Origin of the sequence: Xenophilus azovorans DSM 13620 (assembly GCF_000745855.1) — a bacterium.
In the GTDB taxonomy this organism is placed as follows: Bacteria; Pseudomonadota; Gammaproteobacteria; order Burkholderiales; family Burkholderiaceae_C; genus Xenophilus; species Xenophilus azovorans.
In genome coordinates, this window is sequence record NZ_JQKD01000016.1 from 54,927 (window position 1) to 109,281 (window position 54,355).

The window sequence follows — 54,355 nt, forward strand, 5'->3', positions numbered from 1 at the left end:
CCTGCGCCATCCGCTTCCTGGCGATGCCGGTGGGCGGCATCGAGGCCGGCCTGGCGCGCATCCCGCCCGCGCTGGAACAGGCGGCCCGCTCGCTGGGCGAGACGCCGCTGGGCGCGCTGCGCCGCGTGCACCTGCCGCTGCTGCGCCCGGCGCTGGCCGCCAGCGCGCTGCTGGTCTTCGTCGATGCGATGAAGGAGCTGCCCGCCACGCTGCTGCTGCGCCCCGCCAACTTCGACACCCTGGCCACCTGGCTGTATGCCGAGGCCGCGCGCGGCACCTACGAGGAAGGCGCGATCGCCGCGCTGGCCATCGTGGTCGCCGGCCTGCTGCCGGTGGCCTGGCTGGCGCGCACGCAGCTCGCCCTGCCGCACGTGGACGCGCTGCCCGCGCCCGAGTGACCTCCTTGCCCGCCCGCCCCCATCGATGAGCACCCCCCTCCCGCCAGACGCCCGTACCGCGCCCGCCGACCTGCGCATCGCGCGCCTGCGCCTGGCCTACGACACGCCGCGCGGCCCGCACACGGTAGTCGACGGCTTCGACCTCGCCCTGCCCGCCGGCCGCATCGGCTGCCTGCTCGGCCCCTCCGGCTGCGGCAAGAGCACCGTGCTGCGCGCCATCGCCGGCTTCGAGCCGGTCCGCGAGGGCGAGATCCACGTGGGCGAGCGGCTCGTCTCGTCGCCCACCGTGCACGTGCCGCCGGAGGCGCGGCAGGTCGGCCTGATGTTCCAGGAATACGCCCTCTTCCCGCACCTCGACGCGGCCGCCAACGTCGGCTTCGGCCTGCGGCGCCTGCCGCGCGCCGCGCGCCAGCAGCGGGTGCGCGAGATGCTGGCGCTGGTGGGCCTGGGCGACATGGCGGGGCGCTACCCGCACGAGCTGTCGGGCGGGCAGCAGCAGCGCATCGCGCTGGCACGTGCACTGGCGCCGGCGCCGGCGCTGATCCTGCTGGACGAGCCTTTTTCCAACCTGGACGGCGCCACCCGTGAGCGCCTGACGGCCGAGGTGCGCGACATCCTGCGCGCCGCCGGCCAGACCGCCGTGCTGGTGACCCACAACGCCGCCGAGGCGCGGGCGATGGCCGACTTCGTCGGCGTGATGCACGGCGGGCGATTGAAGGACTGGACGGCAACACAGGACTGAGATGCCGACAATGACGGCTTTGCTTCCCCGACAAGAGAAAGAAAGCCCCATGCGACTCCTGCACACCATGCTGCGCGTCGGCGACCTGCAGCGCTCCATCGACTTCTACACCAAGGTGCTCGGCATGACGCTGCTGCGCACCAGCGAGAACCCCGAGTACAAGTACAGCCTGGCCTTCGTCGGCTACGGCAACGGCAACCCCGAGCAGGCCGAGATCGAACTGACCTACAACTGGGGCACCGACAGATACGACCTGGGCAACGCCTACGGCCACATCGCCCTGGGCGTGCCCGACGCCTACGCCGCCTGCGAGAAGATCAAGGCCGCCGGCGGCAACGTCACCCGCGAGCCGGGGCCGGTCAAGGGCGGCACCACCGTCATCGCCTTCGTGACGGACCCGGACGGGTACAAGATCGAACTCATCCAGCGCGACTTCGAGGCCGCGGGCGGCGGGCTGCGCTGAACGCTGCCTTCAGGGCAGGACCACCGTGCCCTGGTGGAACACCGCCTGCCAGCCCTGGCCCGCGCGGCGCCAGAGCGTGCTGCGCAGCGTGACGCGGCCCGGCTGCTCCAGCGTGTACGTCAGCAGGCAGTGGTCCGAGCCCAATTCGCGCACGTGCCAGTCGCGCGTGACCCAAGCCTCCTCCGGCGGCTTGGCGGCGCGCTGCGAGAGCACCTCCAGGCAGAAGTCGCGGCTGTAGCGCCGACCCGAGGCGCCGATCTCCCAGAAATCCGGCGCGACGATGCGGCCGAAGTCCTGCGGCGTCGCCGCATGCGAGGCCGCGTGGAAGCGGTCCTCCATGCCGCGCAGTTCGGCCAGCAGGGGCTGCAGGCGCTCCGGCGTGTCGAGTTCCGGCGCCATGCGGCAGGGCCGGCTCAGGCCGGCGCGCCCAGGATCAGCTGCGTCTGCGTCACCACCGCGCACAGCCGCCCCTCGGCATTGGTGATCGTGGTCTGCCAGACGTGGGTGGTGCGTCCGCGGTGCAGCGCGATGCTCTCGCCGCGCACGCGCGTGCCGACCTTCGCGCCGGCGATGAACTTGGTGCTCGAATCGGTGGTGGTGGTGCGCTGGCCGGCCGCCAGGTTCACCACCGTGCCCACCGCGCCCAGCGTGTCGGCGAAGGCCATGTAGGCGCCGCCGTGCAAGATGCCGCCGGAGGTGCACAGGTCGGGCCGCACCTCCATCTCGGCCACGATGCGCTCGGGCGCCGCCTCCAGCAGCGTCACGCCCATCAGGCCGGGGAACAGGGGCTGCAGCAGCGTCTGCAGGCCGGCGAGGTCGGTCATCGGTGCGTTCTCCTTGTGGGTGTCGTCAACAGCCCAGCGCATCGGCGAGCGCGCCGATGTCCTGCACGTGCAGGTCGTTGCCTGGCTGCGGCGAGACGTCCTTCGGCTTCGCGGCGCCGAACTCCAGCGGCCGCTGGATGTACGCGGTGGCCAGGCCGCACACGCGCGCGGCGGCCAGGTCGTCGTGGTGCGCGGCCGCCAGCATCACCTGGCTGGGCGCCACGTCGAAGACCGCGGCCACGCCGAGGTAGGTGCGCGGATCGGGCTTGTAGGCCTTGAACACCTCGGCCGAGAGGATGCAGTCCCAGGGCAGGCCGCCGCGCTTGGCCATCTCGGTCAGCAGGCCGATGTTGCCGTTCGAGAGCGTGCAGACCGTGTACCGGCGCCTGAGCCGCGCCAGGCCCTCGGCCGCATCGGGCCAGGGCGGCAGCCGGTGCCAGGCGAGGTTGAGTTCGCGCCGCGCCTCGGCGTCGAGCCGGTCGGCCACGCCGAAGTCGCGCAGCACGGTCTCGAGGATGCCGCGGTGCAACTCGTCGATGAGGGTGAAGCCGCCCTCGCCCGCCGCCATGCGCTCCATCACCCCGCGCATGGCGGGCTGGTAGCCGGCACGCCAGGCGAACGCGAAGGCCTCGGCGTCCACGCCGGGCAGCATGCGGCGCACCTCGGCGGCGATGCCGCCGTGCCAGTCCACCACGGTGCCGAAGACGTCGAAGGCGACGACCTTCAGCGCGCCGGGCTCGAAGGCCGCGGGCGCCACGGCAGCGATCATCGCGCCAGCGCCGACGCCTCGCGCGCCAGCGCCTCGATGCGGCCCCAGTCCTTGGCCGCGATGGCGTCGGTCGGCACGATCCACGAGCCGCCCACGCAGGCCACGTTGGGCAGCGCCAGGAACTCGTGCGCGTTGCCGGCGTGCACGCCGCCGGTGGGGCAGAACTTCACGTCGCCGAAGGGGCCCTGCCAGGCCTTGAGCATCGGCACGCCGCCGGCCTGGACGGCGGGGAAGAACTTCAGCTCGGTGTAGCCGTCCTCTTGCGCCAGCATGATCTCGCTGCCGGTGGCCACGCCGGGCAGGAGCGGCAGGCCCAGGTCGTGGCAGGCCTTGCCGACGGCGCGCGTGTAGCCGGGGCTGACGCCGAAGCGCGCGCCGGCCAGGGCCGAGGCCTGCGCGTCGGCCGCGCTGCGGATGGTGCCGGCGCCGGGCACCGCCTCGGGCACTTCCTTGGCGATCGCCTCGATGCATTCCAGCGCCTCGCGCGTGCGCAGCGTCACCTCCAGCATGCGGATGCCACCGGCCACCAGCGCGCGCGCCAGCGGCACGGCGTCGCCCACGTCGTGCAGCACGATCACGGGGACGACGGGCGCGTCGCGCATCACGTCCAGCGCGGTGAGTTCGGTCGAGGGAGCGTCGGGGTTCACAGCCATGTGCAGGCTCCTTGTTCAGCAGTCGTTGCGTTGCGCCGCATGCCGGCGAAGAGTTCGCGGCCGAGGCCGTGGCCGTCCTCCTCGCGCTGCGCGTCGGTCATTGTCGCCAGCGGGCGGGCGTCCCACTCGTCCTTCGGCACCAGGGCCTCGAGCGTACCGGCCACGGCGTCGAGGCGGATCAGGTCGCCGTCGCGCACCTTCGCCAGCGGGCCGCCGTCGGCCGCCTCGGGCGAGAGGTGGATGGCGGCCGGCACCTTGCCGGAGGCCCCGCTCATGCGCCCGTCGGTCACCAGCGCCACCTTGAAGCCCTTGCCCTGCAGCACCGACAGCGGCGGCGTGAGCTTGTGCAGCTCGGGCATGCCGTTGGCCTGCGGGCCCTGCCAGCGCACCACGCAGACCACGTCGCGCTCCAGCTCGCCGGCGGCGAAGGCCTTCTGCAAGGCGCCCTGCGAATCGAACACACGCGCCGGCGCCTCGACGACGTGCCGGTCGTCGGGCACGGAGGAGACCTTGATGACGCTGCGCCCGAGGTTGCCGGTGAGCAGCTTCAGGCCGCCGGTGGCGCTGAAGGGCTCGGCCGCGGGCCGCGCGACGTGGAGGTTGCGCGAGGGCAGCGCGCTCTCCCAGTGCAGCACGCCCTCGGCCGAGGGCTCGCCACGCATCGCCGGGATGTGCGCCCACTCGCCGATGCCGCCGGGGCGCACGGTGAGCACGTCGCCGTGCATCAGCCCCGCGCCCAACAGCTCGCCGATGACGAAGCCCGGGCCGCCGGCGGCCTGGAACTCGTTCACGTCGGCGGTGCCGTTCGGGTACACGCGGGTGAGCAGCGGCACCACCTCCGACAGGCGCGAGAAGTCGTCCCAGTCGATCACGATGCCGGCCGCGCGCGCCACCGCGACCCAGTGGATCAGGTGGTTGGTCGAGCCGCCGGTGGCCAGCAGCGCCGCCATGGCGTTGACGATGCAGCGCTCGTCGACCAGTTGGCCGATGGGCGGCACCGGATAGCGCTCCTGCGGCGTGACGCCGCTCATCGGCGTGCCCTCGCCGAGCACCGTGCGCACCGCCTCGCGCGTGAGCGCCTCGCGCATCGCGTCGCCCGGCTGGACGAAGGCGGTGCCCGGCACGTGCAGGCCCATCGCCTCCATCAGCATCTGGTTGCTGTTGGCGGTGCCGTAGAAGGTGCAGGTGCCGGGCGCGTGGTAGGCCTTCATCTCGGCGTCGAGCAGGCCCTCGCGGCCGACCAGGCCCTGCGCCGCCTGCTCGCGCACCTTGGCCTTGGCGCTGTTCGAGAGGCCCGAGGGCATCGGCCCGCCAGGCACGAAGACCATCGGCAGGTGGCCGAAATGCAGCGCGCCGATCAAGAGGCCCGGCACGATCTTGTCGCAGATGCCCAAGAGCAGCGCGGCGTCGAACATGTCGTGCGTGAGCGCGACCGCGGTGCCCATCGCGATCACGTCGCGGCTGAACAGGCTCAGCTCCATGCCCGGCGTGCCCTGCGTCACGCCGTCGCACATGGCCGGCACGCCGCCGGCCACCTGCGCGGTGGCGCCCAGGCGGCGCGCCTCGTGCTTGATGACGTCGGGGTAGTGCTGGAAGGGCGCGTGCGCCGAGAGCATGTCGTTGTAGGCGGTGACGATGCCGATGTTGGGCGCGCGCTCGGTGACCACCTTGAACTTGTCGCTGGCCGGAATGCCGGCCACGGCGTGCGCCACGTTGGCGCAGCCCATGCGGTCGGAGCCGCGCTGGCGCGTGCGCATCTCGGCGACGCGCTTCAGGTAGGGGTCGCGCGAGGGGCGGCTGCGCTCGCGGATGCGCTCGGTGACGGCGAGCAGCGTGGAGTGGGGCTTTGTCATGGGGCGCGGGGCGATGGCTGGCAATGCCGCCCGGGAGTGGTCGGCAGGCGTATTCATCCTACCAATGATGCGCGACGCGGCGCATACCGGCAGGCCCTCGCGGCGATACGCTGGCGCGGTCTTGCGGGCGGCGTCCCGGCCGGTCAGGCGCCCAGCCAGGCCAGCGCCTGCGCGCGCAGCTGCGGCAGCGGCGCCGTGGCCGGCACCGCCAGCACGTCGGGCTCGCCCACGGGCGATTCGAGCGCCTCGAACTGGCTGTCCACCAGGCTGGCGGGAAAGATGTGGGCCGGCGCCCTCGCCTGCACGCGGGCGCGGGCCTCCTCGCGGTCGATCTCCAGGAAGACGAAGCGCAACCGCGGCACGGCGGCGCGCAGGCGCTCGCGGTAGGCGCGCTTGAGGGCCGAGCAGCTCAGCACCGCGCCGCCGGGGTGCGCTGCCAGCTCGCGGGCCAGGCAGTCCAGCCAGCCGGCGCGGTCGGCGTCGTCCAGCGGCAGGCCGCCTCGCATCTTGCGGATGTTGTCCTGCGGATGGAAGGCGTCGCCCTCGATGAGCGGCAGGCCCAGCGCGCCGGCCAGTTGCTCGCCGAGGCTGGACTTGCCGCAGCCGGACACACCCATCACCACCACCCAGGCCGGCGCCGGCAAGCCTGCGCAGAAAGCGGAACGCCCGGCGTCGGCCGGGCGTTCGCAGGGCATGTCAGGTTCGCTCACACCTGCTCAGTCGATCAGCCGCACCTCAACCCGGCGCGCCTGCGCGTTGCTGCCGCTGCCGGTGGTGACGGCGGGCTTCTCCAGCGTGATCTTCTCGGCCGGCACGCCCAGGCCGGCGAGCACGTCGCGCACCGTCTCGGCGCGCTTCCTCGCGAGCTGCTCGTTGACCGCCGCGTCGCCGGTGGTGTCGTGGAAGCCGGAGACGATCGCCTTGCGTCCGGACTCCACGCCCTTGAGCACGATCGCCAGCGCCTCGGCGGCGCCGGGCGCGATGTCGGCGCTGCCGGTGGCGAAGTAGAAGTTCACCGTGTCGCCCTCGACGCGGATGCTCGCGCCCTCGGGCACGGTGGCCACCACCGTCTCGGTGATGACGGCCACGCTCGTGGCGGGCGCGCCCGCCTGCGCCGCAGCGCCCTCGGCGGCGTCCGCCTGCGGCAGCCCGTAGTGATAGACGGCCGCGCCCACCACGCTCAGGACGACGAGGGCAATGAGGGCGAAGATCAGCCCGAGCGCGAAGCGCTGCTGGCTGTCCTCGTCGGAACGCGTGGACATCGGATGGTCTCCCAGGGAAAGAGGACGGTAAATAATCGGTTCGTGAACCATGAGCGCGAAATTGTAGGCGCCGCGGCGCCGGGCCCTGCCGGACCGGATCGGCTGCCCGCGCCCCTGCGCGACCCCCAGCCCCTGCTCGACCGGACGATCCACGAATGGGGCGGCCACCAGGACCTCTGGCTGTTCGGCTACGGCTCGCTGATCTGGCGGCCCGAGTTCGACTTCGCCGAGCGGCGCCCGGCCAGGGTGCACGGCTGGCACCGGGCGCTGAAGATGTGGAGCCGCGTCAACCGCGGCAGCCCCGACAACCCCGGCCTGGTGTTCGCGCTGCTGGCCGGCGGCAGTTGCCAGGGGCTGGTGTTCCGCGTGCCGGCCGTGCAGGGCCTGGAGACGCTGGGCCGCCTGTGGCTGCGCGAGATGCCCACCGGCGTGTACGACCCGCGCTGGCTGCACTGCATCACGCCGGGCGGGCCGGTGCGGGCGCTGGCCTTCACACTCTCGCGCCGCAGCCCCAACTTCACCGGCACCCTGCCCGACGCGCGCTACCGCGAGATCTTCGCCAGCGCCACCGGGCGCTACGGTACCTCGCTCGACTACGCACGCCAGACCCTGGAGGAGCTGCGCCGCCACGGCATCCGCGACCAGGCCCTGGCGCGCCTGCTGCGGCTGGCCGGATCGCTCGAAGAGGCGGCATCGGCTGACGCGGCGGCGACGGGCGGCGGGGCTACGCTGCATCTTCCCAGCCAGCCGGCCCCCGCCCGCCAGCCGCCTTCTTCATCCAACGGAACCACCTGACATGATCCGCACGAACACCCTCGCGACGGCCGCCGCCGTCATCGCCGCCGCGGCAGCGCTGTCGGCCTGCAGCGGCATGGGCACCGGCCGCGCCGCGGCCCGCGCCGACCTGCGGCCCACCGCGGCCGTCCAGCCCAACACGACCACCGGCACCGTCCGCTTCACCGCGCTGGACCACGGCGTGCGCGTGGCCGGCGAGGTGCGCGGCCTGCCACCAGGCACCGAGCACGGCTTCCACATCCACGAGAAAGGCGACTGCGGCGACAACGGCAACGCCTCGGGCGGGCATTTCAACCCCGCCGGCGGCACGCATGGCAAGTTCGGCTCCGCCGGCACCCATGCGGGCGAACTGCCGAGCCTGGTGGCCGATGCGTCGGGCGTCGCGCGCTTCCGGGTCGACGTGCATGCGATCTCGCTGAGCGAGGGCGCGGCCAACAACGTGGTCGGCCGCGCGCTGGTGGTGCACCGCGACCGCGACGACTTCACCACCCAGCCCGCCGGCAACTCCGGCCCGCGCATCGCCTGCGCGGTGATCGTGCCGGGCTGAACGGCGGGGCGCCTATGAGGCGCCCCTGCCCTTCTTCCCGTTCTTCTTCCCCTCCTTGGGCGCCGGCTTCCTGTTGACGTAGCTGGCGTTGCCCAGGCCGGTGCCGACGGTGAGCACCGCCCAGCGCTTGACGTCGCGCATGAAGGGCAGCTCCGACAGGCCCTGCACCACCGCGTCGTTGTGCATCAGCACCTGCGTCGGCGCCTCGCCGACGAGCGGCAGCTGCTCGCGCAGCGCCGTCGGCAGGTGGAAGCTGTCGGCCGCCCAGTTGCCCGGCAGGTTCTGCGCGCCGCGCGCGATGGTGCCGTCCTCGCGGATCAGCCCCGGGCAGGCGATGCCGACGAAGGGCGCCAGGCGGATGCGGTGGCGGCGGCTCCAGGCGATCATCTCCTGCAGCATGTTGACCAGCCCGTCCACCAGCGCGGTGCGGCTGGGCTCGTCGTCGGCGTGGCGCCACTTGATGCGCCGCGCGACCCGGGCGCGCGACAGGTCCTGCGCCTTGCCGCGGCGGAACTCGACGATGCCGCAGCGCACGTTGGTGCCGCCGATGTCCAGCGCCAGCAGCGCGTCGGCGTGCTCGGCGAAGTGCGGCGGCGCCAGGTGCACCCAGCCGATCAGGCCGCCGTCGTCCGCCTCGTGGCGCAGCCGCGCCAGTTCCACCGGCACGCCGTCCGCATGGCACAGCGCGGCCGCCTGCAGGATGGTGCGCTCGCCGACCTCGCTTTCGGAGAAGCCGCCGCCGATGACGACGCGGCGCACGCCCTTCCAGCTCTTCTGCCGCATGAAGCGGCGCACCACCTGCGCCAGTTCGTCGGCGAACACCTCGACCGAGCCGCGCAACAACTCCGCGGCCTGCCGGCCGGCCTTGCCGCGCAGGGCGCGGTCCAGCGTCTTCTTGCCGAGCTTGGCCGAAGGCAGCCGGCCCAGGGGGTCGGCATGGCCCTCGTCGCGCAGGCGGCGGCGCCGCTCGTCCAGCAGGCGGCGGAAGGCGGTCTGGCTGGCGCGGTCGCCGATGAAGCCGTCGTCGTCCTCCACCTCCAGGTTGTAGCCGGCGATGTCCACCAGCGGCAGTTCGGTCGGGCCGTGGTGCGCGCCGACGACGCTGGGTGCGTGGGCCTTCTTCGTCATGTTCCGATGTTGCGCGGCGGCGGAGGCCGGCGCGTGTAGGAGCACGGCGGCAGTGCGTTGCGGGGCCGATCGCTAAACTGCCGCGATGCGTACCTGGCTGACGAAGGCCCTCGGCCTGCTGGCGATGCTGACGCTGGGCTTCGGCATGCACGGCGCCGCGGCGCAGGACGGCCGGCCGCTGACCATCGGTTCCAAGCGCTTCACCGAGTCGTACATCCTGGCCGAGCTGCTGGCGCAGGCCGCCGCGCCGCACCTGCCGGCGCGGCCCGTGGTGCGGCAGGGGCTGGGCAACACGGCCATCGTGTACGAGGCCCTGCGCTCGGGCGCGATCGACCTCTACGCCGAATACACCGGCACCATCTCGCAGGAGATCCTCAAGAGCCCCCGCCCGCTGTCGATGCAGGCGATGAACGAGGCGCTGCGCCCGCTGGGGCTGGGCACGGCGGTGCCGCTGGGCTTCAACGACGGCTACGCCTTCGCCATGCGCGCCGATGCGGCGCAGCGCCTGGGCATCCGCACGCTGAGCGACCTGGCGAAGCACCCCGAACTGAAGCTGGGCCTGACCAACGAGTTCATCGGCCGCGCCGACGGCTGGCGCGGCGTGCAGTCGCACTACGGGCTGCCGCAGACGCCCACCGGCCTGGACCACGGCATCGCCTACGACGCCATCTCGGCCGGGCAGGTGGACGTGATCGACATCTACACCACCGACGCCAAGATCGGGCACCTGGGCCTGGCGGTGCTGGAAGACGACCGGGCGTACTTCCCGCGCTACGACGCGGTGCTGCTCTACCGGCTCGACGTGCCGCAGCGCTTCGCGCCGGCATGGGCGGCGTTGCAGGCGCTGGCGGGCCGCATCGACGAGCCCGCGATGATCGGCATGAACGCGCGGGCGGAGCTGGAGGGCGCGGGCTTCGACGCGATCGCGCGCGACTTCCTGGCCGCGCGCGGCGGCGGCGCCGCGCCCGCCGCTTCCGCGGCCGGCGCGGGCGGCTTCATGGCCCGGCTGTTCGGCCCGGACCTGGGCCGCCTGGCGCGCGAGCACGTGCTGCTGGTGGCCGTGTCCACCGGCATCGCGGTTCTGCTGGGCGTGCCGCTGGCGGTGGCCGTGTTCCCGCATGCGCGGCTGCGGGCGCTGGTGCTGGCAGCCACCGGCCTGCTGCAGACGGTGCCCTCGCTGGCCCTGCTGGCGGCGCTGATCTCGCTGCTGGGCGCCATCGGCACCCTGCCCGCGCTGGTGGCGCTCACGCTGTACGCGCTGCTGCCCATCATGCGCAACACGGTGGCCGGCCTGGCCGAGGTGTCGGCGGGGCTGCGGCAGGCCGGCACCGCACTGGGCATGACGGGCGCGCAGAACCTGCGGCTGGTGCAACTGCCGCTCGCGCTGCCGACCCTGGTGGCCGGCGTGCGCATCGCCGCCACCATCGGCGTGGGCACCGCCACGCTGGCCGCCTTCATCGGCGCCGGCGGCTTCGGCGAGCGCATCGTGACGGGCCTCGCGCTCAACGACCGCGCCCTGCTGATGGCCGGCGCGCTGCCCGCCGCCGTGCTGGCGCTGGCGAGCGAGCTGCTGTTCGAGGCGCTGGAATGGTGGCTGCGGCGCGGGCGGGGCTGAAGCCCGCCGCAGCGTGCCGCATCAGGCGTTGGTGTAGGCCGTCTTCACCGTGGTGAAGAACTCCTGCGCGTAGCGGCCCTGCTCGCGCGGGCCATAGCTGCTGCCCTTGCGCCCGCCGAAGGGCACGTGGTAGTCCACCCCCGCGGTGGGCAGGTTCACCATCACCATGCCGGCCTGCGCGTGGCGCTTGAAGTGGGTCGCGTACTTCAGGCTCGTCGTCGCGATGCCCGCCGACAGCCCGAACGGGGTGTCATTGGCCACCGCCAGCGCCTCGTCATAGTCCTTCACCCGGATCACGCTGGCCACCGGCCCGAAGATCTCCTCGCGGTTGATGCGCATGCCGGGCGCCGACTCGCTGAACAGCGCCGGCGCCATGTAGTAGCCCTCGGTATCGCGCTTCAGGCGCTCGCCGCCCACGGCCAGCGTGGCGCCTTCGCTCCTGCCGATCTCCACGTAGCTCAGGTCCTGCTCGATCTGCGACTGGCTGGAGACCGGCCCGATGTCCGTGCCCTGCGCCAGCGCGTCGCCCACCTTGAGCTTCGCCATGCGCGCCTTCATCGCCTCGATGAACTTCGGGTAGATGCCCTCGGTGACGATCAGGCGGCTGGAGGCCGTGCAGCGCTGGCCGGTCGAGTAGAAGGCGCTCTGCACGCACAGCTCCACCGCCTGCGCGAGGTCGGCATCGTCCAGCACCACCTGCGGGTTCTTGCCGCCCATCTCCAGCTGCACCTTCTTGTGCGTCTCGGCGCAGGCCACGGCGATGCGCCCGCCCACGCCCACCGAGCCGGTGAAGCTGATGGCATGGATGCCGGCGTGGTTGACCAGCGCGTCGCCGATCACGCTGCCGCGGCCCATCACCAGGTTGAACACCCCCGCCGGAATGCCCGAGCGGTGGATGATCTCCGCCAGCGCCCAGGCGCTGCCGGGCACCAGGTCGGCCGGCTTGAGCACCACGCAGTTGCCGAAGGCCAGCGCCGGGGCGATCTTCCAGGCGGGAATGGCGATGGGGAAGTTCCACGGCGTGATCAGGCCCACCACGCCCACGGGCTCGCGGGTGATCTCGATGCCGATGCCGGGGCGTACCGAGGGGATCGCCTCGCCGGCGAGGCGCAGGCACTCGCCGGCGAAGAACTTGAAGATCTGGCCTGCGCGTGCCGCCTCGCCGATGCCCTCGGCCTTCGTCTTGCCCTCCTCGCGCGCCAGCAGCGTGCCCAGCTCCTCCTTGCGCGCCAGGATCTCGTTGCCGATCTTCTCCAGCGCCTCCGAGCGGGCCTGGACGCCGCCGGTGGACCAGGCCGGGAAGGCCGCCGTCGCCGCGGCCACGGCGGCATCGACCTGCGCGGCGTCGCCCTGCGTGTAGCGGCCGATCACGTCCGACAGGTCGCTGGGATTGACGTTGGGGCTGTAGCCCGTGCCGGCGACCCACTCGCCATGGATCAGGTTGTTGAACTCATTCACGGGCAATGTCCTCGTTGCTGCTGGGATAGGGCCGGCCTACACCGCCGCATGCGTCTCCACGTAGAGCGCGTAGAGCGAATGGCTGCTCGCCATGTAGAGCCGGTTGCGCTTGGGTCCGCCGAACGCCAGGTTGGCGCAGCGCTCGGGCAGGCGGATGAAGCCGATGGGCCGGCCGTCCTTGTCGAACACTTTAACGCCGTCCATCTCCTCGGGATGGCCCAGGGGCGGGTACGCCTTCATGCCGCCGCCGATGTCGGCCGGCTCGGAGGCCAGCGCGCCGCTGAAGCCCCAGCCGCACCAGAGGTTGCCGTCGCGGTCCACCTTGAAGCCGTCGAAGGCGCCGGGCCCGCCGGCGTCGATGAGCTTGGTCTTGTTCGACAGGCCGGTCCCGTCGGCCGAGACGTCGAAGCGCCACATGCTGCGGTTCGGCGTGCCCTTCCACTCGATCACGTACAGGTGCTTCTCGTCCGGCGAGAAGGCCAGGCCGTTGGGGTTGACGATGTCCGTCACGACGGCGGTGATCCGCCCGTCCCTGCCGATGCGGTAGACGTTGGTGGTCGCCTGCTCGGGCGTGGCGCGCGAGCCCTCCCATTCGCCGTTGATGCCGAACAGCGGATCGGTGAACCAGATGCTGTCGTCGGACTTGACGACGACGTCGTTCGGCGCGTTCAGGCGCTTGCCCTCGAAGCGGTCGGCCAGCACGGTCATGCGGCCGTCCTTCTCTGTTCGCACCACGCGGCGCGTGACCGAGTGCTCGCAGGTCACGAGGCGGCCCTGGCGGTCGCGCGCGTTGCCGTTGGCGTAGTTCACGCCCTGCTTGTGCACCGAGAAGCGGCCGGTCTTCTCCTCGTACTTCATGAGCCGGTTGTTCGGGATGTCCGACAGGATCAGCGTGCCCGTCTCGGGGAAGTACGCCGGCCCTTCGGCCCAGCGCATGCCGCTGCCGAGCTGCTCGAGCGTGCTGCTGTAGATGCGGTACTTGGCGAAGCTCGGGTCCAGGATGTGGACCGCCGGGTCGGGGTAGCGCTGGTGCGGCCTGAAATCGAAGGACTGGGCGGCGGCTGCGCTGCCCAGCGCGCCGAGGGCCGAGGCGCCGGCGGCCCCGAGCAGGCGGCGGCGGTTCATGGTCTGGCTCATGTCGTGTCTCCGGTGATCGATCCCGTCGCGAGGGCTGGGCGCCGCGCGCTCAGCGCACCATGCAGGGACGCTTGTTGTCGAAAGTCCAGCCCGGGATCAGGTACTGCATGGCGACGGCGTCGTCGCGCCCACCCAGGCCGTGCTCCAGGTACAGCGCATTGGCGCGCTGCAGCGCCTCGCGGTCCACCGTCACGCCCAGGCCGGGCGCCTGGGGCACCTCGATGAAGCCGTCGCGGATCTGCAGCGGGTTCTTCGTCAGGAACTGGCCGTCCTGCCAGATCCAGTGCGTGTCGATGGCGGTCACCCTGCCCGGCACCGCCGCCGCCACGTGGGTGAACATGGCCAGCGAGATGTCGAAGTGGTTGTTGGAGTGCGAGCCCCAGGTCAGCCCCCAGTCGCGGCAGGTCTGGCCCACGCGCACGCTGCCGGCCATGGTCCAGAAGTGCGGGTCGGCCAGCGGGATGTCCACCGACTGCAGCGCCAGCGCATGCGCCATCTGGCGCCAGTCGGTGGCGACCATGTTGGTGGCGGTGGGCAGGCCGGTGGCGCGGCGGAACTCGGCCATCACCTCGCGGCCCGAGAAGCCGCCTTCGGCGCCGCAGGGGTCTTCCGCATAGGCCAGCACGCCGCGCATGTCGCGCATCATGCGGACGGCGTCCTTCAGCAGCCAGCCGCCGTTGGGGTCCAGCGTGACGCGCGCCTGCGGGAAGCGCCGGGCCAGTGCGGTGACGGCCTCGACCTCCTGCTCGCCGGGCAGCACGCCGCCCTTGAGCTTGAAGTCGTTGAAGCCGTAGCGCGCGTGCGCGGCCTCGGCCTGGCGCACGATGGCCTCGGGCGTCATGGCCGCCATGTGGCGCACCTGGATCCAGTCGTCGGTGCCGGTGGCGTCCTCGCCGGGCTTCAGGTAGGGCAGGTCGGTCCTGTCGGAAGGGCCGACGAAGAACAGGTAGCCCAGCACCTCCACGCGCTCGCGCTGCCGGCCCTCGCCGAGCAGCGCCGCCACCGGCACGCCCAGGTGCTGGCCGAGCAGGTCCAGCAGCGCCGACTCGATGGCCGTGACGGCATGCACCGCGACGCGCAGGTCGAAGGTCTGCAGCCCGCGGCCGCCCGCGTCGCGGCCCGCCAGCGCCTGCTGCACCCGCTGCAGCAGCTGCAGGTGCGCGCCCAGCGGCTGGCCCGCCAGCAGCGGCCGGCTGTCTTCCAGCGCCTGGCGGATGGCCTCGCCGCCGGGCACCTCGCCCACGCCGGTGTGGCCGGCGCTGTCGTGCACCAGCAGCACGTTGCGCGTGAAGAAGGGACCGTGCGCACCGCTCAGGTTCATGAGCATGCCGTCGCGGCCGGCGACGGGGACGACCTCGATCCCGGTGATGGTGGGCGTGTGGGACATGGCGAAGGCTCCGCTCGGCCGCGCCCGCCTACTGCGGGCCCAGCTTCTCGATCAGCGCGGCCAGGTCGCCGGCCTCGGCGTCCGTCAGGTCCGACAGCGGCGGGCGCACCGGGCCGGCGCCGTGGCCGACGATCCGGGCGCCGGCCTTCACGATGCTCACGGCATAACCCGGCCGGCGGTTGCGGATGTCCAGGTAGGGCATGAAGAAGTCCTTGAGCAGGCGGTGCTGGGTCGGCTGGTCGTCGTCGCGCACGGCCTCGTAGAACTGCATCGCCGTCTTCGGGATGAAGTTGAAGACCGCCGACGAATACACCGGCGTGCCCAGCGCCTTGTAGGCCGCGGCATAGACCTCGGCCGTGGGCAGGCCACCCAGGTAGCTGAAGCGGTCGCCCATGCGCTGGTAGACCGCCACCATGGCCTCGATGTCGCCCACGCCGTCCTTGAAGCCCACCAGGTTGGGGCAGCGCTCGGCCAGGACGGCCAGCGTGTCGGGCTTGTACCGGGCCTGCGCGCGGTTGTAGACGATCACGCCGAAGTCCACGCTCCGGCACACCGCCTCCACGTGGGCGATCAGCCCCTCCTGGCTGGCCTCGGTCAGGTAGTGCGGCATCAGCAGGATGCCGTGCGCGCCGGCCTGCTCGGCGGCCTGCGCGTAGGCGACGGCCTGCCGCGTCGGCCCGCCGGCGCCGGCAATGATCGGCACCGTGCCGCGGCACACGTCCACGGCGGTCTGGATGATCTGCGGGTACTCCTCGGGCGTGAGCGAGAAGAACTCGCCCGTGCCGCCGGCCGCGAACAGCGCGCTGGCGCCGTAGGGCCCCAGCCATTCGAGGCGCCTGACGTAGCCGGCGCGGTCGAAGTCGCCGTTCGCGTCGAAGTCGGTGACGGGAAAGGACAGCAGGCCCGAACTCATGATCTGCTTGAGTTCCTGGGGGGTGTAGCTCATGGTGTGTGTTCCTGGGATGAAGAGATGGGGACGGGGAAGGACGGGCGGGATCGGCGCGGCATCACTCGATGCGCAGGCCGGCCTCCTTCACGAGCTGCGCCCAGCGCGCGCGCTCCTTGTTGAAGAACTGCTCCTCCTCGGCCGGCGCCATCGTCACGACCTCGGCGCCCTGCCCGGCCAGGCGCGAGCGGATGTCGGCCGAGCGGATGACCGCGATCAGTTCGCGGTTCAGGCGCTGCACCACCGCATCGGACGTGCCGCGCGGCGCGCGCACGCCCTGCCAGGTGCCGGACTCGAAGCCGGGCACGCCCTGCTCGGCGATGGTGGGCACCGAGCCCACCAGCGGCATGCGCGTGGCCTTCGACACGCCCAGCAGCTTGAGCTTGCCGCTCTGCACGTGCGGCAGCGTGGCCAGCATGCCGTTCATGAGCACCTGCGTCTGGCCGGCCACCGTGTCCTGGATGGACTGCACGCCGCCCTTGTACGGCACGTAGACCCACCTGGCCCCGGTGGCGCGCTCGACCGCCACGCCCGCCAGGTGCGGCGCGCTGCCGGTGGCGGTGACGGCGAAGTTCAGGTCGGTGGCCTTGGACAGCGCCACCAGTTCCTTCAGGTTGCCGGCCTTCACCGAGGGGTGCACCACCAGCAGGTGCGGCGAATAGGCCAGCATGGTCACGCCGCGCAGGTCGCGGGAGGGGTCGAAGGCCAGCTTCGTGTAGACGGAGGGGCTGATCGCCAGCGCGCCCACGTCGCACAGCAGCAGCGTGTAGCCGTCGGGCGCGGACTTGGCCACCAGGTCGGCGCCCAGGTTGCCGTTGGCGCCCGGCTTGTTGTCGACCACGACGGGCTGCCCCAGCGCATCCGACAGCGGCTGGCTGATGGCGCGCGCGATGATGTCCGACGAGCCGCCCGGCGGATACGGCACCACGATGCGGATGGGCCTGGACGGCCAGGCGTCCGCGGCGCGCACGGACAGGGGAGCGGCCACGGCCGCGGCGCTCAGGGCCGTGCCCAGCCATTGGCGTCGGTTCAGGTGCATGCGCTGTCTCCAGGGTTGGACGAATCAATCATCAGTCATCGTACAACTTGGAATGACTGTTTGCCAAGACCCCGGACACAAAAAAGCCGTGCCGGCTGGCGGCTCAGCGCGCGGCGCTGCCGCCCTCTCGCTGCGCCGCCTCTTGCGCCAGGCGCAGGCGCTCCCGACTGTTGGTCAGGTGGATGCGCATGGCCGCACGGGCCGAGTCCGGGTCGCGCCGCGCGATCGCCGCCAGGATCTCCTCGTGCTCGCGGTTCACCCGGCTGAGGTATTCGCCGCCGCGGTCCTGGTTGCGGATGGCATGGACCCGGGTGCGCGGGATGATGGTCGTGCCCAGGTGGGTCATGATGTCCGCGAAGTACGGGTTGCCGGTGGCCTGCGCGATCTGCAGGTGGAAGCGGAAGTCGGGCGAGACCGTGTCCCCCGCCGCCTGCACGTTGCGCTCGAACTCGTCCAGCGCCTCGCGCATGCCCTGCAGGTGCTCCTCGGTGCGGCGCAGCGCGGCCAGGCCGGCGGACTCGGTCTCCAGGCTGATGCGCAGTTCCAGCACCGCCAGCACGTCCACCGTGGTCGCGATGTCGGCCGCCTCCAGCCGGAACATGCCGGCCATGCCGCCGCCGCGCGGCCGCAGCACGAAGGTGCCGATGCCGTGGTGCGTCTCCACCAGGCCCGCGGCCTGCAGCTTCGACAGCGCCTCGCGCACCACGGTGCGGCTGACGCCGTAGGCCTGCATGATGGCCGACTCGGTCGGCAGCTTGTCGCCGGGCCGGATCTTCTGCGCGCGGATCTTGTCGCCCAGGTCTTCCACCAGGCCGTGGGCGAGGCTGCGGCCGCGCCGGCGGGGCGGCGGCGCGGGCCGCGAATCCCCCGGTTCGGAGGGCTGGGGCATCCCCGTTGACAGGCGCGACATGCGCTCATCATAATTCGCCGCCATGTTGTACGACAACAGATGACGTACAGCCTGACGCCCGACGGTCCGCCACTGGAGACACGCTTGCCTGCCGCCATCGCCCCAGAGTCCGATCCCGCTCGCGTGCACCCCCATCCCCTGCCCCGCCTGCTGCTCACGGGCGCCGCCGGGGGCCTGGGCCGGGTGCTGCGCGAGCGGCTGACGCCCTTCGCCCGCGTGCTGCGCGTGTCCGACGTCGCGCCGCTGGGCGCGCCGCGCGGCCCGCATGAGGAGGTGGTGCCCTGCGACCTGGCCGACAGGCGCGCCGTCGATGCCCTGGTGGCCGGCTGCGACGCCATCGTGCACCTGGGCGGCGTCTCGGTGGAGCGGCCCTTCGAGGAGGTGCTGGAGGCCAACATCCGGGGCGTCTTCCACGTCTACGAGGCGGCCCGCCGGCACGGCACGAAGCGCGTGGTGTTCGCCAGTTCCAACCACGTGACCGGCTTCTACCGGCAGGACGAGCGCATCGACGCCCATGCCGCGCGCCGGCCCGACGGCTACTACGGCCTGTCGAAGTCCTTCGGCGAGGATCTGGCGCAGTTCTATTTCGACCGCTACGGCGTCGAGACGGTGAGCATCCGCATCGGCTCCTCGTTCCCCGAGCCGGCCAACCGCCGGATGATGAGCACCTGGCTCAGCTACGACGACCTGGTGCAGCTCGTCGACAAGGCGCTGTTCACGCCCGGCGTCGGACACAGCGTCGTGTACGGCATGTCGGCCAACCGGACCGTCTGGTGGGACAACCACGCCGCCGCGCACCTGGGCTTCGCGCCGAAGGACAGCTCCGAGGTCTTCCGCGCCCGGGTCGAGTCGCAGCCGCCCGTGCCGGCCGACGACCCGAACGCCATCTACCAGGGCGGCGGCTTCACCGCCCAGGGCCCCTTCGGCGACTGAGAGGCCGGCCGTGACGGCGGAACTCGTGCTCGACGCGCGCAACGGCACCGGCGAGAGCCCGGTGTGGCACGCCGCCGAACAGGCGCTGTACTGGGTGGACATCCCCGCGCGGGCGATCCACCGCTGGTCGCCGGCGGACGGCCACCGCCAATGGACCACCGGCGAGATGCCCGCCTGCATCGCGGCGCGCGCCGGCCGGCCGGGCCAGTGGGTGGCGGGCATGGAAAGCGGCATCTTCGCGCTGCAGCTCGGCGACGACGGCCGCGCCGCGGCGACGCCGCTGGCCACCGTCGCGCACGCGGCGCCGGCCATGCGCTTCAACGACGGGCGCTGCGACCGCCAGGGCCGGCTGTGGGCCGGCACCATGTGCCTGGACATGGCCGCCGCGGTGCGCGCCGGCGCGTGGTACCGCTTCGGCGCCGGCGACGACGCCCTGCCCCCTCGGCTCACCGGCTTCATCGTCCCCAACGGCCTGGCCTTCAGCCCCGACGGCCGCACCATGTACCTGTCGGACTCGCACCCCGAGGTGCAGGCGGTGTGGGCCTTCGACTACGACACCGACAGCGGCACGCCCGCGAACCGGCGCCTGTTCGTGGACATGGCGCCCCTGCCCGGCCGCCCGGACGGCGCCGCCGTGGACGTGGACGGCTGCTACTGGATCTGCGGCAACGACGCCGGCCTGGTGCACCGCTTCACGCCCCAGGGGCGGCTGGACCGCTCGCTGGCCCTGCCCGTGAAGAAGCCCGCCATGTGCGCCTTCGGCGGGCCGCGGCTGGACACGCTGTACGTGACCTCGATCCGCCCCGGCGGCGACCTGTCCGGCCAGCCGCTGGCCGGCGGCGTGTTCGCGCTCGACCCGGGCACCCAGGGCATCGCCGAACCGGCCTTCGCCGGCTGAATCCGCACAACGACTCACAACACCACCACCAAGAAGGAAAGAGGAAGGCAAACATGATCAAGAACACCCTGATCGCATTGGCGGCCGCCGCCGGCTGCCTGGCCGTGCAGGCGCGCGAATTCCGCTCCGCCGACGTGCACAACAGCGACGACTACCCCACCGTGGCGGCGGTCAAGCACATGAGCCAGCTGCTGGAGCAGCGCAGCGGCGGCAAGTACAGGATCAAGGTCTTCAACAAGAGCGCGCTGGGCTCGGAGAAGGAGACGCTGGATCAGGTCAAGATCGGCGCGCTGGAGATGAACCGCGTGAACATCAGCGCGCTCAACTCCATGTGCCCGAAGACGCTGGTGCCCACCATGCCCTTCCTCTTCGACTCCATCGCCCACATGCGCAAGACGCTGGACGGCCCCGTAGGCGACGAGATCCTCAAGGGCTGCGAGCACGAGGGCCTGGTGGGCCTGGCCTTCTACGACAGCGGCGCGCGCTCCATCTACGCCAAGAAGCCCGTCAGGACCGTGGCCGACACCAAGGGCATGAAGATCCGCGTGCAGCAGTCCGACCTGTGGGTGGCGCTGGTCGGCGCCATGGGCGCCAACGCCACGCCGATGCCGGCCGGCGAGGTCTACACCGCGCTCAAGACCGGGCTGATCGACGCGGCCGAGAACAACATCCCCTCCTACGAGGGCTTCAAGCACTACGAGGCGGTGAAGTTCTACTCGCACACCGAGCACTCCATGGCGCCGGAGGTGCTGGTCATCTCCAAGGTGATCTTCGACAAGATGTCGAAGGCCGACCAGGACCTGTTCCGCCAAACGGCCAAGGAGTCGGTGGCGTTCCAGCGCCAGAAGTGGGACGAGCAGGAGGCCAAGGCGCTGGACATCGTGGTCAAGGCCGGCTCCACCATCGTCAAGGACGTGGACAAGGCCTCCTTCAAGGCCGTGATGCAGCCGGTGTACGACAAGTTCATCACCACGCCGGACCTCAAGCGCCTGGTCAAGGCCGTGCAGGACGGCAAGTGAGCCACCCGCTGGAAGAACTGGCGGCAGGCCTGCCCGCGCCGCAGGCGCAGCGGCCCGCGGCGCGCGGCGCCTACACGCGCCTGTGCGCCGCGTTGTCCAAGGCCAGCCTGCTGCTGGCCGTGGCGATGCTCATCGCCATCATCGTCTGCGTGCAGTACCAGGTGGTGGGCCGCTACGTGTTCAACGACACGCCCACCTGGGCCGAGGGCCTGGCGCTGCAGCTGGTGCTCTACGTCACGGCGCTGGCCGTGGCGGTGGGCGTGCGCGATGCGGGCCACATCGGGCTGGAGTCGCTCGTCTCGCTGCTGCCCGAGGGGCCGCGCCTGAAGCTGGAAGTGCTGATCCACGCGCTGGTGGCGCTGTTCGGCGCCATCATGGCCTTCAGCGGCTGGCAGTGGACCGTGCTCAAGTGGAGCGACATGAAGCCCATGATGCACGTGCCCGTGGGCATGGACTACCTGGCGCTGGTGGTGGCGGGCGCGCTGATCGTGATGTTCTCCATCGAGCACATCATCGCCCTGCTGCGCGGGGAGGACGTGGAGCCGGCCTGGCACTGAGGCCGCCGCCACGCACGCGCACAAGACAACAACAACTGGAAAAGAACGGAGACGTCCGGTGGAACTGGCGGTACTTTCCTTGAGCTTCCTGGCGCTGCTGGTGCTGGGCGTGCCGGTGGCCTTCTCGATCGGGCTGGCCTCGGTGGCCACGGTGCTGTATGCGGGCCTGCCCGTGGCGGTGGTGTTCCAGAAGATGGTCGGCGGCATGCAGATCTTCAGCTTCCTGGCCATCCCCTTCTTCGTCTTCGCCGGCGAGCTGATGCTCTACGGCGGCATCGCGCAGCGCATCGTGCGCTTCGCCAACAGCCTGGTGGGCCACGTGCGCGGCGGCCTGGGCATGAGCAACGTGGTGGGCTGCACGCTCTTCGGCGGCGTGGCGGGCTCGCCGGTGGCCGACGTCTCGGCCATGGGCTCCGTGATGATCCCGCTGATGAAGAAGGAGGGCTACGACGCCGACTACGCCGTGAACGTGACCACGCACGCGGCCCTGGTCGGTGCGCTGATGCCCACCTCGCACAACCTGATCATCTTCACGCTGGCCACCACCGGCATCGCCTCGGTCAGCGTGCTGAGCCTGATCCTCGCGGGCCTGGTGCCGGCGCTGCTGCTGACGGTCTGCAACCTGGGCGCCGCCTACTGGGTCGCCATCCGGCGCGGCTACGCGATCCGCGGCGCCTTCCCGGGCTGGGGCGAGGTGCTCGCCTCCTTCGTCGCGGCGCTGCCGGGGCTGCTGATCGTGGCGATCATCCTGGTGGGCATCCTCTCGGGCGTGTTCACGGCCACCGAGTCGGCCGCCACCGCCGTGCTGTGGGCGCTGCTGGTCACGGTGCTGGTGTACCGCTCGCTCTCCTGGAAGGACTTCCTCAAGGCCTGCGCCAAGGCCTGCAAGACCACCGGCATCGTGCTGCTGCTGATCGGCATCAGCTCGGCCTTCGGCTACTTCATGGCGCTGTACGAGGTGCCGCAGAAGACCGGCGAGCTGATGACCAGCGTCTCCAGCAGCCCCTGGGTGATCTTCCTGATGATCAACGTGCTGCTGTTCCTGCTGGGCACCTTCCTGGACATGGCGGCCACGATCCTGATCTGCACGCCCATCTTCCTGCCCATCGCCATGCAGTTCGGCATGAGCCCGGTGCAGTTCGGCATCGTCATGCTGATCAACTGCGCGCTGGGCCTGAACACGCCGCCCGTGGGCACCACGCAGTTCATCGGCTGCGCCATCGGCGGCGTCTCGGTGGGGCAGGTGATGCGCTCCATCCTGCCCTTCTACGGCGCGCTGACCCTGTGTCTGCTGCTCGTGACCTACGTGCCGCTGTTCTCCACCTGGCTGCCCACCCTTTTGAACGCGCCGCTGAAGTAGCGCTGCTTTCCGTCTGCCATGCCCACGTCCCACGCCATCCGCCACGTCCGCATCACGCCCATCGCCTTCCGCGATCCGCCGCTGCTCAACGCGGCGGGCATCCACGAGCCCTGGGCGCTGCGCTCCATCGTCGAGATCGAGACGGCCTCGGGCCGCGTCGGCATCAACGAGAGCTACGGCGACCAGCCCATGCTGGATGCGCTGGCCAAGGCCGCGCCAGCCCTGCCCGGGCTGTCGCCGTGGGCGCTCAACGAGATGGAGCGGCGCGTCGCGGCGCTGGTCGCGCCGCCGGCGCAGACGGCCTCGGAGTTCCTGGGCCAGCAGGTCTCGCTGGCGCCGGGCACCCACGTCTCCAAGACGGTCGCGAAGGTCGTCAGCGCCTTCGAGGTGGCGATGCTCGACCTGCAGGGCCAGCTCGCGCAGGCGCCCGTGGTCGACCTGCTGGGCGGCGCGGCCCGCGACAGCGTGCCCTTCTCCGCCTACCTCTTCTACAAGTACGCCGAGCACATCGACAGGCCCTACGCGCCCGACGCCTGGGGCGAGGCGCTCACGCCGCAACAGCTCGTCGCCCAGGCGCGGCGCATGATCGGACAGTACGGTTTCCAGAGCATCAAGCTCAAGGCCGGCGCGCTGCCGCCCGAACAGGAGGCTGCCGGCATCCTGGCCCTGGCCGACGCCTTCCCCGGCACGCCGCTGCGCATCGACCCCAACGGCAACTGGACGGTGGACACCAGCCTGAAGATCGTGCGGCAGCTGCGCGGCGTGCTCGAGTACTACGAGGACCCGGCTCCGGGCCTGGAGGGCATGGCCGCCGTGGCGCGCGAGTGCGACGTGCCGCTGGCCACCAATATGGTGGTCACCGACTTCGCCGAGTTCCGCCGCAACGCCGACATGGGCTGCCCGGTGAAGATCGTGCTGAGCGACCACCACTACTGGGGCGGCCTGCGCGCGACGCAGCGGCTGTCCACCCTGTGCCGGACCTTCGACCTCGGCCTGTCCATGCACAGCAACTCCCACCTCGGCGTCAGCCTGGTGGCGATGACGCACCTGTGCGCCAGCGTGCCGCTGCTGACCTATGCCTGCGACACGCACTACCCGTGGCAGGACGAGGAGGTCATCGAGGGCGGCCGGCTGCGCTTCGACCAGGGCAGCCTGCGCGTGCCCACCGCGCCGGGCCTGGGCGTCGCGCTGGACCGCAAGGCGCTCGCCCGCCTGCACGACAACTACCTGCGCTGCGGCATCCGCCACCGCGACGACCTGGCGCAGATGCGCAAGTACGACCCGGCCTTCACCGGCAGGCAGCCCCGTTTCTGAATGCGCCACCCACGCCGACGACAACAGGTGGCCACCGCGCGCACGCGCTGCGCACTTCCTTCCCTTCCCATCCCACACAGGAGACTTTCCATGCAACGCCGCACGCTGATCCATCGCTCCCTCGCCGCCGGCACCCTGCTGCTGGGCGGCGCGTTCGCCGCCCTGCCCGCCGCGGCGCAGGGCGCCTGGCCCACGGGCAAGGCCATCACCTACATGGTGCCCTTCCCGCCCGGCGGCAACACCGACACCCTGGCGCGCGTGATCGCCCAGCCGCTGGGCACGGCGCTGGGCACGCCGGTGGTCATCGAGAACAAGGGCGGCGCCGGCGGCAGCGTGGGCTCGGCCATCGTCGCGCGCGCGCCGGCCGACGGCTACACCATCCTGGGCGGCACCATCAGCTCGCACTCCATCAACGTGAGCCTGTATTCCAAGCTGGACTACGACCCCGTCAAGTCCTTCACGCCGGTGGCCATGCTGGGCTCGGGCCCGCTGGTGCTGGTGGTGCCCTCCGCCAGCCCCTACAAGACGCTCGACGACGTGCTGGCCGCCAGCAAGGCCAAGCCGGGCGGCCTGTCCTCGGCCTCGCCGGGCACCGGCACCTCGCCGCACATGGCGCTGGAGCTGCTGGCCTACCAGTCGGGCGTGAAGTTCACGCACGTGCCCTACAAGGGCAGCGGCCCGGCCGTGCAGGACGTGGTCGGCGGCCAGGTGGACATGATGTTCGACACCACGCTGATCGTCGGCCCGCACATCCAGTCCGGCAAGCTGCGCCCCATCGCCGTGAGCAGCTCGAAGCGCGTGGACTCGCTGCCGGACGTGCCGACCATCGCCGAAGCGGGCCAGAAGGGCTTCGACATGGGCTCCTGGCAGGCTGTGTTCGCGCCGGCGGGCACGCCCAAGCCCATCGTGGACCGGCTGCACGCCGAGATCATGAAGATCATCGCAACGCCCGAGGTGCAGGCGCGGCTGAAGGGCTTCGGCATGGTGCCCTCCACCATGACGCCCGCCGAGCTCGGCGAGTACCAGAAGGCCGAGGTCGCCAAGTGGGCGCAGGTGATCAAGGCGGCCGGCATCAAGGCCGAATGAGTACCGGCCAGGCGGCGGGCATCCGGGCGCCCCTGTACATCCGGATGCACGAGGCCGACAACGTCGCCATCGTGGCCAACGACGGCGGCCTGCCGGCCGGCACCGTGTTCCCCTGCGGCCTGACGCTGGTGGACAAGGTGCCGCAGGCGCACAAGGTGGCGCTGGCGGACATCCCCGAGGGTGCGCCGGTGCGCCGCTACGGCGTGGCCATCGGCTACGCGCTGAAGGACCTGCCGCGCGGCAGCTGGGTGCACGAGCGCCTGCTGCGCATGCCCGAGGCGCGCGCGCTGGAGGGCCTGCCCATCGCCACCGTGCGGCCGCCCGTGCAGCCGCCGCTGGAGGGCTTCACCTTCGAGGGCTACCGCAACGCGGACGGCTCGGTCGGCACGCGCAACATCCTGGCCATCACGCAGACCGTGCAGTGCGTGGCCGGCGTGACGGCATACGCCGTGCAGCGCATCAAGGCCGAACTGCTGCCCCGCTACCCGAACGTCGACGACGTGGTGGCGCTGGAGCACGGCTACGGCTGCGGCGTGGCCATCGACGCGCCCGACGCCGCGGTGCCGATCCGCACGCTGCGCAACATCAGCCTGAACCCGAACTTCGGCGGCGAGCTGATGGTCGTCAGCCTGGGCTGCGAGAAGCTGCAGCCCGAGCGGCTGCTGCCGCCGGACGCGATCCCGCTGGCCGCGGACGCGCCGGCGCCGGACGTGGTCTGCCTGCAGGACGAGGGGCACGTCGGCTTCATGTCGATGGTCGACTCGATCCTGCGCCAGGCCGAGACGCACCTGGCGCGCCTGGACGCCCGGCGGCGCGAGACGGTGCCCGCCAGCGAGCTGGTGGTGGGCGTGCAGTGCGGCGGCAGCGACGCCTTCAGCGGCGTGACGGCCAACCCCGCGGTGGGCTTCTGCACCGACCTGCTGGTGCGCGCCGGCGCCACCGTGATGTTCAGCGAGGTGACCGAGGTGCGCGACGGCATCGACCAGCTCACCGCGCGCGCCGCCACGCCCGAGGTGGCGCAGGCCATGATCGAGCAGATGGCCTGGTACGACGCCTACCTCGCCCGGGGCCGCGTGGACCGCAGCGCCAACACCACGCCCGGCAACAAGAAGGGGGGCCTGTCCAACATCGTCGAGAAGGCGATGGGCTCCATCGTCAAGAGCGGCAGCGCGCCCATCGCCGGCGTCGTCGCGCCCGGCGAGAAGGCACGGCGCAAGGGCCTGCTCTACGCCGCCACGCCGGCCTCCGACTTCATCTGCGGCACGCTGCAGCTGGCGGCCGGCATGAACCTGCACGTGTTCACCACCGGCCGCGGCACCCCCTACGGGCTGGCGCAGGTGCCGGTGATCAAGGTCGCCACGCGCACCGAACTGGCGCGCCGCTGGCACGACCTGATGGACGTCAACGCCGGCCGCATCGCCGACGGCGAGGCGAGCATCGAGGACGTGGGCTGGGAGCTGTTCCGCCTGATGCTCGAGGTGGCCAGCGGCCGCCGGAAGACCTGGGCCGAGCAGTGGAAGCTGGCCAACGCGCTGGTGCTGTTCAATCCCGCGCCGGTGACCTGAGAAGGCGCGGACGCATCCCGTCGCGGCGGGGGCCGCCGATAGAATCGCCCACCTTTGGCCGCCCCCGAACCGACCTTGTCCGACCGCCTCTCCGTCCTGCCGCAGTACCTGTATCCGAAGAAGGGGCTGACCTCGTTCGCCGGGTGGGTGGCGCGCGGCGAGCACGGCGCGGTCACCACGGCCATCATCCGCCGCTTCGTGCGCAAGTACGGCGTCGACATGGGCGAGGCGGCCGAGTCCGACATCGCCCGCTACGCCAGCTTCAACGACTTCTTCACCCGCGCCCTGAAGCCCGGCGCCCGCCCCATCGCCGATGCGCCGCTGGTGTGCCCGGTGGACGGCGCCATCAGCCAGTTCGGCCGCATCGAGGGCGACCAGATCTTCCAGGCCAAGGGCCACCGCTACACCGCCACCGCCCTGCTGGCCGGCGACGCGGCGCTGGCGCAGCGCTTCCGCGACGGCAGCTTCGCCACGCTGTACCTGAGCCCGCGCGACTACCACCGCATCCACATGCCCTGCGACGGCCGCCTGCTGCGCATGAGCTACGTGCCGGGCGAGCTGTTCTCGGTCAACCCCGTCACGGCGCGCGGCGTGCCCGGGCTGTTCGCCCGCAACGAGCGCGTCGTGTGCCTGTTCGAGTCGGCCGGGCACGGTCCCTTCGTGCTGGTGCTGGTGGGCGCGACCATCGTGGGCAGCATGGCCACGGTGTGGCACGGCGTGGTCAACCCGCCGCGCGGCGGCCAGGTGCGCGAATGGCGCTACGAGGACCAGGACATCACGCTGGCGAAGGGCCAGGAGATGGGCCGCTTCCTGCTCGGCTCGACGGTGGTGCTGCTGTTCCCCGCCCCCGCGCTGGCCTTCAACCCGGACTGGGCGCCGGGCCGCGCCGTCCGTCTGGGCGAATGCATGGCCGGCATGGCGGGCGCGCCGTCAAGTCCGGCCGGCTGATCTGAGGCTTGCACGCCACAACCCGCTCCGTACCTGCACGGCCAGCTACGAAACTTGTAGCATCCCGGATGCCGCGCCCCAAAGAGGCGCTCCGCCCCCGGCGCGCACGACACAACGAGGAGATGTCCTGATGAGCAGCAAGGAGAACACGGCCATCAGCCAGTTGCTGGCACTGCTGGAGGCCCGCTACGCGCTGCGCGTGCTGTGGGCCCTGCGCGATGGCCATCCGCAGACGTTCCGGCTGCTCCAGGACAGCGTGGGCGGCATCACGCCCAACACCCTCAACACCCGCATCAAGGAACTGCGCGAGGCCGGCCTGCTCGGCCACGGCAGCGACGGCTACTGCCTCACCCTGGCCGGGCAGGACCTGCTCAAGCGCCTGTCGGACCTGCAGGCCTTCGCCAGCAAGTGGCAGGTGGCGCAGGTGCACCGCAGGGAGCCGGCGCCGCTGCCGGCCAAGGTCGGCTGAGGCGCGGCGGCGGCGCGCCTCGCTACACTGCGCGGCCCGTGCCCGGCATGGCGCCACGCCATCGCCGCGCGATCCTTCCCGCCCCCTGCCCCCTGAGGAGCCCGCCCATGCCCACCACCCCTTCCGGCCTGCAGTACGAGGACACCGTCGTCGGCGACGGCGCCGAGGCCCAGCCCGGCCACCACGTGCACGTCCACTACACCGGCTGGCTCTACAACGACGGCCAGCAGGGCGCCAAGTTCGACTCCAGCCGCGACCGCGGCCAGCCCTTCTCCTTCCCGCTCGGCGCCGGCCACGTCATCAAGGGCTGGGACGAGGGCGTCGCCGGCATGAAGGTCGGCGGCCAGCGCACGCTCATCATCCCGCCCGGCCTGGGCTACGGCGCCCGCGGCGCCGGCGGCGTCATCCCGCCCAACGCGACCCTCAAGTTCGACGTCGAACTCCTCGGCGTCTGACCCGCCCGGGCCCGGCCCGGACGCCCCCGTCCCCACCCCATCGGCGGCGCGCTTTCCATTGGAAATTTCAAGCGCGCCGGCCGGCGCTGCGCCCTTGAAAAAGACCCTGCGGGCCCCAGGTGGTCGGCAACCCCGTTTCCAGACCTCTTTTCCCCAGACCACATGACGGAGAACACCCCCCCGCACACCGACCAGCCCGGCACCGCCCGCAGCCCTGAAGAACAGGAGGCGGCGCAGGCCGCCAGCGAGGCCGATGCGCAGGCCCAGGCCGTGAACCTCCAGGCCGAACTGGATGAACTGAAGGCGAAGAACGCCGAACTGGCCGACCAGTACCTGCGCGCCCAGGCCGAGGCGCAGAACGCCCGCCGCCGCGCCGAGGACGAGGTCTCCAAGGCCCGCAAGTTCGCGCTCGAAGGCTTCGCCGAGAGCCTGCTGCCCGTGCTGGACAGCCTGGAGGCCGGCCTGGCGGTCAAGGAAGCCACCAACGAGCAGATCCGCGAGGGCGCCGAGGCCACGCTGCGCCAGCTCAGGAGCGCGCTGGAGCGCAACAAGGTGATCGAGGTCGCGCCCGCCGTGGGCGCCAGGTTCGACCCGCACCTGCACCAGGCCATCTCGATGGTGCCGGCCGAGCAGGAGGCCAACACCGTGGTGAGCGTGCTGCAGAAGGGCTACACCATCGCCGAGCGCGTGCTGCGCCCGGCCCTGGTCATGGTGGCGGCCCCCAGGTAAGGCACAGGCTGCACACAGGAAATTCCCTGGCGAGTCCTTGAATACCCCAGGGTTATCCACACGTTCATCCACAACCCCATTCATCGCATTCAGGAGCACAACGACATGGCAAAGATCATCGGCATCGACCTGGGCACGACCAACTCGTGCGTGTCGATCATGGAGGGCAACAACACCCGCGTGATCGAGAACTCCGAGGGCGCGCGCACCACGCCTTCCATCATTGCGTACCAGGAGGACGGCGAAGTTCTCGTCGGCGCGCCGGCCAAGCGCCAGGCCGTCACCAACCCGAAGAACACGCTGTACGCGATCAAGCGCCTGATCGGCCGCAAGTTCGAGGAAAAGGAAGTCCAGAAGGACATCCACCTCATGCCCTACGAGATCGTCAAGGCCGACAACGGCGACGCCTGGGTGGAAGTGCGCGGCAAGAAGCTGGCGCCCCCGCAGGTCAGCGCCGAGGTGCTGCGCAAGATGAAGAAGACCGCCGAGGACTACCTGGGCGAACCGGTCACCGAAGCCGTGATCACCGTGCCGGCCTACTTCAACGACAGCCAGCGCCAGGCCACCAAGGACGCCGGCCGCATCGCCGGCCTGGACGTCAAGCGCATCATCAACGAGCCCACCGCCGCGGCCCTGGCCTTCGGCCTTGACAAGCAGGACAAGGGCGATCGCAAGATCGCCGTCTATGACCTGGGCGGCGGCACCTTCGACGTGTCGATCATCGAGATCGCCGACGTCGACGGCGAGAAGCAGTTCGAGGTGCTGTCCACCAACGGCGACACCTTCCTGGGCGGCGAGGACTTCGACCAGCGCATCATCGACTACATCGTCACCGAGTTCAAAAAGGAACAGGGCGTCGATCTGTCCAAGGACGTGCTCGCGCTGCAGCGCCTGAAGGAAGCGGCCGAGAAGGCCAAGATCGAGCTGTCCAGCGGTGCGGCCACCGACATCAACCTGCCCTACATCACGGCGGACGCGTCGGGCCCGAAGCACCTGAACATCAAGCTCACCCGCGCCAAGCTGGAAAGCCTGGTCGAGGATCTGATCGAGCGCACCATCGCGCCCTGCCGCACGGCCATCAAGGACGCCGGCATCAGCGTCAACGACATCAGCGACGTGATCCTGGTGGGCGGCCAGACCCGCATGCCCAAGGTGCAGGACAAGGTCAAGGAGTTCTTCGGCAAGGAGCCGCGCAAGGACGTGAACCCCGACGAGGCCGTGGCCGTCGGTGCCGCCATCCAGGGCCAGGTGCTCTCGGGCGACCGCAAGGACGTGCTGCTGCTGGACGTGACCCCGCTGTCGCTGGGCATCGAGACCATGGGCGGCGTGATGACCAAGATGATCGCCAAGAACACGACCATCCCGACCAAGTTCGCGCAGACCTTCTCCACCGCCGACGACAACCAGCCGGCCGTGACCATCAAGGTCTTCCAGGGCGAGCGCGAAGTGGCCTCGGGCAACAAGCTGCTGGGCGAGTTCAACCTGGAGGGCATCCCGCCGGCGCCGCGCGGCACGCCGCAGATCGAGGTGAGCTTCGACATCGACGCCAACGGCATCCTGCACGTGGGCGCCAAGGACAAGGCCACCGGCAAGGAGAACAAGATCACCATCAAGGCCAACTCGGGCATCTCCGAGGAGGAGATCCAGAAGATGGTGAAGGACGCCGAGCTGAACGCCGCCGAGGACAAGAAGAAGGTCGAGCTGGCGCAGGCGCGCAACCAGGGCGAGGCCATGGTGCACAGCGTCAAGAAGTCGCTGGGCGAGCACGGCGACAAGCTCACCCCGGCCGAGAAGAGCGAGATCGAGACCGCTTCCAAGGAACTGGAAGAGGCGCTCAAGGGCGAGGACAAGGCCGCGATCGAGTCGAAGACCGAGGCGCTGATGGCCGCCAGCCAGAAGCTGGGCGAGAAGATGTACGCCGATGCCCAGGCGGCCGCCGCCGCGGCGGGCGCCGCGGCCGGCGGCGAGCAGCCGCAGGGCCAGCAGGGCCAGGGCGCGGCGGGAGGCGACGACAACGTCGTCGACGCCGAGGTCAAGGAAGTGAAGAAGGGCTGACCAGGCGGCTTTGACGAGGCTGGGGCTCCCGCAACGGGGCCCCGGCCTTTTTGCTTTTCCACCAGCCCGTTGCAGACGAAGACCCCATGGCAACCAAACGCGACTACTACGAAGTCCTCGGCGTTCCCAAGAACGCCAGCGATGACGAGATCAAGAAGGCCTATCGCAAGCTGGCGATGAAGTACCACCCCGACCGCAACCAGGGGGATGCCGCCGCCGGCGCCGAGGCGAAGTTCAAGGAGGCCAAGGAAGCCTACGAGATGCTGTCCGACGGACAGAAGCGCGCGGCCTACGACCAGTTCGGCCATGCCGGCGTGGATCCGAACATGCGCGGCGGCATGGGCGGCGCCGACGGCTTCGGCGGCTTCGCCGAGGCCTTCGGCGACATCTTCGGCGACGTGTTCGGCGGCGGCGGCAGCCGGCGCGGCGGCGGCCGGCAGGTGTTCCGCGGCAGCGACCTGAGCTACGCGATGGAGATCACGCTGGAGGAAGCGGCCGAGGGCAAGGAGGCGCAGATCCGCATCCCGAGCTGGGACGACTGCGGCACCTGCCACGGCAGCGGCGCCAAGCCGGGCACCAAGCCCATCACCTGCACCACCTGCCATGGCGCCGGCGCGGTGCAGATGCGCCAGGGCTTCTTCAGCGTGCAGCAGACCTGCCCGCAGTGCCGCGGCACCGGCAAGATCATCCCCGAGCCCTGCCCCACCTGCCACGGCCAGGGCAAGATCAAGAACAACAAGACGCTGGAGGTGAAGATCCCCGCCGGCATCGACGACGGCATGCGCATCCGCAGCACCGGCAACGGCGAGCCGGGCACCAACGGCGGGCCGCCGGGCGACCTGTACATCGAGATCCGCGTGAAGAAGCACGAGGTCTTCGAGCGCGACGGCGACGACCTGCACTGCGTGGTGCCGGTGAGCATCACCACCGCGGCGCTGGGCGGCGAGATCAAGGTGCCCACGCTCACGGGCATGGCGGCCATCGACATCCCGGACGGCACGCAGAGCGGCAAGCAGTTCCGCCTGCGCGGCAAGGGCATCAAGGGTGTGCGCTCCAGCTACCCCGGCGACCTGTACTGCCACGTGCGCATCGAAACGCCCGTCAAGCTCACCGAGCACCAGCGCAAGCTGCTCAAGGAGCTGGACGATTCGCTCAGGAAGGGCGGCACCAAGCACAGCCCCAACGAGAAGGGCTGGTTCGACCGGGCCAAGGAGTTCTTCAACTGAGCGGCGCGCGGCACGACCGCCCCGAAGCGCATGACGGCCCCAGGCCGCATGCGCTTTTTTCTTGTCTCCGCCCGTGGGCCGCTATGAAATCCATAGCGCACCTGCCCCGCTCCCCGGCGGCTGCGAAATTCGCCCGGATTATTCCATTGAAACATTCTGAATTATCTCCGGATTGAATTCGAACAAGCAATTCAATGCGGTCGGCCGAGGCCCGCGTTCTTCCCGACAACGGGAATTAGCCGGCGCGCGTTATTCCTTTCCGGCGGGTTGATATAGGTCTTTCAGCCGGGTAATTTAGCCAAGGGCCATCCACACCGCGTCCATCTTCCCGGCGTGCCGGCGCGGCCTCCGTGGCTCCCGGGCAACGCCCGCTCGCAGAGAGGAAACGGCGGTGCGAATGCGGCCCAGTCCGACTTACAAATTCGTATTCCCGAAAACGCCGTCCTGGTGCGGGCCCTGCCACGATGGGCACGGCTTTTGCTGACGAAAAAACGCGCCCTCACGGAACTTTTTTGCATGATCGAATTTCCTAAAAATCGATGCAGCACGACAGGAATTTCCTCGAGGCGCAGTTTGTTCTATGCTGGACTCGTCGGTCTGCCATTGGGAGTTTTTTTCGGGGTACGCAAGCTGTCATCATCGAAACGCCTCGCACGATGCAGCCTGCCGCCCGGACGCCCGGCGCGCAGCCTTGTTGACTCGTTGGAGGTGTGAACCATGGATGTGATCAGCAACTTCACCGCCCGCTACGAGCGCACGCGTGAAGAGGTCCTGTCGCTGCAGGAGTACCTGGACATCTGCAAGCGCGACGCGACCGCCTACGCGACGGCCGCCGAACGGATGCTCCAGGCCATCGGCGACCCCGAACTGGTCGATACGCGCAACGACCCGCGGCTGTCGCGCATCTTCGCCAACAAGGTCATCAAGATCTACCCGGCCTTCCGGGAGTTCTACGGCATGGAGGACTCGATCGAGCAGGTCGTCTCCTACTTCCGCCACGCCGCCCAGGGCCTGGAGGAGAAGAAGCAGATCCTCTACCTGCTCGGCCCGGTAGGCGGGGGCAAGAGCTCCATCGCCGAGCGGCTCAAGCAGCTGATGGAGCATGTGCCCTTCTATGCCATCGAGGGCTCGCCGGTGAACGAGTCGCCGCTGGGCCTGTTCGACCCGGCCGAGGACGGCGAGATCCTGGAGAAGGAATACGGCATCCCGCGGCGCTACCTGCAGCGCATCCTCTCGCCCTGGGCGGTCAAGCGCCTGGAGGAGTACGGCGGCGACATCCGCCAGTTCAAGGTGGTCAAGCGCTACCCGTCGGTGCTCAAGCAGATCGCGGTGGCCAAGACGGAGCCGGGCGACGAGAACAACCAGGACATCTCCTCGCTGGTGGGCAAGGTCGACATCCGCAAGCTGGAGACCTATGCCCAGGACGACCCGGACGCCTACAGCTACTCCGGCGGCCTGTGCCTGGCCAACCAGGGCCTGCTGGAGTTCGTGGAGATGTTCAAGGCGCCGATCAAGGTGCTGCACCCGCTGCTGACGGCCACGCAGGAGGGCAACTTCAAGGGCACCGAGGGCTTCGGCGCCATCCCCTTCGACGGCATCGTGCTGGCCCACAGCAACGAGAGCGAGTGGAAGACCTTCCGCAACAACAAGAACAACGAGGCCTTCCTCGACCGCATCTACATCGTCAAGGTGCCCTACTGCCTGCGCGTGTCCGAAGAGGTGCGCATCTACGACAAGCTGGTGCGCAACTCCTCGCTGGCACAGGCACCCTGCGCGCCGGGCACGCTCAGGATGATGGCGCAGTTCTCGGTGCTCACGCGGCTGAAGGAGCCCGAGAACTCCAGCATCTTCAGCAAGATGCAGGTCTACGACGGCGAGAGCCTGAAGGACACCGACCCCAAGGCCAAGTCGATCCAGGAGTACCGCGACTACGCGGGCGTGGACGAGGGCATGGCGGGCGTGTCCACCCGCTTCGCCTTCAAGATCATCTCCAAGGTCTTCAACTTCGACAGCACCGAGGTGGCGGCCAATCCGGTGCACCTGATGTACGTGCTGGAGCAGCAGATCGAGCGCGAGCAGTTCCCGCCCGAGACGGAGCAGAAGTTCATCGGCTACATCAAGGAGCTGCTGGCGCCGCGCTACGCGGAGTTCATCGGCAAGGAGATCCAGACCGCCTACCTCGAAAGCTACAGCGAGTACGGCCAGAACATCTTCGACCGCTACGTGACCTACGCCGACTACTGGATCCAGGACCAGGAGTACCGCGACGTGGACACCGGCGAGGTGTTCGACCGCGCCGCGCTCAACGCCGAGCTGGAGAAGATCGAGAAGCCCGCCGGCATCGCCAACCCGAAGGACTTCCGCAACGAGATCGTCAACTTCGTGCTGCGCGCCCGCGCCGGCAACAGCGGGCGCAACCCGCTGTGGACCAGCTACGAGAAGCTGCGCTCGGTGATCGAGAAGAAGATGTTCTCCAACACCGAGGAGCTGCTGCCCGTCATCAGCTTCAACGCCAAGAGCAGCGCCGACGAACAGAAGAAGCACGAGGACTTCGTCACCCGCATGGTCGAGAAGGGCTACACGCCCAAGCAGGTGCGCCTGCTGTGCGAGTGGTACCTGCGCGTGAGAAAGAGCTCGTGAGTTCCGGCAGGCATTCCAGGGAGTAACCGCCATGGCCCCGCTGCAGCAGATCATCGACCGCCGGCTGTCGGGCAAGAACAAGTCGGTCGGCAACCGGGAGCGCTTCCTGCGCCGCTACCGTGCGCAGATCCGAGAGGCCGTGCGCAAGGCGGTGAGCGGGCGCGGCATCCGCGACCTGGAACAGGGCGAGGACGTCTCGCTGCCCCGGCACGACGTGTCCGAACCCACCTTCGGCCACGCCCCGGGCGGCAGCCGCGAGTACGTGCATCCGGGCAACCAGGAGTTCGTCAAGGGCGACCGCATCGAGAGGCCGCGGGGCCAGGCCGGCGGCGGCACGGGCAGCGGCGAGGCGAGCGACAGCGGCGAGGGCGAGGACGACTTCGTCTTCCGCCTCACGCGCGAGGAGTTCATGCAGGTCTTCTTCGAGGACCTCGCCCTGCCCCACCTGGTGCGCACGCAACTGGCCGAGGTGCCGGAGTGGAAGACCCACCGCGCCGGCTTCACCAGCGAGGGCACGCCCAACAACCTGCACGTGGTGCGCTCCATGCGCGGCGCGCTGGCGCGGCGCATCGCCCTGGGCGGCGAAGACCGCAAGGAGCTGCGCCGCCTGGCCGAGCACCTGGCCCGGCTGCAGGCGCATCCCGACGCCGCCACGGCGCTGCTGCGCAAGGAGATCCACGAGACCGAGCTGGCCATCGAGGAGCTGCGCAAGCGGGCGAAGCACGTGCCCTACATCGACCCGATCGACCTGCGCTACCGCAGCCGGGTGCGCACGCCGGTGCCCAGCGCCAAGGCGGTGATGTTCTGCCTGATGGACGTCTCGGGCTCGATGGACGAGGCGCGCAAGGACATGTCCAAGCGCTTCTTCATGCTGCTGTACCTGTTCCTCACGCGGCACTACGAGAAGATCGATCTGGTGTTCATCCGCCACCACACGCAGGCGCAGGAAGTGACCGAGGACGAGTTCTTCCACGCCACCGAGACCGGCGGCACCGTGGTCTCCAGCGCGCTGCTGCTGATGCGCGACATCGTCCGCGCACGCTACCCCAGCAACGAGTGGAACATCTACGGCGCCCAGGCCAGCGACGGCGACAACTGGCACCAGGACAGCGGCCGCTGCCGCGAGCTGCTGGACGAGGCGCTGCTGCCGCTGGTGCGCTACTACGCCTACGTGCAGGTGGCCGAGGCCGAACAGAACCTGTGGCAGGAATACACGCAGCTCGAGGACGCGCACCCCAACTTCGCCATGCGCAAGGTCTCCAGCGCACAGGACATCTACCCGGTGTTCCGCGAGCTGTTCAGGAAGGAGGGCACGCCGGCATGAAGACACCCTCCTCCGCGCCCCGCTTCGAGCGCGCCGCCGAGCCGCTGCCCAGCCCCTCGGACTGGACCTTCGAGCTGATCGAGCGCTACCACGGCGAGATCGCCCGTACCGCGAAGGCCTTCGGCCTGGACACCTATCCCAACCAGCTGGAGATCATCACCGCGGAGCAGATGATGGACGCCTACGCCAGCGTCGGCATGCCGGTGATCTACCGCCACTGGTCCTACGGCAAGCAGTTCATCGCCACCGAGAAGAACTACCGCCGCGGCTTCATGGGCCTGGCCTACGAGATCGTCATCAACTCCGACCCCTGCATCGCCTACTTGATGGAGGAGAACACCATGGCCATGCAGGCCCTGGTGATCGCCCACGCGGCCTACGGCCACAACAGCTTCTTCAAGGGCAACTACCTGTTCCGCATGTGGACCGATGCGTCGTCGATCATCGATTACCTGGTCTACGCGAAGAACTACATCGCCGAGTGCGAGGAGCGCCACGGCCTGGACGCGGTGGAAGACCTGCTGGACTCCTGCCACGCACTGATGAACTACGGCGTGGACCGCTACCGCCGGCCGCAGAAGCGCTCGCTGGCGCAGGAGATCGCGCGCCGCGAGGAGCGTGAGCACCACATGCAGCGGCAGATCAACGACCTGTGGCGCACCGTGCCCAAGCCCAGCGCCGACGCCGCGGAGCCGGCGGCCGCGCGCCGCTTCCCCGAGGAGCCGCAGGAGAACCTGCTGTACTTCATCGAGAAGAACGCCGCCCTGCTGGAGCCGTGGCAGCGCGAGGTGGTGCGCATCGTGCGCAAGATCGCGCAGTACTTCTACCCGCAGCGCCAGACGCAGGTGATGAACGAAGGCTGGGCCACCTTCTGGCACTACAGCCTGCTCAACAGCCTGTACGACCAGGGCCTTCTGGCTGACGGCTTCATGCTGGAGTGGCTGTCCTCGCACACCGCCGTGGTCTACCAGCCGCCGGTCAGCCACCGCGGCTACAGCGGCATCAACCCCTACGCGCTGGGCTTCGCCATGTACAGCGACCTCAAGCGCATCTGCGAGGAGCCGACCGAGGAGGACCGCGTCTGGTTCCCCGACATCGCCGGCAGCGACTGGCTCAAGACGCTGGACTGGGCGATGCGCAACTTCAAGGACGAGAGCTTCGTCGGCCAGTTCCTCAGCCCGAAGGTGATGCGGGACTTCCGCTTCTTCGCGATCCGCGACGACGAGGAAGAGCCCGAGCTGGAGGTCAGCGCCATCCACGACGAGGCCGGCTACCGCTCGCTGCGCGAGTCGCTCTCGCGCCAGTACGACATCGGCAACCGGGAGCCCGACATCCAGGTCTGGAACGTGGACCTGCGCGGCGACCGCTCCCTCACGCTGCGCCACACGCAGCGGCACAACCGGCCGCTGCACGAGGACACGCCCGAGGTGCTCAAGCACGTGGCGCGGCTGTGGGGCTTCGACGTCCACCTCGAGAGCGTGGACGGCGCGGGCCACATCGGCTACCGCAAGTCGGTGAGCCCCAAGCGCACCTGAAGCCGCTTCGTGTTCAGGCCGTGGCCTGGCGGTAGCGCGCCCAGGCCTGCGGCGTGGGCGTTGTGCCGGCGCCGGGCTCGGCGGGCAGCCGGAAGTGCCCGTCCACCACCTCGGCCGGATCGGTGAAGCAGTCCTTGATCCACGGGATGTATTCCAGCACCTCGCAGGCCGGATGGGCATAGCTCAGGTGCACATGCACCTGGCTCATCTCGCCGGCGTGCGGCGCCACCGGCAGGCGGAAGGCGTGGGCCGCCTCGCACACCTGCAGCACCTCGCTCAGGCCGCCCATGCGCGTGCTGTCCGGCTGCACCCAGTGGATCGCCTGCTGGGCGAAGAACTCGCCGAAGGCGTCGGCCGTGTAGAGCTGTTCGCCCAGCGCGACCGGGATGCGGGTGGCGCGCGCCAGTTGCGCGTGGCCCTTCACGTCGTCGTGCCACAGCGGCTCCTCGAACCAGAACACGTCGAAGGGCTCGGCACCGCGGCAGAAGCGCAGGCAGCTCGCCAGGTCCCACTTGCCGTTGCCGTCGACGGCCAGCGTCACCTCGGGGCCAACGGCCTCGCGCACGGCAGCCAGGCGGCGCAGGTCGCGCTCCACGGTGGAACCCACCTTGATCTTGATGCCGGTGAAGCCCTGCTCCACCGCGCGGCGCGCGCCGGCCACCAGCGCCTCGTCGTCGATGCTCAGCCAGCCGATGTCGGTGTTGTAGGCGCGGACCTTCTCGCGCACCTGGCCGCCGAGCAGCTTCCACAGCGGCGCGCCGGCCGCCTTGGCCTTCAGGTCCCACAGGGCCACGTCGAGGGCCGCGAGCGAGAGCGTGGTGATGCCCGCGCGGCCGATCCACTGCAGCGCCGGGTTGCGCGCCAGCTTCAGCCACAGGCGGCGCACGTCGCCGGCGTCCTCGCCCAGCAGCAGCGGGGCGTGGCAGGTCTCGATGCAGCGGGCGATGAGCTGGTCGCTCGGCAGGTGCGCGTGCGTGCCGGTGAAGCCGTGGCCCGACACGCCTTCCTCGGTGTCGATGCGCGCGCCGACCACGCCCCAGTGCGTGATGGCGTGCGTGCTGTCGGCGATCTGCGAGCCCGTGACGGGCACGTGCAGGATGAAGGGACTGACCGAGGTGATCTTCAAGCGCGTCTCCGTTGCCGTGGTTCGGCGGCGGCGGCGCGCGCCCCGACGGGCACCGCAAGGAAAACACCGCCGCCTGCCCGGCCGACGCACTGTAGCGCCGATCAGGGCGATGCGAACTGCTGCAGGAAGGCGGCCGTGACGGCCCGCGCCTGCGGCAGGTGGATCAGCGTGTGCGGCGCCTGCGCCAGCAGGACCACCATAGCCTGCGGGTTGGCCTGCAGGGCGGCCGCGCAATGCCCGCGGGCCTGCGGCTGACCGAGCCAGGCGTTGGTGGCCGAGAAATACGGGTCGGCCATGCCGATCACGTTCAGCACCGGCCGCCCGGGCGTGGCGGCGGTCGAGGCCCGCTCGACGAAGTAGTTGTCTTCGCAACTCCACGCATAGATGATCCGGCCGGCGAAATCGTCTGCGCCATGCCGCGCCACGGCCACGGCGCCCTCGCTGGTGCCGGCCAGCACCAGGCGCCGGGGGTCGGCCCAATCGCTGGCGGCCAGGGCCTGCTGGGCCAGGGCGATTTCCGAGGCCCTCAGTGCATGGATGCGTTCGTAGGTCGGCTTGTCGATCGGCGACGTGTATCGCAGGCGCCCCGGCAGCGCGAATGAATCGGGCGCCACGCTGGCAATGCCCAGGCCCGCCAGCCAGCGCTGCCACTCGGCGATGGCCGGCAGGCCGAGCCCGGACGAGCCATGCAGGAACACCACCACCGGCACCCGCCCCGGCTGCAGCCGGGGCATGTCGCGCCAGCGCCCGACGTAGGGCGCGCCGCCCGTCAGCCTGGAGGGTAGTGCCACCTGCGCTCCTTCGATCGCCGCGCGCGAGGACGCCGCGTCGTGCATGGTCGCCGTGCCCTGCACCTTGCCGCCGGGAGTGCCGTGGACGCCGCCCAGGGGCGCGCAGGCGGCGAGCGAGAGGAGCAGCGCGAGGACCGCGCCGCGATGAAGCATGGATGTCATGGCGCCAGTCTAGGAGCGGCCTACTGTTGCGTCCATTGCATTGATCTGATCGTTTATTCTCCATCTTGCATGAATATCACCCAGCGCCAGCTGCGCCTCTTCACCGTCGTCGCGGCGCTACAGAACATGTCGCGTGCCGCGCGCACCATGCACCTGAGCCAGCCAGCGCTCACCCGTGCGCTGCAGGAGTTCGAATCCCAGCTCGGCGCGCCGCTGTTCCACCGTACCACCCGGCGCGTCGCGCTGACGCCGGCGGGCGAGAGCCTGCTGCCGACGGCGCAGCGCCTGCTGCACGACCTGGACCTTGTCGGCGAGGCGATGGCGCACCGGGTTGCCGGAGCGCAGGGGGTGGTCTCCATCGCCGTGGGCACGGCCTTCGGCTGCACGGTGCTGGCGCCGGCGCTGAAGCGCTTCGCGGCGACCCATCCAGGCGTGCAGGTGCGCGTCATCGACGCCAACAGCGCCGCCATCACCCGTCGTGTGGTCGATGCCGAGGTCGATCTCGGCATCGGCACCCCCGTGGGAGACGTCCGCCTGCTGGCCTGCCACCGCATGCTGCAGGCGTCGCTGGGCGTGCTCGCGCACGCCGCCGCCTACCGCCTGCCGCGCGCGCTCACGGCCGAGCGGGCGGCCGAGCTGCCGCTGCTCAAGGAGTCCGACGACACCAGCATCATGCAGGCGCTACGGGTGCACGGCTCGCCCCTGGTGGCCCACATGGCGGGCGGCACGGAGGTCAACAGCCTCGCGCTCCAGTTGTCGCTGGCGCAGGCCGGCGTGGGCGTGGCGGTGCTGTCCGCGCTGGGTGCGTCGCACGCCATGGCGCAGGGCCTGCGCTTCGTCCCGCTGCGCCCCGTCGTCAGGCGCGAGGTGTTCCTGATGCACCGGCGCGACCGCCTGCCCGCGCCCGCCGCCGAGGCCCTCCTGGGTGCCGTCGCGCACGCCCTGCGCGCCGCGCCGCTGCACCGCGGCGTGGTGGTGGACCCTGCCTTCAAGTGGCGGCCGGACAGGGCTTCGCGGTGAACGGCGGCGCGAGCGCCCCGATCAGCCGCTGATCCGCACCAGCGCCTCGATCGCCAGCGGGTAGCCCTTGACGCCCAGGCCCACGATGATCCCGCGCGCCGCTGGCGAGATGTAGGAATGGTGGCGGAATTCCTCGCGCGCATGCACGTTGGAGATGTGCAGCTCGATCAGCGGCACGCTCGCGCCCTTGATGGCGTCGTGCAGCGCGATGGAGGTGTGGGTGTAGGCGCCAGGATTCATCACCACGCCCAGCATCGTGCCGGCCGCCACCTCGCGGCCGGCCTCATGGATCCAGTCGATGAGCTGGCCTTCCCAGTTCGACTGGCGGCACTCGACGGCCACGCCGAGCCGGTCGCCGGCCTCCTGGCACAGGCGCTCGACGTCGGCCAGCGTCTCGTGGCCGTACTGCGCCGGTTCGCGCGTGCCCAGCAGGTTGAGGTTGGGACCGTTGAGGACGAGGATCTTCTTCATGGCGGCAATGGCTTGCAGTGGGTCTGGCCGGGCATCTTAGAACGTGCCTGCGCGGTCCGCGCGCAGGGACTTGCCAATACTCCCCCCGGGTATAAACTGGCGGCATGCCCCACTCGCCCGACGAGAAGAAGAAGGCGCTGCTGCGCGTGCGCCGCATCCGCGGCCAGACCGAGGCGCTGGAGCGCGCCCTCGAGGCTGGCGCCGACTGCGGCCCGGTGCTGCAGCAGCTCGCCGCGATCCGCGGGGCCGTCAACGCCCTCATGTCCGAGGTGCTGGAGTCGCACATCCGCGAGGAGTTCGGCCAGCACGCGGGCAAGGACCCGCGCCATGCGCAGCGGGTGCAGGACATGACCCAGCTCGTGCGCACCTATCTGCGGTAGGCGCGCACGCTTCCCCCATCCCTTTTCCTTCCTGTCCACTGGAGACCGCCCATGAAATCCCGCGCCGCCGTTGCCTTCGAAGCCGGCAAGCCCCTGCAGGTCGTCGAGATCGACGTCGCCCCGCCGAAAAAGGGCGAGGTGCTGGTGAAGATCACCCACACCGGCGTGTGCCACACCGACGCCTTCACGCTCTCCGGCGACGACCCGGAGGGCCTGTTCCCCGCCGTGCTGGGCCACGAGGGCGCCGGCATCGTGGTCGAGGTGGGCGAAGGCGTCACCAGCGTCAAGCCGGGCGACCACGTGATCCCGCTGTACACCGCCGAATGCGGCGAGTGCCTGTTCTGCAAGAGCGGCAAGACCAACCTGTGCGTGGCGGTGCGCGCCACCCAGGGCAAGGGCGTGATGCCTGACGGGACCAGCCGCTTCAGCTACAACGGCCAGCCGGTCTACCACTACATGGGCTGCTCCACCTTCAGCGAGTACACCGTGGTGGCCGAGGTGTCGCTGGCGAAGGTCAGCCCCGACGCCAACCCCGAGCAGGTGTGCCTGCTGGGCTGCGGCGTGACCACCGGCCTGGGCGCGGTGAAGAACACGGCCAAGGTGCAGGAAGGCGACTCGGTCGCCGTGTTCGGCCTGGGCGGCATCGGCCTGGCGGTGATCCAGGGCGCCAGGCTGGCGAAGGCCGGGCGCATCATCGCCATCGACACCAACCCGGGCAAGTTCGAGCTGGCGAAGACTTTCGGCGCCACCGACTGCGTGAACCCCAAGGACCACGACAAGCCGATCCAGCAGGTGATCGTGGAGATGACGGGCTGGGGCGTGGACCACAGCTTCGAGTGCATCGGCAACGTCAACGTGATGCGCGCCGCGCTCGAATGCGCGCACCGCGGCTGGGGCCAGTCGGTCGTCATCGGCGTGGCCGGCGCGGGGCAGGAGATCTCCACCCGCCCCTTCCAGCTCGTCACCGGCCGGCGCTGGCTGGGCACGGCCTTCGGCGGCGTCAAGGGCCGCTCGCAACTGCCCGGCATGGTGGAGGACGCGATGGCCGGCCGCATCCAGCTCGCGCCCTTCGTCACGCACACCATGCCGCTCACCGGCATCAACGAGGCCTTCGACCTGATGCACGAGGGCAAGTCGATCCGCTCGGTGGTGCACTACTGAGACCGCCATGGCCGACGCCTCGGCAGCCCCCGCCGCCGGCCGCGTCGCCGCCGTGGCCGGCGCCAGCGGACTGGTGGGCCGCTGCCTGATCGAGCGGCTGTGCGCCGATCCGGCCGTGGCCGAAGTGCACGCGCTCGTGCGGCGCCCGCTGCCGCTGGCCCATCCCAGGCTGCGCTGCCACGTGGTCGATGTCGCCGCGCTGCCGGCCTTGCCGCCGCTCGACGAGGTCTACCTGGCGCTGGGCACCACGATCAAGACCGCGGGCAGCCAGGCGGCCTTCCGCGCGGTCGATTTCGACGCCAACCTCGCCGTCGCGCAGGCGGCCCTGGCGGCCGGCGCGCGCCGGGCCGGCCTGGTGAGCGCACTGGGCGCCAGCGCGCGATCGTCGGTGTTCTACAGCCGCGTCAAGGGCGAACTGGAAGACGCGCTGGCGGCCCTGCCCTTCGAGGCCCTGGTGATCGCCCGGCCGTCGATGCTGCGCGGCGACCGCCACGCGCTGGGACAGCCGGCGCGCCGCGGCGAGCTGCTGTGGGCCCGCCTGGAGGCGGTGCTGCGGCCGATCGTCCCGCGCCGACTGCGCGCCATCGCGGCGGCCGACGTGGCAGCGGCGCTGGCCCGCGCGGTCCCCGCCGCCCGCGGGCGCGAGGTGCTCGACTCCTCGGCCATGCAGGGCGCCGCCGCATCCTCCTGAACCTCTCCTGGAAAGACAGACATGGAACGCATCGAACAACACGCCAGCTTCGGCGGCCGGCAGGAAGTGTGGAAGCACGCCTCCGACACCCTCGGCTGCGACATGAAGTTCGGCATCTACCTGCCCGAGGCCGCGCTGCGCGGCGAGAAGCGCCCGGTGCTGTACTGGCTGAGCGGCCTGACCTGCACCGAGCAGAACTTCATCACCAAGGCCGGCGCGCAGGCGCACGCGGCGCGGCACGGCCTGATCGTGGTGGCGCCCGACACCAGCCCGCGCGGCGAGGGCGTCGCCGACGACCCGGCCTACGACCTGGGCCAGGGCGCGGGCTTCTACCTCAACGCCACCCAGGCACCGTGGGCGCCGCACTACCGCATGCAGGACTACGTGGCCGACGAACTGCCGGCGCTGGTCGAGCGGCACTTCGCCGCCGGCGATGCGCGAGGCGTCTTCGGCCACAGCATGGGCGGCCACGGCGCGCTGGTGACGGCGCTGCGCCATCCCGGCCGCTACCGCAGCGCATCCGCCTTCGCGCCCATCGTCGCGCCGACGCAGGTGCCGTGGGGACAGAAGGCGCTGACGGCCTACCTGGGCAGCGACCGCGAGGCCTGGAAGGCCTGGGACACGGTCGAACTGGTGAAGACGGCGAAGGAGCGCCTGCCCCTGCTGGTGGACCAGGGCGATGCCGACGAATTCCTGGCCGAGCTGCGGCCCGAACTGCTGAAGGCCGCCTGCAACGCCGCCGGCCATCCGCTCACGCTGCGCCTGCAGCCGGGCTACGACCACAGCTATTACTTCATCGCCAGCTTCCTGGCCGATCACTTCGCCCACCACGCAGCCGCCCTCGCGGCCTGAGAGGCGGGAATGCGGTGGCTATGATCGCGCGATGCCCCATGCGCCCCGTGGTCCCGCCTTCTGCCCCCTGCTGAGCTACGAGGTCAACAGCACGTCGGACGTCCTGCGGCGCAGTGCGGCGCTGCGCTTCCGGCGCGAGCAGGACTGCAGCCTGATGGAATGGCGCACGCTGGCGCTGATCGAGCACCTGCAGCCGGTCACGCTGCGCGCGCTCACCGACTATTCCAGCACCGACAAGGCGCAGATCAGCCGCATCGTGACAGGGCTGGTGGGCCGCGGCATGGTGCGGCGCCGCGCGCACCGCACCGATGCGCGCTCGGCGGAACTGGCCCTCACCGCCGCCGGCACGCGCACGCTGGCCGGGCTGGTCGCGGCGGCCCGCGACCGCGACCGCGCGCTGCGCGAGGTGCTGAGCGCCGAGGAGGCCGAGCAGCTCGTCGCGGCCCTGAACAAGCTCAAGGCGCGCGCGCAGGAACTGATCGCGCAGGAAGAAGAAGCGCTGGCCGCGCGCGGCTGATCTCAGCTCGCCTCCGGCGCCGCCGCGTCGAGGAAGTTGCCGGCCTCGAAGCGCACCAGGTCGTCGGCCGGGTCGAAGCGCACGCCCGCCGGGTCGCGCCCCTCCTCCACCGCCTTGACCTGCGCCTGCACCAGCCGCCGCAGCAGCACGATGCCGCGGTCGCTGGTCGCCAGGTTCTCGTGGCCGTGCCAGGTGATGTCGCCCTGGCTCTTCTGCGCCTCGTAGTCGCCGGGGAAGCGGCGGTGCTCGTCCTCGCTCAGCTCGCTCCACAGCTTGCCGTTCTGCCGCGAGCGGAAGCCCGTCAGCTCGCCCGGCTGCCGCACGCGCGCCACCGTGTAGATGCGGAAGTGCGTGTCGTCGATCGGCAGCACGAAGCCGATCGACTCCACCCGCGCGTACTGGCCCACCCGCGGGTTGGGCACGACGCGCCAGGTCGGCATGCAGGCCTCGGTGACGCGGCGGAACACCGAGCCGTCGTCCAGCGTGCGCAGCGAGGTCACCTTCACGCCCTTGTCGGTCGTCTCGAAGCTGATGGTCGGCGCGCGCAGCATCGCGTCGGTGAACTGCACGCCTGAGAAGGTGCCGTGCAGCACCAGCACGTGCCACGGGTCGACCACGTTCTCGTAGTGCTGGAACCAGTTGCAGTCGACCACCACCGGGCCGCCGCCGCCGATGCTCTGGTCGTCGGCCTCGACGAATTCGCCCTCGGCCAGGTCCTCGAAGGGCTCGAAGCGCGGCAGCACGGGCTGCCGCTCGGGCGGACCCATGTAGGCCCAGACCAGCCCATAGCGCTCGGCCACCGGGTAGGCCGGCTGCAGCATGCGGCCGATGCGGCTGCCGCCGCCGGGCTCGCAGGGCTGCTCCAGGCACTCGCCGGTGGGGCCGAACTTCCAGCCGTGGTAGCAGCAGCGGATGCCATCCTGCTCCACCTTGCCGTAGTAGAGCGAGGTGCCGCGATGCGCGCAGCGCGGATGCAGCAGGCCCGCCTCGCCCTCGCCGGTGCGAAAGAGGATCAGGTCCTCGCCCAGCACGCGGATCTGGCGCGGCGTATCGGTGGCGTCGCTGGCGAGGCCGACCGGATGCCAGTAGCGGCGCAGCAGTTCGCCCATCTGCGTGCCGCGGCCGGTGCGCACGAGTTCGTCGCGGATGCCGGGCTCCGGCAGCTCGTAGGCACTGCGGATGGGGATGAGGCGGCGGTGTTCCTGGGGGGAGTTCATGGCATCGTGGTTCCGGGGTGGATGTCGCGGCTCATTCGGGCTCCACGCCCGCGGCCTTCATCAGCGCCAGCCATTGCGGCGCGTCGCGCTCGTAGACGGCGGCCAGTTCCTCCGGCGTGCCGGCCACCGGGTCCTGTCCCTGGTCGATCAGGCGCTGCGACACCTCGGGCGTACGGATGGCGGCCACGAAAGCCTGGTTCAGTTTGCGGATCACCGGCGCCGGCGTGCCGGCCGGCACGTACACGGCCACGTAGCCCGCCAGCTCGAAGCCTTCCAGGCCCTGCTCGCCGAAGGTGGGCAGCTCGGGCAGGCCGCCCGAGCGGCGCGGCCCCGTCATGCCCAGCGCCTTGACGGCGTTGGCGCGCACCAGCGGCCGCGCGCTCACCGGGCTGCAGAAGGTGCTGTCGATCACGCCGCCGCGCAGGTCGGTGAGCGCGGCCACGTCGCCCTTGTAGGGCACGTGCTGCATCGGCAGCCCGTGGCGCATGCGCAGCAGCTCGCCGAACAGGTGCGCCGAGGAGCCCTTGCCCCAGCTGCCGTACGAGATCGGCCGGCCCTGCGCCTTGGCCCAGCGCACGAAGCCCTGCAGGTCGGCGTACGGCGCATTGGCCGGGCCCGCGAACATCACGCTGCCCATCGACACCTGCGTCACGGGCGCGAAGCTGCGCGCCGGGTCGTAGGGCAGCTTCTTGTACGCCCCGGCGTTGTTGATGGTGGTGCTGCTGGTGGTGACGAGCACGGTGTAGCCGTCCGGCGCCGCGCTGGCCACCGCCTCGGCGCCGAGGATGGTGGCCGCGCCGGGCTTGGCCTCCACCACCACGGGCTGGCGCACCTCCTGCGCGACGCGGTCGGTCATGGCGCGCACCGCCACGTCGATGGCGCCGCCGGCGGCGAAGGGCACGACCACGCGGATCGGCCGGGACGGGAAAGCCTCCTGCGCGCGCAGCGCGGGGCAGGCGGCCGCGGCCGCGCCGGCCGTGAGCAGGCGCAGCGCATCGCGCCGCCGCGCATCGAATCGAAAGGCTGTCATGGGCGTCTCCGTGGGGTTCGTTATTTTGTTGATGCTATCAACGAGTTGGACGCAGGTCAAACCGGCACTAGCATGGGCGCGCCGCACGCACTTCGCCGCACCCGCCTCCACCCGCCCATGCGCATCGATCACATCGCCCTCTGGACCGACGACCTCGACCGCTGCGTCCGCTTCTACGCCGAGCACTTCGGCGCCGAGGCCGGGCCGCTGTACCGCAACCCCGCCAAGGGCTTCGCCTCGCGCTTCCTGTCCTTCGCGGGCGGGGCGCGCATCGAGGCGATGAGCACCACCGCGCTGCGCCCCGAGCCGGCCGCGCCCGGCGCGCAGCGCATGGGCTGGACGCACGTGGCGATGGCGGTCGGCTCCGAGGCGCAGGTCGACGCGCTCACGGCGCGGCTGCGCGAGGCCGGCCACCCGGTGCTCGACGGCCCGCGCCGCACCGGCGACGGCTACTACGAGAGCGTGGTGCTCGATCCCGACGGCAACCGCATCGAGATCACGGCATGAGCCCACGCCCGGCCGTTCCGAAGGGGGCTCGCACCGCGGTGCGAAGCACGGAGGTTGCCCGATGAGCCAATTGAGCGACACCCTGCACGACGTCTTCGCCAGCCTGGGGCCGGTGCGCATCGCGCGCATGTTCGGCGGCTACGGCGTCTACCACGACGACCTGATGTTCGCGCTGGTGGTGCGCGAGGTGCTCTACCTGAAGACCGACGCGCAGACGCTGCCGCACTTCGAGGCGCTGGCGCTGCCGGCCTTCAGCTTCGAGCGCCAGGGCAGGAAGATGACGACCTCCTACCGCCAGGCGCCCGAGACGGTATTCGAGGACCGGCAGGCGGCCGCGCTGTGGGCACGGCGCGCGGTCGAGGCGGCCCTGCGCACGGCCAACGCCCCCAGGCCGACGCGCAAGACGAAGAAGAAGCCTGGCCGCTGAAGGTCAGAACAGGCTGCCCTGCCCGTCCTCCCGCGGCGGGCGGAAGGCCGAGAGGTCCATCACGATGCGCTCGCGGTTGAAGCCGATGCGCCGCGTGGCCTTGGCGAAGCGCTGCCCGATCAGCTCGGCCCAGGTGCCGGTGCCTTTCATGCGGGTGCCCCAGTCGGCGTCGTAGTCCTTGCCGCCGCGCATCTCGCGGATGCGCGCCATGATGCGCGCCGCGCGCTGCGGGTGGTGCACGTCGAGCCACTCGCGGAACAGCGGCGCCACCTCCCACGGCAGGCGGATCACCGTGTAGAAGGCGCTGCGCGCGCCGGCGTCCCAGGCGGCCTCGAGCACCTGTTCCATGTCCTCCGTGACGAAGGGAATCTGCGGCGCCACGCTCACGCCCACCGGCACGCCTGCCTCGGCCAGCGTGCGGATGGTGCGCAGCCGACGGTGCGGCGCGGCGGCGCGCGGCTCCAGCGCGCGTGCGACTTCGCCGTCGAGCGTGGTCACGGTCACGTAGACGGCCGCCAGGTGCTGCGCGGCCATGGGTGCGATCAGGTCGAGGTCGCGCTCCACGGCGCTGGACTTGGTGACCAGCGCGAAGGGGTGCCGCGCCTGCTGCAGCACCTCGATCACCGAGCGCGTGAGGCGCAGTTCGCGCTCGATGGGCTGGTAGCAGTCGGTGGCGGTGCCGATGGCGATCTCGGCCGGTTGGTAGCGCGGGCGTGCCAGTTCCTGGCGCAGCACCTGGGCGATGTTGCGCTTGGCGATCAGCTTGGTCTCGAAATCGAGGCCCGGCGAGAGGTTGAGGTAGCTGTGCGTAGGCCGGGCGAAGCAGTAGATGCAGCCGTGCTCGCAGCCGCGGTACGGGTTGAGCGAGCGCTCGAAGGGGATGTCGGGCGAGTCGTTGCCGCCGAGCACGGACTTCGCGTCCTCGAAGCGCACCTCGGTGGCCACGGCGTCCGGGGCGGCGGTGACGAAGTCCTCTTCCTCGAGCGTGCCCCAGCCGTCGTCGAAGCTGCCCCGCGCCTCCTTCTCGAAGCGGTGCGCCAGCCGCGAGGCCGCGCCGCGGCCCTTGATGGCATGCAGGGGGATGTGGGTGTCGGCCATGGAATACTGTACATAAATACAGTTTTCATCGCTTATCGACATTTCAACGGCGGCGCTCTCTTCGATCAATTTCTTTGTTGACAGAAATTTCGGAAACCATACACTGAGCGCCATGGAACTGACCGAACTGCAACGCAAGTTCGTCCTGCACTGGGGCGAGATGGGCTCGATGTGGGGCGTCAACCGCACCGTCTCGCAGATCCACGCCCTGCTCTTCGTGCACGGCAAGCCCATGCATGCCGAGGCGCTGTCGGAGACGCTGAACGTCGCCCGCTCCAACGTGAGCAACAGCCTCAAGGAGCTGCAGGCCTGGAACCTGGTGCGCGTGACGCACGTGCTGGGCGACCGGCGCGACTACTTCGAGACCAGCGTCGACGTGTGGGAGCTGTTCCGCACCGTGGTGCGCGAGCGAAAGGAGCGCGAGTTCGACCCCACCACCCGCCTGCTGCGCGAGATCGTCGCCAGCCCCGACTTCGCCCGCGAGCCGGCCGACGCGCAGGACCGCATCCGCGCGACGATGGAACTGATGGACAAGCTCGGCGCCTGGGCCGACGAGATGCTGCGCCTGTCGCCCGGCACGCTGGACAAGGTGCTCAGCCTGGGCGCCAGCGTGCAGCGCTTCGTGCGCGGCGACGCGGCGGCCAGGGCGCCCCGGCCCGGCGGCCCGGACGGCGACGACGAGGCCGACCGCCATGCCAGCCTGCCCATGCTCTGAGATCGCTTTCCGGTCTCTTTTTTTGCACCTTTATTTCTGTTTTGACTGAAATATCGAAAGTGACGATCATGAAGGCCAGCCCCGCCTATCCGCTCACCCTCTACTACGACGGCAGCTGCCGCCTGTGCAGCGGCGAGATCCGCCACCTCCAGGCGCGCGACCGCGCCGGCCGGCTCGCCTTCGTGGACTGCTCGCCGGCGGACTTCACCGGCGGCCCCGCCCCGCGCGCCGCGCTGATGGAGGCCATCCACGCGGTGGACGCGGCGGGCCGCGTCTACGTCGGCATCGACACCTTCCGCGCCGCCTACGCCGCCGCCGGCCTGCCGCTGGTGAGCGGCCTGCTCGGCCTGCCGCTCGTCTCGCAGGCCGCGCGGCGCGCCTACCCGGTGCTGGTGCGCCACCGGTACCGCCTGCCGGGCTGGCTGATCGGCCCGCTGTTCGAGCGTGCGGCGCGCCGTGCCGCACGCCGCAGCGCAGGCTGCCGGGAGGGCGCCTGCACCGTCCCCGGCGGCGCACAGGGAGGCCGCTGATGCGCGTCCTGCTCGCCGGCGCCAGCGGCTTCGTCGGCCGCGCCGTGGCGCACGCACTCACCGGCGCGGGGCACACGGTCATTGCCCGCAGCCGCCGCAGCGCGCCCGCGCTGGACTTCACCCACGCCACGCGGCCGCAGGACTGGCGGCCCCACCTCGCCGGCATCGACGCCGTGGTCAACGCGGTCGGCGTGCTGCGCGATTCGCCGCGCGCGCCGATGGCGGCCGTCCATGCCGCCGCCCCGCAGGCGCTGTTCGAGGCCTGCGCGCAGGCCGGCGTGCGGCGCGTCGTGCACATCTCCGCGCTGGGCATCGAGCGCAATCCGACCCGCTACGCGCAGACCAAGCGCGCGGCCGACGCGGCGCTGCTGCGGCTGACGCAGGCCGGCGCGCTCGACGGCCTGGTGCTGCGGCCGAGCCTGGTCTTCGGCAGCGGCGGCGCGAGCAGCCGGCTGTTCGTCGCGCTGTCGCACCTGCCGCTGCTGACGCTGCCGCGCCCCGTGCTGCACGCCCGCGTGCAGCCGCTGGCGGTGGACGAACTGGCCGAGGCCGTCGCCGCGCTGCTCCCGACGTGCGGGCAGGGCGGGCTGATGGAACTCGGTGGACCCGAGGCGCTGACGCTGGCCGGCTTCATCGCCAGCCTGCGCGCGCAGCGCGGCGCCACCCCGGCCCGTGTGCTGCCCCTGCCCGGCTGGGCCACCCGCGCCAGCGCCTGGCTGGGCGACCAGGTGCCCGTCTCGCCCTGGTGCAGCGAGACGCTGGCGCTGCTGGCCACCGACAACATCGCCGCACCGGGCCGGCTCGCGCATCTGCTCGGCCGGCCGGCCACGCCGCCTTCCGCCCTGCTCGCCACGCTGGCCGGGCCGCCGGCTGCCCACGCCGCATGAACCCCATTCGCGCCCTGCACCTGAGCCTGGTCGCCGTCTGGCTGGGCACGGCGCTGGCGAGCGCCCTCGAAGCGCACGGCCAGAGCGCGCAACTGCTGCACGACGCGGGCATCGCCGACCCACGCTGGCAGGCCGCGCTGATCTGGGCCGGCGTTGTGGCTGCATCCGCTCGGCCCGCTGCTCAAGAACCTGCCCATCGCCGCCGCCCTGTGGCTGCTGATGAACGCCCACGACCACGGAGGAAGCACCGCGTGAACACCTACCTGCTCCTGAAGACCGCCCACATCGTCTCCAGCGTGGTGCTGGTGGGCACGGGCTTCGGCTCGGCCTTCTACCTCTTCTTCGCCAACCGCAGCGGCGACGTGCGGGCGCAGGCCGTCGTCGCGCGGCTGGTGGTGCGGGCCGACCTGTGGTTCACCACGCCGGCCGTGGTCGCCCAGCCCGCCACCGGCATCGCGCTGGCCCACATGGCGGGCTGGCCGCTGGCGACGCCGTGGCTGGCCTGGTCGATCGCGCTGTACCTGCTGGCCGGGGCCTGCTGGCTGCCGGTGCTGTGGCTGCAGCTGCGCATGGCCCGCATGGCGCAGCAGGCGGCCGTACAGGACGCGGCACTGCCCGCCGGCTACCTGCGCCTGGCGCGCTGGTGGGAAGGGCTGGGCTACCCCGCCTTCGCCGCCATGCTGGCCGTGTACTGGCTGATGGTGAACAAGCCGGCCTTGTAAACGCCCCGAAAGAGAGGACTGCCGATGACACACGCTCCCACCTGCACGACCTCCGGCGCACCCGCGGCGGCGCACCGCGCCCCGACATCGCAGGACACGCAGGCCTACTTCACCGAGACGGCGCACGACTACCGCGCCTGGAGCCCGGGCTACAACATGCACTTCGGCTTCTGGCGCGCGGGGCTGAATCCGCTGCGGCGCGAGCCCATGCTGGAGGCGATGAACCATGCGGTGGGCGAGGCCCTGGCCCTGCCCGCCGGCACGCCCGCCTGCGTGGTGGACCTGGGCTGCGGCGCCGGTGCGGCGGCGCGCACGCTGCTGCGCCGCTGGCCGCTGCTGCATGCGGTGACGGTGACCAACGTGCCGGTGCAGAACGACATCGCCCGCGCGCTCGATGCGCCGGCCGGCGTGGCCGGCCGGGCGGTGCACCTGGCCGCCGACTTCACCCGCACCGGCCTGCCCGCCGCCCAGGCCAACGGCGCCTGGGCGCTGGAAAGCGCCTGCTACGCGCCCGGCGACGACAAGCGCGCCTTCTGCCGCGAGGCGGCGCGGCTGCTCAAGCCCGGCGCGCGGCTGGTGGTGGTCGACGGCTTCCTGCTGCGCGGGCGGCCCGGGCGCATCGCCGGCCGGCTGCACCGCCTCTGGGCCGACAGCTGGGCGGTGCCCACCCTGGCGCGCCGGGACGACTTCCTCGCCGCGCTGCGCGCCGAGGGCTTCGAGCAGGTGCGCTTCCGTTCGCTGCGCTGGCGCATCGCGCCGAGCGCGCTGCACGTGCCCTGGCTCGCCACGCGCTTCGCCATCGCCGCGCTGTGGAAGGCGCGCGGTCGCCTCACGCCCTGGCGCCGCCGGCACATCGTCGCCAGCTACTGCGCGCTGGCGCTGGGCCTGTTCTGGCGCGATTTCGACTATGGCATGGTCACGGCCGTGCGAGCACACGACAAGACATGAACGACACGACCGACCTGCCGCAGCCTGCGCAGTCCCGCACCCTGGCCTTCTCCGGCTGGTACCCGTACCTGATGGGCGCCGTCGTCGGGCTGGGCCTGCGGCTGGTGTTCAGCGGCAGCCCCGGCGGCCGCTACTCGGCCATGCTGGCAGCCTTCATCTACCTGGCGCCGGCGCTGTGCGGCGCGGTGACGGTGTACGTGGCCGAGCGCCGCGCACGCCGCGGCTGGCGCTACTACCTGTTCGCGCCCTGGCTTTCCACGGCGCTGATGGTGGCCGGCGCGCTGACGATCCTGGTCGAGGGCTGGATCTGCGCCATCGTCATCTTTCCGCTGTTCATGCTGCTGGGCAGCGTGGGCGGCCTGCTGATGGGGCTGCTGTGCCGGCTCACCCGCTGGCCGCGCCACGCGCTCCACGGCTTCGCGGTGCTGCCCCTGGCGCTGGGCATGGTGGAGCCGGACCTGCCCAACCCCGTGGCGCGCTCGCAGGCCAGCCACGCCACCTTCATCGCCGCGCCGCCCGACAGCGTGTGGGCGGCGCTCAACGACGTGCGCGGCATCCGCGAGGAGGAGCTGGCCGGCGTGTGGGCCTACCGCATCGGCGTGCCGCGCCCGCTGGAGAGCATCACCGAGACCGTTGCCGTCGGCCCCGACACGCCCGTGGGCCGCATCCGCCGCATGCAGTGGGACCGCGGCGTGCGCTTCGACGGCCTCGTCACGACGTGGCAACCGGGGCGCGAGCTGGCCTGGCGCTACCGCTTCGGGCCCGGCTCGGTGCCGCCCGGCGCGCTGGACGACCACGTGCAGGTCGGCGGCCACTACTTCGACCTGAACGAGACCCGCTTCACGCTGACGCCCAGGGACGGCGGCACCGAACTGCGCATCGACGTGCACTGGCGCACCAGCACGCACTTCAACTGGTACGCGAACGCCGCCGCGCGCCTGCTGATCGGCAACTTCACGGAGGGGATCCTGGACTTCTACAAGGCCCGCGCGGAGCAACTGGCGCTGGAGGGCGGACAGCGATGACGCAGGCCCCCGTCTTCCGCAGCGTGCTGGGCGAGGCCG

58 protein-coding genes and 1 pseudogene (2 of these 59 only partly in view) are annotated in these 54,355 nt (G+C 71.0%); 39 read left to right on the forward strand and 20 right to left on the reverse strand.

What is annotated here, in order from left to right; genetic code table 11:
* The 3 genes in view from Q392_RS10415 to gloA are tightly spaced (at most 49 nt apart) and all read left to right on the forward strand, a layout consistent with a single transcriptional unit that may run on beyond the window.
* Nucleotides 1–398 carry the 3' end of an ABC transporter permease gene (locus Q392_RS10415; protein WP_038206292.1) on the forward strand. Its footprint begins 1,288 nt before the window's first position, so the window shows 398 of its 1,686 coding nt (coding positions 1,289–1,686); its start codon lies beyond the left edge, outside the window; it ends in the stop codon at nt 396–398.
* A 25-nt stretch (nt 399–423) separates the two neighbouring features.
* Entirely contained in the window at nt 424–1,140 is a 717-nt protein-coding gene (locus Q392_RS10420; protein ID WP_051953234.1) for an ABC transporter ATP-binding protein, read from the forward strand.
* Between the two features lie 49 nt (nt 1,141–1,189).
* Nucleotides 1,190–1,603, forward strand: coding sequence for a lactoylglutathione lyase (gene gloA / locus Q392_RS10425; RefSeq protein WP_038206038.1), 414 nt, complete (start codon nt 1,190–1,192; stop codon nt 1,601–1,603).
* A 9-nt stretch (nt 1,604–1,612) separates the two neighbouring features.
* On the opposite strand, the gene Q392_RS10430 is transcribed toward gloA, so the two are convergent.
* From Q392_RS10430 to Q392_RS10460, 7 genes are all read right to left on the reverse strand, one after another.
* Nucleotides 1,613–2,002 carry a nuclear transport factor 2 family protein gene (locus Q392_RS10430; RefSeq protein ID WP_038206041.1) on the reverse strand — a complete coding sequence of 130 codons (390 nt, stop codon included), beginning with the start codon at nt 2,000–2,002 and terminating at the stop codon, nt 1,613–1,615.
* A gap of 14 nt (nt 2,003–2,016) precedes the next feature.
* The gene (locus tag Q392_RS10435; RefSeq protein WP_038206044.1) at nt 2,017–2,427 is read right to left on the reverse strand and encodes a PaaI family thioesterase; all 411 of its coding nucleotides are present in this window, start codon (nt 2,425–2,427) and stop codon (nt 2,017–2,019) included.
* Between the two features lie 25 nt (nt 2,428–2,452).
* On the reverse strand, nt 2,453–3,196 hold the full coding sequence (locus Q392_RS10440; RefSeq protein WP_051953236.1) for a haloacid dehalogenase type II: 744 nt from the start codon (nt 3,194–3,196) through the stop codon (nt 2,453–2,455).
* Nucleotides 3,193–3,849 carry a bifunctional 4-hydroxy-2-oxoglutarate aldolase/2-dehydro-3-deoxy-phosphogluconate aldolase gene (gene eda, locus Q392_RS10445; RefSeq protein WP_038206047.1) on the reverse strand — a complete coding sequence of 219 codons (657 nt, stop codon included), beginning with the start codon at nt 3,847–3,849 and terminating at the stop codon, nt 3,193–3,195. The genes Q392_RS10440 and eda overlap by 4 nt, the downstream gene beginning before the upstream one ends.
* Nucleotides 3,840–5,702, reverse strand: coding sequence for a phosphogluconate dehydratase (gene edd / locus Q392_RS10450; protein ID WP_038206050.1), 1,863 nt, complete (start codon nt 5,700–5,702; stop codon nt 3,840–3,842). The genes eda and edd overlap by 10 nt, the downstream gene beginning before the upstream one ends.
* Before the next feature lie 143 nt (nt 5,703–5,845).
* On the reverse strand, nt 5,846–6,319 hold the full coding sequence (locus Q392_RS10455; RefSeq protein WP_038206298.1) for a gluconokinase: 474 nt from the start codon (nt 6,317–6,319) through the stop codon (nt 5,846–5,848).
* 99 nt (nt 6,320–6,418) lie between these two features.
* The gene (locus tag Q392_RS10460) at nt 6,419–6,964 is read right to left on the reverse strand and encodes an OmpA family protein (protein WP_038206053.1); all 546 of its coding nucleotides are present in this window, start codon (nt 6,962–6,964) and stop codon (nt 6,419–6,421) included.
* A 102-nt stretch (nt 6,965–7,066) separates the two neighbouring features.
* Here Q392_RS10460 and Q392_RS10465 point away from each other — a divergent pair, with 102 nt between their 5' ends.
* Entirely contained in the window at nt 7,067–7,759 is a 693-nt protein-coding gene (locus Q392_RS10465) for a gamma-glutamylcyclotransferase (protein ID WP_038206301.1), read from the forward strand.
* 1 nt (nt 7,760) lies between these two features.
* Nucleotides 7,761–8,306 (forward strand): superoxide dismutase family protein, encoded by a 546-nt coding sequence (locus Q392_RS10470; protein WP_038206056.1) that lies wholly within the window; start codon nt 7,761–7,763, stop codon nt 8,304–8,306.
* Between the two features lie 12 nt (nt 8,307–8,318).
* Here Q392_RS10470 and Q392_RS10475 read toward each other — a convergent pair whose 3' ends face one another.
* Nucleotides 8,319–9,434: an ROK family protein gene (locus tag Q392_RS10475; RefSeq protein WP_038206059.1), complete on the reverse strand. Its 1,116-nt coding sequence runs from the start codon at nt 9,432–9,434 to the stop codon at nt 8,319–8,321.
* 85 nt (nt 9,435–9,519) lie between these two features.
* Between Q392_RS10475 and Q392_RS10480 the strand changes: the two genes are divergently transcribed.
* Nucleotides 9,520–11,049 (forward strand): glycine betaine ABC transporter substrate-binding protein, encoded by a 1,530-nt coding sequence (locus tag Q392_RS10480; protein WP_038206072.1) that lies wholly within the window; start codon nt 9,520–9,522, stop codon nt 11,047–11,049.
* A gap of 21 nt (nt 11,050–11,070) precedes the next feature.
* Here Q392_RS10480 and Q392_RS10485 read toward each other — a convergent pair whose 3' ends face one another.
* The 6 genes from Q392_RS10485 to Q392_RS10510 form a co-directional block, all read right to left on the reverse strand.
* The gene (locus Q392_RS10485; RefSeq protein WP_038206076.1) at nt 11,071–12,507 is read right to left on the reverse strand and encodes an aldehyde dehydrogenase family protein; all 1,437 of its coding nucleotides are present in this window, start codon (nt 12,505–12,507) and stop codon (nt 11,071–11,073) included.
* Between the two features lie 36 nt (nt 12,508–12,543).
* On the reverse strand, nt 12,544–13,644 hold the full coding sequence (locus Q392_RS10490; RefSeq protein WP_051953237.1) for an SMP-30/gluconolactonase/LRE family protein: 1,101 nt from the start codon (nt 13,642–13,644) through the stop codon (nt 12,544–12,546).
* Nucleotides 13,645–13,693: 49 nt separating this feature from the next.
* Nucleotides 13,694–15,031 carry an enolase C-terminal domain-like protein gene (locus Q392_RS10495; RefSeq protein ID WP_038206079.1) on the reverse strand — a complete coding sequence of 446 codons (1,338 nt, stop codon included), beginning with the start codon at nt 15,029–15,031 and terminating at the stop codon, nt 13,694–13,696.
* Nucleotides 15,032–15,059: 28 nt separating this feature from the next.
* Nucleotides 15,060–15,977, reverse strand: a complete 918-nt coding sequence (gene kdgD, locus Q392_RS10500) for a 5-dehydro-4-deoxyglucarate dehydratase (RefSeq protein WP_038206082.1) — start codon at nt 15,975–15,977, stop codon at nt 15,060–15,062.
* Nucleotides 15,978–16,038: 61 nt separating this feature from the next.
* Complete coding sequence (locus Q392_RS10505; RefSeq protein WP_038206085.1) at nt 16,039–17,016, reverse strand: Bug family tripartite tricarboxylate transporter substrate binding protein; 978 nt, start codon at nt 17,014–17,016, stop codon at nt 16,039–16,041.
* Nucleotides 17,017–17,119: 103 nt separating this feature from the next.
* Nucleotides 17,120–17,905, reverse strand: a complete 786-nt coding sequence (locus Q392_RS10510; protein WP_051953238.1) for a FadR/GntR family transcriptional regulator — start codon at nt 17,903–17,905, stop codon at nt 17,120–17,122.
* 144 nt (nt 17,906–18,049) lie between these two features.
* On the opposite strand from Q392_RS10510, the gene Q392_RS10515 reads away from it, so the two are divergent.
* From Q392_RS10515 to Q392_RS10595, 17 genes are all read left to right on the forward strand, one after another.
* Nucleotides 18,050–18,859: an NAD-dependent epimerase/dehydratase family protein gene (locus Q392_RS10515; protein ID WP_038206324.1), complete on the forward strand. Its 810-nt coding sequence runs from the start codon at nt 18,050–18,052 to the stop codon at nt 18,857–18,859.
* 10 nt (nt 18,860–18,869) lie between these two features.
* Complete coding sequence (locus Q392_RS10520; RefSeq protein ID WP_038206091.1) at nt 18,870–19,757, forward strand: SMP-30/gluconolactonase/LRE family protein; 888 nt, start codon at nt 18,870–18,872, stop codon at nt 19,755–19,757.
* A gap of 53 nt (nt 19,758–19,810) precedes the next feature.
* Nucleotides 19,811–20,776, forward strand: a complete 966-nt coding sequence (locus Q392_RS10525; protein WP_038206094.1) for a TRAP transporter substrate-binding protein — start codon at nt 19,811–19,813, stop codon at nt 20,774–20,776.
* 125 nt (nt 20,777–20,901) lie between these two features.
* Nucleotides 20,902–21,333, forward strand: a complete 432-nt coding sequence (locus Q392_RS10530) for a TRAP transporter small permease (protein WP_051953260.1) — start codon at nt 20,902–20,904, stop codon at nt 21,331–21,333.
* Nucleotides 21,334–21,391: 58 nt separating this feature from the next.
* On the forward strand, nt 21,392–22,693 hold the full coding sequence (locus Q392_RS10535; RefSeq protein WP_038206097.1) for a TRAP transporter large permease: 1,302 nt from the start codon (nt 21,392–21,394) through the stop codon (nt 22,691–22,693).
* 18 nt (nt 22,694–22,711) lie between these two features.
* A complete protein-coding gene (locus Q392_RS10540) occupies nt 22,712–24,007 on the forward strand; it encodes a glucarate dehydratase family protein (protein ID WP_038206100.1) in 1,296 nt (431 codons plus the stop codon).
* Nucleotides 24,008–24,097: 90 nt separating this feature from the next.
* Nucleotides 24,098–25,093, forward strand: a complete 996-nt coding sequence (locus tag Q392_RS10545; protein WP_038206103.1) for a Bug family tripartite tricarboxylate transporter substrate binding protein — start codon at nt 24,098–24,100, stop codon at nt 25,091–25,093.
* Nucleotides 25,090–26,658, forward strand: a complete 1,569-nt coding sequence (garD, locus tag Q392_RS10550) for a galactarate dehydratase (RefSeq protein WP_038206106.1) — start codon at nt 25,090–25,092, stop codon at nt 26,656–26,658. The genes Q392_RS10545 and garD overlap by 4 nt, the downstream gene beginning before the upstream one ends.
* Nucleotides 26,659–26,733: 75 nt before the next feature.
* Nucleotides 26,734–27,606, forward strand: coding sequence for an archaetidylserine decarboxylase (gene asd / locus Q392_RS10555; protein WP_038206337.1), 873 nt, complete (start codon nt 26,734–26,736; stop codon nt 27,604–27,606).
* A gap of 130 nt (nt 27,607–27,736) precedes the next feature.
* A complete protein-coding gene (locus tag Q392_RS10560) occupies nt 27,737–28,075 on the forward strand; it encodes a winged helix-turn-helix transcriptional regulator (protein ID WP_038206109.1) in 339 nt (112 codons plus the stop codon).
* A gap of 107 nt (nt 28,076–28,182) precedes the next feature.
* Nucleotides 28,183–28,530 (forward strand): FKBP-type peptidyl-prolyl cis-trans isomerase, encoded by a 348-nt coding sequence (locus Q392_RS10565; protein WP_038206112.1) that lies wholly within the window; start codon nt 28,183–28,185, stop codon nt 28,528–28,530.
* 162 nt (nt 28,531–28,692) lie between these two features.
* Nucleotides 28,693–29,259, forward strand: coding sequence for a nucleotide exchange factor GrpE (grpE, locus tag Q392_RS10570; RefSeq protein WP_038206142.1), 567 nt, complete (start codon nt 28,693–28,695; stop codon nt 29,257–29,259).
* An 87-nt stretch (nt 29,260–29,346) separates the two neighbouring features.
* On the forward strand, nt 29,347–31,314 hold the full coding sequence (gene dnaK / locus Q392_RS10575; protein WP_281173404.1) for a molecular chaperone DnaK: 1,968 nt from the start codon (nt 29,347–29,349) through the stop codon (nt 31,312–31,314).
* An 86-nt stretch (nt 31,315–31,400) separates the two neighbouring features.
* Nucleotides 31,401–32,540, forward strand: a complete 1,140-nt coding sequence (gene dnaJ, locus Q392_RS10580; protein WP_038206148.1) for a molecular chaperone DnaJ — start codon at nt 31,401–31,403, stop codon at nt 32,538–32,540.
* Nucleotides 32,541–33,257: 717 nt separating this feature from the next.
* Nucleotides 33,258–35,180, forward strand: coding sequence for a PrkA family serine protein kinase (locus tag Q392_RS10585; protein ID WP_038206151.1), 1,923 nt, complete (start codon nt 33,258–33,260; stop codon nt 35,178–35,180).
* Between the two features lie 31 nt (nt 35,181–35,211).
* Complete coding sequence (locus tag Q392_RS10590) at nt 35,212–36,504, forward strand: YeaH/YhbH family protein (protein ID WP_038206158.1); 1,293 nt, start codon at nt 35,212–35,214, stop codon at nt 36,502–36,504.
* Nucleotides 36,501–38,039, forward strand: a complete 1,539-nt coding sequence (locus tag Q392_RS10595; RefSeq protein WP_038206159.1) for a SpoVR family protein — start codon at nt 36,501–36,503, stop codon at nt 38,037–38,039. Before Q392_RS10590 ends, Q392_RS10595 begins: the two co-directional genes overlap by 4 nt.
* Before the next feature lie 13 nt (nt 38,040–38,052).
* On the opposite strand, the gene Q392_RS10600 is transcribed toward Q392_RS10595, so the two are convergent.
* Together Q392_RS10600 and Q392_RS10605 are read right to left on the reverse strand one after the other, a co-directional pair.
* Entirely contained in the window at nt 38,053–39,165 is a 1,113-nt protein-coding gene (locus tag Q392_RS10600; protein ID WP_038206162.1) for a mandelate racemase/muconate lactonizing enzyme family protein, read from the reverse strand.
* A 101-nt stretch (nt 39,166–39,266) separates the two neighbouring features.
* Nucleotides 39,267–40,118, reverse strand: coding sequence for a dienelactone hydrolase family protein (locus Q392_RS10605; protein ID WP_245610691.1), 852 nt, complete (start codon nt 40,116–40,118; stop codon nt 39,267–39,269).
* 69 nt (nt 40,119–40,187) lie between these two features.
* Between Q392_RS10605 and Q392_RS10610 the strand changes: the two genes are divergently transcribed.
* Nucleotides 40,188–41,138, forward strand: coding sequence for a LysR family transcriptional regulator (locus Q392_RS10610; protein WP_051953240.1), 951 nt, complete (start codon nt 40,188–40,190; stop codon nt 41,136–41,138).
* 21 nt (nt 41,139–41,159) lie between these two features.
* On the opposite strand, the gene aroQ is transcribed toward Q392_RS10610, so the two are convergent.
* Complete coding sequence (gene aroQ, locus Q392_RS10615) at nt 41,160–41,609, reverse strand: type II 3-dehydroquinate dehydratase (RefSeq protein WP_038206167.1); 450 nt, start codon at nt 41,607–41,609, stop codon at nt 41,160–41,162.
* A 104-nt stretch (nt 41,610–41,713) separates the two neighbouring features.
* On the opposite strand from aroQ, the gene frmR reads away from it, so the two are divergent.
* Genes frmR through Q392_RS10640 form a run of 5 tightly spaced genes read left to right on the forward strand, consistent with a single transcriptional unit; the run spans nt 41,714 to nt 45,210 of the window.
* The gene (gene frmR, locus Q392_RS10620; RefSeq protein ID WP_038206171.1) at nt 41,714–41,989 is read left to right on the forward strand and encodes a formaldehyde-responsive transcriptional repressor FrmR; all 276 of its coding nucleotides are present in this window, start codon (nt 41,714–41,716) and stop codon (nt 41,987–41,989) included.
* Between the two features lie 51 nt (nt 41,990–42,040).
* Nucleotides 42,041–43,150 (forward strand): S-(hydroxymethyl)glutathione dehydrogenase/class III alcohol dehydrogenase, encoded by a 1,110-nt coding sequence (locus tag Q392_RS10625; RefSeq protein WP_038206174.1) that lies wholly within the window; start codon nt 42,041–42,043, stop codon nt 43,148–43,150.
* Between the two features lie 7 nt (nt 43,151–43,157).
* The gene (locus tag Q392_RS10630) at nt 43,158–43,841 is read left to right on the forward strand and encodes an NAD(P)H-binding protein (RefSeq protein ID WP_038206177.1); all 684 of its coding nucleotides are present in this window, start codon (nt 43,158–43,160) and stop codon (nt 43,839–43,841) included.
* Nucleotides 43,842–43,862: 21 nt separating this feature from the next.
* Nucleotides 43,863–44,693, forward strand: a complete 831-nt coding sequence (gene fghA, locus Q392_RS10635; protein ID WP_038206180.1) for an S-formylglutathione hydrolase — start codon at nt 43,863–43,865, stop codon at nt 44,691–44,693.
* A 31-nt stretch (nt 44,694–44,724) separates the two neighbouring features.
* A complete protein-coding gene (locus Q392_RS10640) occupies nt 44,725–45,210 on the forward strand; it encodes a MarR family winged helix-turn-helix transcriptional regulator (RefSeq protein WP_051953243.1) in 486 nt (161 codons plus the stop codon).
* A 2-nt stretch (nt 45,211–45,212) separates the two neighbouring features.
* Here the strand turns inward: Q392_RS10640 and Q392_RS10645 are convergent, their stop codons facing one another.
* Both Q392_RS10645 and Q392_RS10650 read right to left on the reverse strand, forming a co-directional pair.
* Entirely contained in the window at nt 45,213–46,427 is a 1,215-nt protein-coding gene (locus Q392_RS10645; RefSeq protein WP_038206183.1) for an aromatic ring-hydroxylating dioxygenase subunit alpha, read from the reverse strand.
* Nucleotides 46,428–46,458: 31 nt separating this feature from the next.
* On the reverse strand, nt 46,459–47,457 hold the full coding sequence (locus tag Q392_RS10650; protein ID WP_051953245.1) for a Bug family tripartite tricarboxylate transporter substrate binding protein: 999 nt from the start codon (nt 47,455–47,457) through the stop codon (nt 46,459–46,461).
* A 117-nt stretch (nt 47,458–47,574) separates the two neighbouring features.
* Here Q392_RS10650 and Q392_RS10655 point away from each other — a divergent pair, with 117 nt between their 5' ends.
* Both Q392_RS10655 and Q392_RS10660 read left to right on the forward strand, forming a co-directional pair.
* Nucleotides 47,575–47,964: a VOC family protein gene (locus Q392_RS10655; RefSeq protein ID WP_038206343.1), complete on the forward strand. Its 390-nt coding sequence runs from the start codon at nt 47,575–47,577 to the stop codon at nt 47,962–47,964.
* Nucleotides 47,965–48,025: 61 nt separating this feature from the next.
* Nucleotides 48,026–48,391 carry a TfoX/Sxy family protein gene (locus Q392_RS10660; RefSeq protein ID WP_038206187.1) on the forward strand — a complete coding sequence of 122 codons (366 nt, stop codon included), beginning with the start codon at nt 48,026–48,028 and terminating at the stop codon, nt 48,389–48,391.
* A gap of 3 nt (nt 48,392–48,394) precedes the next feature.
* Here Q392_RS10660 and Q392_RS10665 read toward each other — a convergent pair whose 3' ends face one another.
* Complete coding sequence (locus Q392_RS10665; RefSeq protein ID WP_038206190.1) at nt 48,395–49,489, reverse strand: PA0069 family radical SAM protein; 1,095 nt, start codon at nt 49,487–49,489, stop codon at nt 48,395–48,397.
* A 112-nt stretch (nt 49,490–49,601) separates the two neighbouring features.
* On the opposite strand from Q392_RS10665, the gene Q392_RS10670 reads away from it, so the two are divergent.
* The 8 genes and pseudogenes from Q392_RS10670 to Q392_RS10705 all read left to right on the forward strand — a co-directional run.
* Entirely contained in the window at nt 49,602–50,204 is a 603-nt protein-coding gene (locus Q392_RS10670) for a GbsR/MarR family transcriptional regulator (RefSeq protein ID WP_038206193.1), read from the forward strand.
* Between the two features lie 68 nt (nt 50,205–50,272).
* Nucleotides 50,273–50,734, forward strand: coding sequence for a thiol-disulfide oxidoreductase DCC family protein (locus Q392_RS10675; RefSeq protein ID WP_038206345.1), 462 nt, complete (start codon nt 50,273–50,275; stop codon nt 50,732–50,734).
* The gene (locus Q392_RS10680; protein ID WP_038206195.1) at nt 50,734–51,621 is read left to right on the forward strand and encodes an NAD-dependent epimerase/dehydratase family protein; all 888 of its coding nucleotides are present in this window, start codon (nt 50,734–50,736) and stop codon (nt 51,619–51,621) included. The genes Q392_RS10675 and Q392_RS10680 overlap by 1 nt, the downstream gene beginning before the upstream one ends.
* Nucleotides 51,618–51,876 (forward strand): annotated as a pseudogene (locus tag Q392_RS31850) (DoxX-like family protein). The gene Q392_RS10680 and the pseudogene Q392_RS31850 overlap by 4 nt, the downstream one beginning before the upstream one ends.
* Entirely contained in the window at nt 51,873–52,343 is a 471-nt protein-coding gene (locus Q392_RS10690; RefSeq protein WP_038206197.1) for a DUF2269 family protein, read from the forward strand. The pseudogene Q392_RS31850 and the gene Q392_RS10690 overlap by 4 nt, the downstream one beginning before the upstream one ends.
* A gap of 24 nt (nt 52,344–52,367) precedes the next feature.
* Entirely contained in the window at nt 52,368–53,291 is a 924-nt protein-coding gene (locus Q392_RS10695; protein ID WP_038206199.1) for a class I SAM-dependent methyltransferase, read from the forward strand.
* The gene (locus tag Q392_RS10700; RefSeq protein ID WP_051953246.1) at nt 53,288–54,316 is read left to right on the forward strand and encodes an SRPBCC family protein; all 1,029 of its coding nucleotides are present in this window, start codon (nt 53,288–53,290) and stop codon (nt 54,314–54,316) included. The genes Q392_RS10695 and Q392_RS10700 overlap by 4 nt, the downstream gene beginning before the upstream one ends.
* Nucleotides 54,313–54,355, forward strand: the start of a protein-coding gene (locus tag Q392_RS10705; protein ID WP_038206202.1) for a DUF4166 domain-containing protein. The gene runs 575 nt beyond the window's last position; the window shows 43 of its 618 coding nt (coding positions 1–43); the start codon lies at nt 54,313–54,315; the stop codon falls past the right edge of the window. The genes Q392_RS10700 and Q392_RS10705 overlap by 4 nt, the downstream gene beginning before the upstream one ends.

Excerpts from the sequence above, each read along its gene's own strand:
- Q392_RS10495 (WP_038206079.1), bottom strand. The coding sequence starts at position 15,031 with ATGTCCCACACGCCCACCATCACCGGGATCGAGGTCGTCCCCGTCGCC.
- garD (WP_038206106.1), top strand. The coding sequence starts at position 25,090 with ATGAGTACCGGCCAGGCGGCGGGCATCCGGGCGCCCCTGTACATCCGG.
- Q392_RS10695 (WP_038206199.1), top strand. The coding sequence starts at position 52,368 with ATGACACACGCTCCCACCTGCACGACCTCCGGCGCACCCGCGGCGGCG.
- eda (WP_038206047.1), bottom strand. The coding sequence starts at position 3,849 with ATGGCTGTGAACCCCGACGCTCCCTCGACCGAACTCACCGCGCTGGAC.
- Q392_RS10630 (WP_038206177.1), top strand. The coding sequence starts at position 43,158 with ATGGCCGACGCCTCGGCAGCCCCCGCCGCCGGCCGCGTCGCCGCCGTG.
- Q392_RS10460 (WP_038206053.1), bottom strand. The coding sequence starts at position 6,964 with ATGTCCACGCGTTCCGACGAGGACAGCCAGCAGCGCTTCGCGCTCGGG.
- Q392_RS10475 (WP_038206059.1), bottom strand. The coding sequence starts at position 9,434 with ATGACGAAGAAGGCCCACGCACCCAGCGTCGTCGGCGCGCACCACGGC.
- Q392_RS10435 (WP_038206044.1), bottom strand. The coding sequence starts at position 2,427 with ATGACCGACCTCGCCGGCCTGCAGACGCTGCTGCAGCCCCTGTTCCCC.
- Q392_RS10440 (WP_051953236.1), bottom strand. The coding sequence starts at position 3,196 with ATGATCGCTGCCGTGGCGCCCGCGGCCTTCGAGCCCGGCGCGCTGAAG.
- Q392_RS10430 (WP_038206041.1), bottom strand. The coding sequence starts at position 2,002 with ATGGCGCCGGAACTCGACACGCCGGAGCGCCTGCAGCCCCTGCTGGCC.
- Q392_RS10455 (WP_038206298.1), bottom strand. The coding sequence starts at position 6,319 with ATGGGTGTGTCCGGCTGCGGCAAGTCCAGCCTCGGCGAGCAACTGGCC.
- Q392_RS10595 (WP_038206159.1), top strand. The coding sequence starts at position 36,501 with ATGAAGACACCCTCCTCCGCGCCCCGCTTCGAGCGCGCCGCCGAGCCG.
- Q392_RS10505 (WP_038206085.1), bottom strand. The coding sequence starts at position 17,016 with ATGCACCTGAACCGACGCCAATGGCTGGGCACGGCCCTGAGCGCCGCG.
- Q392_RS10590 (WP_038206158.1), top strand. The coding sequence starts at position 35,212 with ATGGCCCCGCTGCAGCAGATCATCGACCGCCGGCTGTCGGGCAAGAAC.
- Q392_RS10480 (WP_038206072.1), top strand. The coding sequence starts at position 9,520 with ATGCGTACCTGGCTGACGAAGGCCCTCGGCCTGCTGGCGATGCTGACG.
- Q392_RS10490 (WP_051953237.1), bottom strand. The coding sequence starts at position 13,644 with ATGAGCCAGACCATGAACCGCCGCCGCCTGCTCGGGGCCGCCGGCGCC.
- Q392_RS10665 (WP_038206190.1), bottom strand. The coding sequence starts at position 49,489 with ATGGCCGACACCCACATCCCCCTGCATGCCATCAAGGGCCGCGGCGCG.
- Q392_RS10420 (WP_051953234.1), top strand. The coding sequence starts at position 424 with ATGAGCACCCCCCTCCCGCCAGACGCCCGTACCGCGCCCGCCGACCTG.
- Q392_RS10585 (WP_038206151.1), top strand. The coding sequence starts at position 33,258 with ATGGATGTGATCAGCAACTTCACCGCCCGCTACGAGCGCACGCGTGAA.
- Q392_RS10655 (WP_038206343.1), top strand. The coding sequence starts at position 47,575 with ATGCGCATCGATCACATCGCCCTCTGGACCGACGACCTCGACCGCTGC.
- aroQ (WP_038206167.1), bottom strand. The coding sequence starts at position 41,609 with ATGAAGAAGATCCTCGTCCTCAACGGTCCCAACCTCAACCTGCTGGGC.
- Q392_RS10640 (WP_051953243.1), top strand. The coding sequence starts at position 44,725 with ATGCCCCATGCGCCCCGTGGTCCCGCCTTCTGCCCCCTGCTGAGCTAC.
- frmR (WP_038206171.1), top strand. The coding sequence starts at position 41,714 with ATGCCCCACTCGCCCGACGAGAAGAAGAAGGCGCTGCTGCGCGTGCGC.
- edd (WP_038206050.1), bottom strand. The coding sequence starts at position 5,702 with ATGACAAAGCCCCACTCCACGCTGCTCGCCGTCACCGAGCGCATCCGC.
- Q392_RS10605 (WP_245610691.1), bottom strand. The coding sequence starts at position 40,118 with ATGACATCCATGCTTCATCGCGGCGCGGTCCTCGCGCTGCTCCTCTCG.
- Q392_RS10645 (WP_038206183.1), bottom strand. The coding sequence starts at position 46,427 with ATGAACTCCCCCCAGGAACACCGCCGCCTCATCCCCATCCGCAGTGCC.
- Q392_RS10470 (WP_038206056.1), top strand. The coding sequence starts at position 7,761 with ATGATCCGCACGAACACCCTCGCGACGGCCGCCGCCGTCATCGCCGCC.
- Q392_RS10700 (WP_051953246.1), top strand. The coding sequence starts at position 53,288 with ATGAACGACACGACCGACCTGCCGCAGCCTGCGCAGTCCCGCACCCTG.
- Q392_RS10510 (WP_051953238.1), bottom strand. The coding sequence starts at position 17,905 with ATGCCCCAGCCCTCCGAACCGGGGGATTCGCGGCCCGCGCCGCCGCCC.
- Q392_RS10525 (WP_038206094.1), top strand. The coding sequence starts at position 19,811 with ATGATCAAGAACACCCTGATCGCATTGGCGGCCGCCGCCGGCTGCCTG.
- fghA (WP_038206180.1), top strand. The coding sequence starts at position 43,863 with ATGGAACGCATCGAACAACACGCCAGCTTCGGCGGCCGGCAGGAAGTG.
- dnaJ (WP_038206148.1), top strand. The coding sequence starts at position 31,401 with ATGGCAACCAAACGCGACTACTACGAAGTCCTCGGCGTTCCCAAGAAC.
- Q392_RS10625 (WP_038206174.1), top strand. The coding sequence starts at position 42,041 with ATGAAATCCCGCGCCGCCGTTGCCTTCGAAGCCGGCAAGCCCCTGCAG.
- kdgD (WP_038206082.1), bottom strand. The coding sequence starts at position 15,977 with ATGAGCTACACCCCCCAGGAACTCAAGCAGATCATGAGTTCGGGCCTG.
- Q392_RS10680 (WP_038206195.1), top strand. The coding sequence starts at position 50,734 with ATGCGCGTCCTGCTCGCCGGCGCCAGCGGCTTCGTCGGCCGCGCCGTG.
- Q392_RS10660 (WP_038206187.1), top strand. The coding sequence starts at position 48,026 with ATGAGCCAATTGAGCGACACCCTGCACGACGTCTTCGCCAGCCTGGGG.
- gloA (WP_038206038.1), top strand. The coding sequence starts at position 1,190 with ATGCGACTCCTGCACACCATGCTGCGCGTCGGCGACCTGCAGCGCTCC.
- Q392_RS10540 (WP_038206100.1), top strand. The coding sequence starts at position 22,712 with ATGCCCACGTCCCACGCCATCCGCCACGTCCGCATCACGCCCATCGCC.
- Q392_RS10530 (WP_051953260.1), top strand. The coding sequence starts at position 20,902 with ATGCTCATCGCCATCATCGTCTGCGTGCAGTACCAGGTGGTGGGCCGC.
- Q392_RS10560 (WP_038206109.1), top strand. The coding sequence starts at position 27,737 with ATGAGCAGCAAGGAGAACACGGCCATCAGCCAGTTGCTGGCACTGCTG.
- Q392_RS10565 (WP_038206112.1), top strand. The coding sequence starts at position 28,183 with ATGCCCACCACCCCTTCCGGCCTGCAGTACGAGGACACCGTCGTCGGC.
- Q392_RS10610 (WP_051953240.1), top strand. The coding sequence starts at position 40,188 with ATGAATATCACCCAGCGCCAGCTGCGCCTCTTCACCGTCGTCGCGGCG.
- grpE (WP_038206142.1), top strand. The coding sequence starts at position 28,693 with ATGACGGAGAACACCCCCCCGCACACCGACCAGCCCGGCACCGCCCGC.
- Q392_RS10545 (WP_038206103.1), top strand. The coding sequence starts at position 24,098 with ATGCAACGCCGCACGCTGATCCATCGCTCCCTCGCCGCCGGCACCCTG.
- Q392_RS10675 (WP_038206345.1), top strand. The coding sequence starts at position 50,273 with ATGAAGGCCAGCCCCGCCTATCCGCTCACCCTCTACTACGACGGCAGC.
- Q392_RS10670 (WP_038206193.1), top strand. The coding sequence starts at position 49,602 with ATGGAACTGACCGAACTGCAACGCAAGTTCGTCCTGCACTGGGGCGAG.
- Q392_RS10650 (WP_051953245.1), bottom strand. The coding sequence starts at position 47,457 with ATGACAGCCTTTCGATTCGATGCGCGGCGGCGCGATGCGCTGCGCCTG.